The sequence below is a fragment of the Rhodanobacter sp. C05 genome (assembly GCF_002001165.1).
Classification (GTDB): domain Bacteria; phylum Pseudomonadota; class Gammaproteobacteria; order Xanthomonadales; family Rhodanobacteraceae; genus Rhodanobacter.
The window spans coordinates 1-57,671 of the sequence record NZ_MUNQ01000026.1 but is presented as its reverse complement, the minus strand read 5'-3'; the positions used below and the strand labels follow the sequence as shown (position 1 = coordinate 57,671).

Annotated in this window: 36 protein-coding genes (1 of these 36 running past the window's edge); 22 read left to right on the top strand and 14 right to left on the bottom strand. The window is 61.9% G+C overall.

Annotated features, from left to right (window positions below):
• The 5 genes from ybaL to B0E51_RS18015 form a co-directional block, all read left to right on the top strand.
• Positions 1–1,267: the 3' portion of a YbaL family putative K(+) efflux transporter gene (gene ybaL, locus B0E51_RS18035; RefSeq protein ID WP_143526009.1), read on the top strand. Its footprint begins 425 nt before the window's first position; 1,267 of the gene's 1,692 nt are visible here — the last part of the coding sequence; its start codon lies off the left edge, out of view; it ends in the stop codon at positions 1,265–1,267.
• Between the two features lie 91 nt (positions 1,268–1,358).
• Positions 1,359–2,780 (top strand): sugar porter family MFS transporter, encoded by a 1,422-nt coding sequence (locus tag B0E51_RS18030; RefSeq protein WP_077446273.1) that lies wholly within the window; start codon positions 1,359–1,361, stop codon positions 2,778–2,780.
• Positions 2,781–2,944: 164 nt separating this feature from the next.
• Positions 2,945–3,973, top strand: a complete 1,029-nt coding sequence (locus B0E51_RS18025) for a LacI family DNA-binding transcriptional regulator (protein WP_254424579.1) — start codon at positions 2,945–2,947, stop codon at positions 3,971–3,973.
• A gap of 278 nt (positions 3,974–4,251) precedes the next feature.
• Positions 4,252–7,140 carry an EAL domain-containing protein gene (locus B0E51_RS18020; RefSeq protein WP_077446271.1) on the top strand — a complete coding sequence of 963 codons (2,889 nt, stop codon included), beginning with the start codon at positions 4,252–4,254 and terminating at the stop codon, positions 7,138–7,140.
• 151 nt (positions 7,141–7,291) lie between these two features.
• Complete coding sequence (locus B0E51_RS18015) at positions 7,292–8,086, top strand: SDR family oxidoreductase (RefSeq protein WP_077446270.1); 795 nt, start codon at positions 7,292–7,294, stop codon at positions 8,084–8,086.
• 19 nt (positions 8,087–8,105) lie between these two features.
• Here the strand turns inward: B0E51_RS18015 and B0E51_RS19695 are convergent, their stop codons facing one another.
• From B0E51_RS19695 to B0E51_RS17985, 6 genes are all read right to left on the bottom strand, one after another.
• The gene (locus tag B0E51_RS19695) at positions 8,106–8,294 is read right to left on the bottom strand and encodes a zinc-binding dehydrogenase (protein WP_343124674.1); all 189 of its coding nucleotides are present in this window, start codon (positions 8,292–8,294) and stop codon (positions 8,106–8,108) included.
• Between the two features lie 23 nt (positions 8,295–8,317).
• Positions 8,318–9,175, bottom strand: a complete 858-nt coding sequence (locus B0E51_RS18010) for an NADP-dependent oxidoreductase (protein ID WP_217333129.1) — start codon at positions 9,173–9,175, stop codon at positions 8,318–8,320.
• Between the two features lie 751 nt (positions 9,176–9,926).
• The gene (locus B0E51_RS18005) at positions 9,927–10,259 is read right to left on the bottom strand and encodes an MmcQ/YjbR family DNA-binding protein (RefSeq protein ID WP_077446269.1); all 333 of its coding nucleotides are present in this window, start codon (positions 10,257–10,259) and stop codon (positions 9,927–9,929) included.
• Between the two features lie 99 nt (positions 10,260–10,358).
• On the bottom strand, positions 10,359–10,727 hold the full coding sequence (locus B0E51_RS18000) for a nuclear transport factor 2 family protein (RefSeq protein ID WP_077446268.1): 369 nt from the start codon (positions 10,725–10,727) through the stop codon (positions 10,359–10,361).
• Positions 10,728–11,574: 847 nt separating this feature from the next.
• A complete protein-coding gene (locus B0E51_RS17990) occupies positions 11,575–13,263 on the bottom strand; it encodes an alpha-amylase family glycosyl hydrolase (protein WP_077446266.1) in 1,689 nt (562 codons plus the stop codon).
• Between the two features lie 37 nt (positions 13,264–13,300).
• On the bottom strand, positions 13,301–14,770 hold the full coding sequence (locus B0E51_RS17985; RefSeq protein WP_077446265.1) for an MFS transporter: 1,470 nt from the start codon (positions 14,768–14,770) through the stop codon (positions 13,301–13,303).
• Positions 14,771–15,155: 385 nt separating this feature from the next.
• Between B0E51_RS17985 and B0E51_RS17980 the strand changes: the two genes are divergently transcribed.
• The 4 genes from B0E51_RS17980 to B0E51_RS17965 all read left to right on the top strand — a co-directional run bounded on the left by B0E51_RS17980 (position 15,156) and on the right by B0E51_RS17965 (position 23,548).
• Positions 15,156–16,169 (top strand): LacI family DNA-binding transcriptional regulator, encoded by a 1,014-nt coding sequence (locus B0E51_RS17980; protein WP_077446264.1) that lies wholly within the window; start codon positions 15,156–15,158, stop codon positions 16,167–16,169.
• A 195-nt stretch (positions 16,170–16,364) separates the two neighbouring features.
• Complete coding sequence (locus B0E51_RS17975) at positions 16,365–18,857, top strand: exo 1,3/1,4-beta-D-glucan glucohydrolase (RefSeq protein ID WP_254424573.1); 2,493 nt, start codon at positions 16,365–16,367, stop codon at positions 18,855–18,857.
• A 423-nt stretch (positions 18,858–19,280) separates the two neighbouring features.
• Positions 19,281–21,713 (top strand): TonB-dependent receptor, encoded by a 2,433-nt coding sequence (locus B0E51_RS17970; protein ID WP_077446262.1) that lies wholly within the window; start codon positions 19,281–19,283, stop codon positions 21,711–21,713.
• 239 nt (positions 21,714–21,952) lie between these two features.
• Positions 21,953–23,548, top strand: coding sequence for a tryptophan halogenase family protein (locus B0E51_RS17965; protein WP_077446261.1), 1,596 nt, complete (start codon positions 21,953–21,955; stop codon positions 23,546–23,548).
• 62 nt (positions 23,549–23,610) lie between these two features.
• Here B0E51_RS17965 and B0E51_RS17960 read toward each other — a convergent pair whose 3' ends face one another.
• Positions 23,611–25,815, bottom strand: coding sequence for a Six-hairpin glycosidase-like protein (locus tag B0E51_RS17960; RefSeq protein ID WP_077446426.1), 2,205 nt, complete (start codon positions 25,813–25,815; stop codon positions 23,611–23,613).
• Between the two features lie 308 nt (positions 25,816–26,123).
• On the opposite strand from B0E51_RS17960, the gene B0E51_RS17955 reads away from it, so the two are divergent.
• Complete coding sequence (locus tag B0E51_RS17955) at positions 26,124–28,085, top strand: serine hydrolase domain-containing protein (RefSeq protein ID WP_168172683.1); 1,962 nt, start codon at positions 26,124–26,126, stop codon at positions 28,083–28,085.
• Between the two features lie 98 nt (positions 28,086–28,183).
• Here the strand turns inward: B0E51_RS17955 and B0E51_RS17950 are convergent, their stop codons facing one another.
• From B0E51_RS17950 to B0E51_RS17935, 4 genes are all read right to left on the bottom strand, one after another.
• The gene (locus B0E51_RS17950; RefSeq protein WP_077446259.1) at positions 28,184–29,737 is read right to left on the bottom strand and encodes a glycosyl hydrolase family 39; all 1,554 of its coding nucleotides are present in this window, start codon (positions 29,735–29,737) and stop codon (positions 28,184–28,186) included.
• 189 nt (positions 29,738–29,926) lie between these two features.
• Positions 29,927–32,197 carry a TIM-barrel domain-containing protein gene (locus tag B0E51_RS17945; protein WP_077446425.1) on the bottom strand — a complete coding sequence of 757 codons (2,271 nt, stop codon included), beginning with the start codon at positions 32,195–32,197 and terminating at the stop codon, positions 29,927–29,929.
• A gap of 150 nt (positions 32,198–32,347) precedes the next feature.
• On the bottom strand, positions 32,348–33,925 hold the full coding sequence (locus B0E51_RS17940; protein WP_077446424.1) for an alpha-amylase family glycosyl hydrolase: 1,578 nt from the start codon (positions 33,923–33,925) through the stop codon (positions 32,348–32,350).
• A gap of 220 nt (positions 33,926–34,145) precedes the next feature.
• Entirely contained in the window at positions 34,146–37,109 is a 2,964-nt protein-coding gene (locus B0E51_RS17935) for a TonB-dependent receptor (protein ID WP_077446258.1), read from the bottom strand.
• A 485-nt stretch (positions 37,110–37,594) separates the two neighbouring features.
• On the opposite strand from B0E51_RS17935, the gene B0E51_RS17930 reads away from it, so the two are divergent.
• Both B0E51_RS17930 and B0E51_RS17925 read left to right on the top strand, forming a co-directional pair.
• Complete coding sequence (locus B0E51_RS17930; RefSeq protein ID WP_077446257.1) at positions 37,595–39,214, top strand: alpha-glucosidase family protein; 1,620 nt, start codon at positions 37,595–37,597, stop codon at positions 39,212–39,214.
• A 38-nt stretch (positions 39,215–39,252) separates the two neighbouring features.
• Complete coding sequence (locus B0E51_RS17925) at positions 39,253–40,227, top strand: alpha/beta hydrolase-fold protein (RefSeq protein WP_254424572.1); 975 nt, start codon at positions 39,253–39,255, stop codon at positions 40,225–40,227.
• 202 nt (positions 40,228–40,429) lie between these two features.
• Here the strand turns inward: B0E51_RS17925 and B0E51_RS17920 are convergent, their stop codons facing one another.
• Positions 40,430–42,088, bottom strand: a complete 1,659-nt coding sequence (locus B0E51_RS17920) for a M28 family metallopeptidase (RefSeq protein ID WP_077446255.1) — start codon at positions 42,086–42,088, stop codon at positions 40,430–40,432.
• A gap of 148 nt (positions 42,089–42,236) precedes the next feature.
• Positions 42,237–42,701, bottom strand: a complete 465-nt coding sequence (locus B0E51_RS17915; protein WP_254424571.1) for a PepSY domain-containing protein — start codon at positions 42,699–42,701, stop codon at positions 42,237–42,239.
• 323 nt (positions 42,702–43,024) lie between these two features.
• Between B0E51_RS17915 and B0E51_RS17910 the strand changes: the two genes are divergently transcribed.
• The 4 genes from B0E51_RS17910 (at position 43,025) to B0E51_RS17895 (ending at position 50,800) form a co-directional block, all read left to right on the top strand.
• Entirely contained in the window at positions 43,025–44,647 is a 1,623-nt protein-coding gene (locus tag B0E51_RS17910; protein ID WP_077446254.1) for a glucosyltransferase domain-containing protein, read from the top strand.
• 255 nt (positions 44,648–44,902) lie between these two features.
• Entirely contained in the window at positions 44,903–46,492 is a 1,590-nt protein-coding gene (locus tag B0E51_RS17905) for an efflux transporter outer membrane subunit (RefSeq protein WP_077446422.1), read from the top strand.
• 61 nt (positions 46,493–46,553) lie between these two features.
• Positions 46,554–47,684: an efflux RND transporter periplasmic adaptor subunit gene (locus B0E51_RS17900; protein WP_254424570.1), complete on the top strand. Its 1,131-nt coding sequence runs from the start codon at positions 46,554–46,556 to the stop codon at positions 47,682–47,684.
• A 41-nt stretch (positions 47,685–47,725) separates the two neighbouring features.
• On the top strand, positions 47,726–50,800 hold the full coding sequence (locus B0E51_RS17895; protein ID WP_143526007.1) for a CusA/CzcA family heavy metal efflux RND transporter: 3,075 nt from the start codon (positions 47,726–47,728) through the stop codon (positions 50,798–50,800).
• A gap of 128 nt (positions 50,801–50,928) precedes the next feature.
• Here the strand turns inward: B0E51_RS17895 and B0E51_RS17890 are convergent, their stop codons facing one another.
• Positions 50,929–52,179: an OmpA family protein gene (locus B0E51_RS17890; RefSeq protein ID WP_077446251.1), complete on the bottom strand. Its 1,251-nt coding sequence runs from the start codon at positions 52,177–52,179 to the stop codon at positions 50,929–50,931.
• Positions 52,180–52,546: 367 nt separating this feature from the next.
• Between B0E51_RS17890 and B0E51_RS17885 the strand changes: the two genes are divergently transcribed.
• From B0E51_RS17885 to B0E51_RS17850, 6 genes are all read left to right on the top strand, one after another.
• Positions 52,547–52,933 (top strand): VOC family protein, encoded by a 387-nt coding sequence (locus B0E51_RS17885; RefSeq protein ID WP_077446250.1) that lies wholly within the window; start codon positions 52,547–52,549, stop codon positions 52,931–52,933.
• 2,088 nt (positions 52,934–55,021) lie between these two features.
• A complete protein-coding gene (locus B0E51_RS17870; protein ID WP_143526005.1) occupies positions 55,022–55,468 on the top strand; it encodes a DUF3592 domain-containing protein in 447 nt (148 codons plus the stop codon).
• A gap of 82 nt (positions 55,469–55,550) precedes the next feature.
• Positions 55,551–56,051: a hypothetical protein gene (locus B0E51_RS17865; protein WP_077446246.1), complete on the top strand. Its 501-nt coding sequence runs from the start codon at positions 55,551–55,553 to the stop codon at positions 56,049–56,051.
• A gap of 120 nt (positions 56,052–56,171) precedes the next feature.
• The gene (locus B0E51_RS17860; protein WP_077446245.1) at positions 56,172–56,669 is read left to right on the top strand and encodes an SMI1/KNR4 family protein; all 498 of its coding nucleotides are present in this window, start codon (positions 56,172–56,174) and stop codon (positions 56,667–56,669) included.
• Positions 56,670–56,729: 60 nt separating this feature from the next.
• Complete coding sequence (locus B0E51_RS17855) at positions 56,730–57,116, top strand: hypothetical protein (protein WP_077446244.1); 387 nt, start codon at positions 56,730–56,732, stop codon at positions 57,114–57,116.
• Between the two features lie 92 nt (positions 57,117–57,208).
• Positions 57,209–57,541, top strand: coding sequence for a hypothetical protein (locus tag B0E51_RS17850; RefSeq protein ID WP_143526004.1), 333 nt, complete (start codon positions 57,209–57,211; stop codon positions 57,539–57,541).
• Positions 57,542–57,671 lie beyond the last annotated feature (130 nt).

The window sequence follows — 57,671 nt, the reverse complement described above, 5'->3', positions numbered from 1 at the left end:
AACCGAGCGCGGCCGCATCGCGATCGGCTGGCTGATCGTCGAGGATCTGGCGATGGTGCTGGCGCTGGTGCTGCTGCCGGCGATCGGACTGGCACTGGGTGGCGGCGAGCAGGGCGGTGTCACCTTGTCGTTCGGGGCGATCGCCGGCACCGTCGCGCTGACCATCGGCAAGGTGGTGCTGTTCGTGGCGATGATGCTGGTGGTCGGCAAGCGACTGATCCCGTGGATCCTCAAGGTCGTCGCGCACACCGGTTCGCGCGAACTGTTCCGCCTTGCCGTGCTGGCGATCGCGCTCGGCGTCGCGTTCGGTGCGGCGGGCCTGTTCGGGGTGTCGTTCGAGCTGGGTGCGTTCTTCGCCGGCATGATGATGGGCGAGTCGAAGCTGGCCCAGCGCGCCACCGAGGAAACCCTGCCGCTGCGCGATGCGTTCGCCGTGCTGTTCTTCGTCTCGATCGGCATGTTGTTCAACTATCACGTGGTGCTGACCGAGCCGCTGGTGGTGCTGGCGGCGCTGTCGATCATCGTGATCGGCAAGTCGCTGGCGGCGTTCGGCATCGTGCTGGCGTTTGGACGGCCATTGCGCACCGCGCTGACGATTGCCACCAGCCTGGCGCAGATCGGCGAGTTCTCGTTCATCCTGATCGGCGTGGGCGTGGCGCAGAACCTGGTGTCGAAAGAAGCGCAGGACGTGCTGCTGGCCGCCGCGATCCTTTCGATCCTGATCAACCCGCTGCTGTTCAAGCTGCTCGATCGCGCCAAGCCGTGGCTGGATGCGCGCGAGGCACGCCAGCTCGGCGACGCGGTTGTACCCGCGAGTATCGAACCGGCGCCCGAGATCCTCGTCACCAGCGCGCTGAGCGGGCATGTGGTGGTGGCCGGCTATGGTCAGGTCGGGCAGCTGGTTGGCGAGGCGTTGCACGGTCAGGGTCATGCCGTACTGGTGCTGGAAGAGGAAAAGGAGCGGGTCGCGATGCTGCGCCAGCAAGGCATCGAGACGATCGTCGGCAACGCGGCACGGGACGATGTGCTGGAAGCAGCCAACCTCACCCAGGCGCGTGCGCTGGTGGTGACCGTGCCCGATGCGTTCGAGAGTGGCGAAGTGGTGCGGGTCGCGCGGCTGGCCAATCCGCAACTGCAGATCATTGCCCGCGCCGATTCCGATGCCTGCATGGCACACCTGCAGCAGCAGGGCGCCGATCTGGTGGTGTTGGCCGAACCCGAGCTGGCGCGTGGCATGCTCGAGCATCTGGGTGCACTGCAGCACTAGTTGCTGCATACGTATTCAGCCGGACACGACGGGGACTGCGGTGCAGACTCGGTCCACAATTATTTGATGCCATGAACGTTGGGGAGACGCGATGAGCACAATGGACGCGACAGATGGATCGGGCCAGCACGCCACCACACGGGTGGTGTTGATCTCGGCGGCAGCGGCGCTGGGCGGCTTCCTGTTCGGCTTCGACACGGCGGTGATCAACGGCGCGGTCGATGCGATCCGTGGCGCTTTTACGCTGGATGCTGCACAGACCGGTTTTGCGGTGTCGTGCGCCTTGCTCGGTTCGGCGTTGGGCGCGTGGTATGCCGGCATGCTGGCGAACCGCTGGGGTCGCGTGCGCACCATGCAGGTGGCGGCCGTGCTGCTGGTGGCCAGCGCGCTGGGTTCGGGACTGGCGGGTGCCGTGTGGCAGCTGATCCTGTGGCGACTGGTCGGTGGCATCGGCGTCGGCGTGGCCTCGGTGATCGCGCCGACCTATATCGCCGAAGTATCGCCCGCGTATATCCGCGGCCGGCTCGGTTCGATGCAACAGCTGGCGATCGTGCTGGGTATCTTCGCGGCCCTGCTCAGTGACGCGTGGCTGGCCGGTTCGGCTGGCGGTGCGTCGCATGCGCTGTGGTTCGGGCTGGGCGCCTGGCGCTGGATGTTCCTGGCGGCGGTGCTGCCGGCCCTGATCTACGGCACCCTGGTGCTGGGTGTGCCGGAGTCGCCGCGCTATCTGGTGGCCAAGGGTCGTCTGGCCGAAGCCAGGGACGTGCTGCGCCAGGTGTTGAACATGCATAGCGACGCCGCGCTGGACAGCAAGCTGCACGACATCGAGGACAGCCTGCGTTCGGAACATCAGCCGCGCCTGAGCGACCTGCTCGGCAAGGCCGCGGGTCTGCTGCCGGTGGTGTGGATCGGCATCCTGCTGTCGGTGTTCCAGCAGTTCGTCGGCATCAACGTGATCTTCTATTACTCGTCTACTCTGTGGCATTCGGTGGGCTTCAGCGAGGCGGATTCGTTCACGATCACCGTCGTCACCTCGGTGGTCAACGTGCTGGTGACCCTGGTGGCGATCGCGCTGGTCGACAGGATCGGCCGCAAGCCGCTGCTGGTGGTCGGCTCGGCCGGCATGGCGATCACCTTGGGGCTCATGGCCTGGTGCTTCTCGCAGGCTACCGGCAGCGGTGCCACGCTCAGCCTGCCAGGTGCCACCGGCATCGTCGCGCTGGTCGCGGCGAATGCCTACGTGGTGTTCTTCGGAGTGAGCTGGGGTCCGGTGGTGTGGGTGCTGCTGGGCGAGATGTTCCCGAACCGGATCCGCGCGACCGCGCTGGCCGTGGCCGCTGCAGCGCAGTGGCTGGCGAACTTCGCGATCACCAGCAGCTTCCCGGCGCTGGCCGAAATCGGCCTCACGTTCGCCTACGGCCTCTACGCCGGCTTCGCCCTGTTGTCGCTGCTGTTCGTGCTGTACGCGGTACGCGAAACCAAGGGGGTCGAGCTGGAAGACATGCGCGCCTGAGCGCCGTCAATCGCGAATTCCTCCCGGCAACTGCCTCAATGACACCACCGGGTTGCCCCCGCATCGGCCGCATCGGGCCGGATACGACAGGCGGCGCGCAAAGCAGCTAGGATTCCGCTCAACGGGTAGCGTTTCGCCGCCCGTTGAGCGGAATCCGGATCAGGCTGCAGATGAAGGGAAAATCCACATCCATCGATATCGCCCATCTGGCCGGGGTCTCGCAGGCCACTGTGTCGCGCGCGCTGCGCGGCAGTCCATTGGTCAATGAGGAAACCCGCCGGCGCATCGAAGCTGCCGCCGAACAGCTGAACTACAAACTCGACAAGAACGCCTCCAACCTGCGCCGGATGCATACCGGCACGCTGGCGCTGCTGTTCTTCGAGGACCCCACCGCCGACGAGTCGCACATCAATCCGTTCTTCCTGTCGATGCTCGGCTCGATCACCCGCGCCTGCGCGCTGCAGGGCTACGATCTGCTGATCTCGTTCCAGCAGTTCTCGCGCGACTGGCATGCCGATTTCGCCGACAGCAAGAAGGCCGATGGGCTGATCCTGCTCGGCTACGGCGATTATCTTGCCTACACCGACAAGCTGGAAAAACTGGTCGCCCAAGGCACCCGTTTCGTGCGCTGGGGTGCGGTGCTGCCCGATCAGCCCGGCGTCTCGATCGGGTGTGACAACTTCCGTGGCGGTCAGGACGTGGCCGAACACCTGCTGGAGCGTGGCTGCCGCCGCATCGCCTTTCTCGGCGACGCCTCCAGCCATTATCCGGAATTCTTCGCGCGCTACCGCGGCTATGCCGATGCGTTGCAACAGGCCGGCGTGGAGGTCGATCCCGCGTTGCAGGAAAACGCCGAGAGCACCGAACGTTCCGGTTATGAAGCGATGCGCGCGCTGATCATGCGCGAGACCGGCTTCGACGCAGTGTTCGCCGCCAGCGACCTGATCGCGATCGGCGCGATGCACGCGCTCAGCGATCACGGCTTGCGCGTACCGCAGGATGTTGCGCTGGCCGGTTTCGATGACATCGCCATGGCCAGTTTCGTCAATCCGCCGTTGACCACGATCCTGCAGGACACCCGCCAGGCCGGCGAAACTCTCGTCGACAGCCTGCTCAGCCTGATCCGCGGCGAGTCAGTGGAAAGCGAGGTGTTGCCGGTGAAGCTGATGGTGCGGCGGTCGAGCCTGCGCTAGGGATGGTCTGAATAATTCTTTGCCGTCATTCCAGCGAAAGCTGGAATCCGGCGTCTTTGGTGACTTGCGACGGCCCTGGACCCCAGCTTTCGCTGGGATGACGGGTTATTCAGACTATCCTTGGATACGCGAGCCCCGCTCCACAAACCTCCAGCATGCCTTGGGTCTGCGCAGACATCGTGTGCACCTGGGAAAAATCCGCATTGCGGCCCTTGCGCGGCATGGCTTAACCTGCCAAAGCCGCCTGGCCACGTCGCATGACAGGATCGCGTGCTTCCATGGAACACACTCAGCAGGAGTCGGAGTTTCATCAGGTATTCGACCGCATCACCGATGCGTACGTGGCCCTGGATCGCGATTGGCGTTGTACCTGTCTGAATGCGAAAGCCTGCGAATTCTTCGGCCGCCGCGCCGAGGAGCTGATCGGCAAGCACATCTGGACGGAATTTCCCGAAGGCATCGACCAGCCGTTCCACCGCGCCTGCGAGCAGGCAATGGCCGAGCAACGTCCGATCCTGCTCGAGGCGTTCTACCCGCCGCACAATCGCTGGTTCGAGAACCGCATCTACCCGTCGGCCAACGGCCTGACCATCTATTTCCTCGACATCACCGAGCGCAAGCAGGCCGAGCAGGCGTTGCAGCAACAGCAGCGCATGCTCGATCAGGCCCAGCAGGTTGCGCACACCGGTAGCTGGGAATGGGACATCGTCGGCAATCGGGTGACCTGGTCGGCTGAGTTGTACCGCATCTATGGTGCGGCACCGGCGAACCATGCAGCTACATTCGAGTCCTATCTGACACTGGTGCACCCGCTGGATCGGGCACGCGTGCAGGGGATCGTCGAGCAGGCATTGCGGAACCAGCAGCCGTTCGAGTTCGAGGAGCGCATCGTGCGGGCGGATGGCACCGAACGCACCCTGTTCAGCCGTGGCACTGTGGATGTCGACGAAACAGGCCAGCCTACCCGCATGCTGGGTGCATGCCAGGACATCACCGAGCGCAAGCGGGCCGAGCAGATGGCTGCCGGCCAGCATGAAATCCTGGTCGGGATCGCGGCACAACAGCCACTCGCGGAAAGTCTGCAACGCATCGCATGTCTGCACGAGACACTGAATCCAGGCGCGCTGTGCTCCCTGCTGCTGCTGGACGAGGATGGCCGGCACGTACTGCATGGCGCCGCGCCCAGCTTGCCCGATGCATACAACCAGTCCGTGAATGGACTGGAGATCGGCGAGTCGCACGGCTCATGTGGCACCGCCGCGTGGCGCTGCGAGCGTGTCGTGGTGGCGGATATCGCCACGCACCGGCACTGGGAGAATTATCGGGAAATCGCGCTCGCCCATGGGCTGAAAGCATGCTGGTCGACTCCGGTGTTCGGCAGCCACGGCGAAGTGCTCGGTACGTTCGCCGTGTACTACCGCGAATCGCGTGAGCCGCGCCCGGAGGAACTGCAGAGTATTGATCGCATGCTGCCGATCACCGGCATCGCGATCGAGAGCGATCGCCTGGTCGAGCGCCTGCGCCAGCGCAACCGTTTCTTCGAAATGTCGCTGGAAATTTTCTGCATCCTCGATCCGCAGACCGAACGCTTGATCCAGTTCAATCCGTCGCTGCCGCGCGTGACCGGTTACAACGCCGAAGAGTTGATATCGAAAAGCTACCGTGACTTTCTGCGGCCGGAGGAGGGCGCAAGTACATCGGATCCGATGCCGGTCATGACCGGGTCGGGGCCGCGGGTACATGAGTTCGTCAACCGCTGCGTGTCCCGGGACGGCAGCGAACACTTGCTGGAGTGGGTTTCGTTTGCCGCCCCGGACGGCATGCTCTACGCCGTGGCGCGCGACATCACCGAGCGCCGCCGCGCCGAGGAGGAACTGGCCTATGCCTCCAGCCACGATGCGGTCACCGGCTTGCCGCATCACCTGATGCTGGAGCGTGCGCTTGCCGTGATGCTGCAGGATCCAGCCATGCCGGCATGGGTGCTGATCGTCGGCCTCGATCGCTTCCAGGTAGTCAACGAGTCGGTAGGTCACATCACCGGTGACGATGTGTTGCAGCGTCTGGCCAGCCGGCTGCGGGCCGCGGTGGGCGCACAGGGGCAGATCGCACGCATCGCCGGCGACAAGTTCGTGGTCGCTGCGCGTGGCCTGTCGCGGCACGCGGCACTGGAGCTGGCCGAGCAGTTGCGCATGGTTGTTGCCGAACCGATCGAGGGTCGCGATTACCGGCTGTTGCTGACCGCCAGCGTCGGTATCAGCCATTCGCCCGATCATGGCGAGAATGCGCGCAGCCTGCTGCGCAGCGCCGAAGCGGCGATGACACAGGCCAAACGCGAGGGGCGCGACCGGGTCTGCGAATTCTCCATCGGACAGATGCACGACCTCGAGGATCGGCTGTTGCTGGGCCGCCATCTGCGCGATGCGATTCAGCAAGATGAGCTGGAGCTCTACTTCCAACCGCAGCACGGCGCGGCTGATCGTGCGTTGACCGGCTTCGAGGCGTTGCTGCGCTGGAACAGCCGGGAGCTTGGCCTGGTCTCGCCGGGCCGTTTCATTCCGATTGCCGAGGCGCTGGGCATGATGCCCGAGATCGGCGAATGGGTGCTGGATCGCGCTGCCCGGCAGATGCGTGCGTGGCTGGATCGCGGACATCGCGACTTCACCGTGGCCGTCAATGTCTCGGCGCAGCAACTGCAGCATCCCGATCTGGTCGAGCAGGTCAGTGAGGCGCTGCATCGGTATGCGGTGCCAGCAAGCATGCTGGATATCGAGATGACCGAGAGCGCGTTGATGGAAAACGTCGCGCGAATCCGCCGCACACTGACCGGGCTCAAGCTGCTGGGAGCCCGGCTTTCGCTGGATGATTTCGGTACCGGCTATTCCAGCCTGGCCTATCTGAAACAGTTTCCGATCGACAAGCTCAAGATCGACCAGAGCTTTGTCCGTGGTCTGCCGACCGATGTCGACGACAGTGCGATCGCCCAGACCATCGTCGAGCTCGCCCACCAGCTGCACATGGAGGTGGCCGCCGAGGGCGTGGAGACGCCGGCACAGGCCACCTTTCTGGCCCGGATGGGCTGCGACGAATTGCAGGGCAATCACCTGGGTGCCGCCTTGCCGGCGCATCAGGCCGAGGCGTTCTTCGGTGTGCCGCAGAAGGTGGGTTAGCGGCACGTCGGGCTGCAGCAGTCTTCATTCCATGATTGCTGTATTGCATGCATCCGTCTGTGTGGCTTGATTCAGCGGCTTGCTGCCCTCAATCCAGTGCACTGGAGTAAGTGGCCTTGCGCCGCGTCGTCATTCTCACCGGAGAACCTTCATGCATATCGACCTGAGCAAGCGCCGCGCGATCGTCACCGGCTCCACCGCCGGCATCGGCCTGGCGATCGCCAGCGGCCTCGCTGCGGCGGGTGCGCACGTCGTCATCACGGGGCGCACGCTGGCACGTGTGGACGAAGCCATCGCCAGCATCACCAAGAACGTCAGCGGTGCGCGCCTCAGCGGCGTGGCCGGCGACCTCGGCACGCGCGAAGGTGCCGAGCACTTGATCGCGCAGGTGCCGCAGACCGACATCCTGGTCAACAACCTCGGCATCTTCGAGCCGAAGGCGTTCTTCGAGATTACCGACGCAGACTGGCTGCACTTCTTCGAGGTCAACGTGATGAGTGGCGTGCGGCTGGCGCGGCATTACGCACAGGGCATGGCGCAGCGCGGTTGGGGCCGCGTGCAGTTCATCTCCAGCGAATCGGGCGTGCAGATTCCCGCCGAGATGGTCCACTACGGCACCACCAAGACCGCCCAGCTCGCCGTGTCGCGCGGCCTTGCCGAATCACTTGCCGGCACCGGCGTCACCGTCAATGCGATCCTGCCCGGCCCGACGCGCTCGGAAGGCGTCGGCGATTTCTTCGGCAAGATTGCGACGGAGCAGGGTGTGCCACTGGAACAGGTCGAACGCGATTTCATCGCCACCCATCGCCCGTCGTCGCTGATCAAGCGGCTGGCCACCGTCGAGGAAGTTGCCAACCTCGCGGTGTATCTCGCTTCGGAGCAGGCCTCGGCGACCACTGGCGCGGCAGTGCGTGTGGATGGTGGGGTGGTGCGGTCGGTGGTTTGATGAGCGCAGTGCGCTTTGATTACCCGGGCATGGTGACGACAATCTTGCCCTTGGCATGCCCCGCTTCAAGCCTGGACATCGCCTCGGCGATTCGCTCGAAGGGATACGCGCTGTCGACAATTGCCTTGAGTGCACCAGCATCGACAAGACGGGCAAGCTCGGACAAGTCCTCGCTGCTCGGGTGCATGAAGAGGTAGCGGTAGCGCACCCCGTGCTGGCGGGCGCGGAGTCTTAGCGGGAAGCTCGCCACCCAGACAACGCCTGCAACCCCAGCACGCGTCCCAGGTCCTTCGATGCCGTTTGTGGCTCGGGCATCCCGGCGATGCTGAGGACGGTGGCGCCCGGCCGCACTATGGCAAACGCTTGCGCAAGCGCACGGCCGCCGACAAGATCAAATGCCCCGTCGAATCCCGAAAGAACTGTTTCGGGAGATTCTTTCGTGTAGTCCACGACCGTGTCGGCGCCAAGCTGTCGCACCAGCGCTTCCCCTCGGGGCGACGCAGTTGTCGCCACCTGGGCGCCAAGGTGCTTTGCGATCTGTATGGCGAAGCTGCCCACGCCGCCGGCGCCGCCGGAGATGAAGATGCGCTGCCCGCTCGCGACGTGCAGCTCGTCGCGCAGAGCTTGCAGCGCGGTGAGGCCGGCGAGGGGAATGGCGGCGGCCGTCGCGAAATCGAGGCTCGCAGGCATCACGGCAGCATGGCCGTCCTCGACGACTGCGAACTGGGCGAATGCGCCCATGGCGCTTTTGTCGACGCGTGCGAACACCCGGTCACCGACACGAAAACGCTGCACCTGGTCGCCGCACGCGACCACTTCGCCAGCCAGTTCATTGCCAAGTACGGCTGGCAGTCGATAGCGCTGCACAGGCCGCAAGTCGCCCCGGCGAGTCTTGAAGTCCACCGGGTTCAGGCCTGCAGCACGCACCCTGACGAGCAACTGCCGCGAGGCAGGCTCAGGCAGCGGCACTTGCGTCAGGCTCGTGCATTCAGGGCCACCGTAGGCCTTCAATACGAATGCCTGCATATGCTTGGGCAACCCTTGGTTACCGACGGCTTCAACTTCTTCACGTTGCATCTGCTCGATCATTCTTCGACTTGCCCTGGTATCTCACTCGCTGATTTCCGCCGAACGTTGGAGTCAAGCGGCGGCGTAACCGTCCACCTCGAACGAATGGTTAGGTGCTGGACGTGACCAGCTCAACATCCGGAATCCACGGTTGCGACCATCGTGCGACCCTTTCAGCATGCCGTCGGGGAAGCGGGCTGAACGCGGGTATGTAGCTCACGCCCATCTGCTTTGCAGATGATGATCGCTTGCGACCACACCATGATCGGATAACACCATCGTGATTTCTTCAATGGGCGTGTTTTGCTGCTGAGGCGTTGGAGGCACCCCGTTTTGTGATGCTTGTGCAGGCAAGAGCGACAAAAGCAATATGGTGTTGCACGTTTTGGTCGTCTGACCGGTCGTGAACGTCGCTGACTTACTGCATGTACCAGCTCACCCGGTTCCCGTTGCAGTATCGGCAGTCGCCCTCCCCGCAACAAAGGTCACAGCTCCGACCATAGGAATCGCTACATGAACCGTGGCAGCGGGGACAGGCACCGGTCCCGTTGCAGTCCGAACACGGCAGGGAAACCTGATTTTCATTCGTGCCACATCGACTGCATGCACGGTGCCGAGCAGTACCGGCCTGAATCCATTCCCCAAAGGCGTGATTACAGTTTGTTTGCATGCCTAATCCCCATCGGATCTTTGGTTACTAGACTACTAATGGTTCACTGATCATCTAACGCTTGAGTCAAGCGGCGGCGTAGCCGTCCTCTCGGATGAGTAGTCAGGCTTCGCCACGCTGCGTGAGCGAGGGGGGTGCCTTGTTTATCCACGCGGAGCGAACCAAGGTCCTGACCGCGTCAGGTGTAGCAGCAGCAAGCTGGATGCGAATACCTCGAACCTTGCCGCCCCACAAAAGCTTTTCGATGAATTGCGGAAATAGCGCAAGCGCGTGCTCGCGAGAAGTTTCGTTGACGAAGACGTGAATGTGTTCGCCGTGCGGGGGGACTGTAACAAAGATTTTGCCTTGCACGCGGAACGAGGAGTACTCGTGATGAGGCTCCTCGGTAACGTCAGGAAGCCCGAGCGCAAAACGACGAACATCCGCAAGTTTCATGCAAGGCCCAACATTTGAGATGAGCGAATGGCCAGTCCGCTCAATGGAAGGATTAGGCGGTACTCGACGAACTTGCACCAGCCTAGCTAGGCTCGTGTCTTACGCACCACCTGCGTAGAAAAATTCCTCTCGTATTATCTTTCCGTTCTTTACGGTAAACAGACCAACCTCGTCCATCTTCATTCGTTGCCCGGAGGGCTTGTTCGTCACGTCGTATTGGAACCCGACGATGAATCTGTCGCCGTGCGGCCAAGGACCGGTTACAGAGGCAGAGTGGATCTCGTGATTGGCGCTCCACCATTCACCTTTTGCCTGAATTGCTGCAAGCCCCCTCGCTTCTTGTTGCCCGCCAGGTGGTGCGAATGCTTCTACGCTCACTGCATCAGCAGCGTACAGGGCCTTCGCCTCGCTGTTCTTTCCTTGCTTGCATAGTTCCACCAGCTTGGTCGCGATCTCAATCGTGTTCATGGTGTCTCCTTTTCAGAAAAATGAAGAACCTGACAGGTCCTGCTAAGGGTAAACCTATGCGCGGACCGCGTTCTCGAGGTGACGCCTAACGCCTAAGCTAAGCGGCCGTGCGGGCCGCAACGCATGATTGCACCGGAAACTTCCTCCCGCACGGTCCGCTTGAGCGCATAGTCAGACCGTGACGCTGCGCGACGAGAGCGCTTCTCTTGACGGGCCCGAATGGGGAACCAGTGACTAGTAGACCTACAAAAAATTAATCACCGTGGGTAACTTGAATGAATAGCTCCGGGACGGAGCTTGAGCACCCCTTTGCACACACAAAAAACGTGTCATTGTAGGCGCCTTTTTCGTACCACACACCGACCTTTTGCTTTGGATAGATTTCTCTGTACAGAGCGCGAGCCGCGAAGAACTGCCGTGAGTTCCGTACTCCTTGAGAATATATGACCTCGCCTTCCTGACGACGACATTCGATGACTGTTCCGTCTGCGACACAGTGCGCGAGCTTTGAGTTGATTGCCCCATAAATGTGGGGATCCGCTTTGAACTCAAGCACTAAGTGGTCGCGGCCTAGCTTTCCGACAAACTCCATTTCATCTGGACCCAGAGCATGCGCCGCGCCCGAAGCAAGAAATAGAAATATGAAAACGATAGATCTCACCGCAGCCTCCGCTGTTGGTTTTGACGGCCTAACGCTAAGCAGATTTCAAATTGCAGTCTAATCCCTGCAGCCTATCCCGTGCGATGTGCTCTGTTTGCAAGACGTCGGCCCATGAAGATAAACAGCTTGGGTCGCAGGGCGCAGCCCAATCCTGCAACCTAATCTGGCCATGTTGAGTCGAGTGGTTTAGTTGGCTGGATGTCCGCGTTCCTGCACCAGTCGCGTCAGCTCAGCAACAAGATCGGTACGGGTGATGGCTGCATCAAACAGATAGACCTGTACGTCGTGTGCGCCGACGCTGGCGTGCAGATGGCCGCCATTGGCTACCTCGATCGAGCTGTCACCGACGGCAGCTTTCCAATGACCCGGCTGCAAGTCGTCGCTGATGGTGAAGTCGGCCGACTGGTCGCCCTTGTTGAGCAGCACCAGCGCAATCTGGTGCACCTCGCCTTTCTGATAGACGCGATAGAACGCAGCCTGATCCCCGGCGAAGCGCAGCGGCAGCATCAGGCCGCGTTGCAGAGCGGGCGTGTGCTCGCGCAGTTGCGCGATGCGCTTGAGATGTTCGTAGATCGGACTCTTTGACGCGTCGTCGATGCGCTGCTGACCGTAGTAGTTGCGGTTGCCTTCATGCTCGGCCTTGCCGCGCTCGAAGCCGGTTTCCGAGCCGTAGTAGATGGCCGGAATGCCGCGCGCGGTGAACAGCCAGTTGTTGGCGTCAATGAAGCCGTTGTCGCTGGCGTTGAGTCGCGCCATGTCGTGGTTGTCGTAGAAGGTGACCAGGTCGTACGGGTTCGCGTAGGGGCCGTTGGTGAGGTAGAGGCGGTCGAGCAGGTGGGCGTAGTCGCTGCCGGGATGTTCGAATACGTCGGCGACGCGCCCGCGCAGCGGGAAGTCGAGCACGCTGATGCCGCCGCTCTTCGCCCAGGTGTACTGGCCGATGTTGTCGGGGCTGTAGTCGAACGCCTCGCCGAACATGAAGAAGCCCGGATGCTTCGCGCGGATGCGTGCGGCGAACTGTTTCCAGAACGCGGTGGGCATGTGGCTGATGGTGTCGATGCGGAAAGCGTCGGCACCTTCGGCGGCCCATTGCAGATACGCACCGACGAAGTAGTCCAGCACGGCCGGATTCTCGTCGTCGTTGTTGGAGAGCTGGGCCAGATCCTCGTACGCGTGATAGAAGCGATGCAGCGGATTGCGCACGGGGTCGAGCTGGTCCGGTCGCAGGTTCTGCTCGTCGGCGATCAGCTTGCCGTCCTTGTCGTAAATCTGGCCGAACATCGGCTGCGCCTTCGGCATGCTGAAGGCGGGCGAGCCGTGATTGGCGACGATGTCCTGCACCACCTTCAGCCCCTGCGCGTGCATCGCTGCGGTGAACTGGGCGAAGTCGAGGTTCTTGCTGGGCAGGTGCGGGTCGAGCTTGTAGAAGTTGACGCCCCAGTAGCCGTGGAAGCCGGTCTTGCCGCGGTCGGTGAACTTCGAGCCCCAGCTCACCGGGTCGCCGCCGGTGAACGCCTCGTCCGGGTTCTGCACGATCGGGGTGATCCACACCGCGCCGAAGCCCATGCTGCGGATATAGCCGGCGTTGTCCAGCACGCCCTTGAAGTCGCCGCCGAGGTAGCCGATGTTGTCGCTCTGGCCCTTGGGTGCGCCCGCTACCGGAATATCGAAGGTGGGATGCGCGCCGCCCTGATGGCGCTGATCGTTGGACGGATCGCCGTTGACGAAGCGGTCGGTCATCACGAAGTAGATCGCGTTGGATGCGAACGGCTCGTCGGTGCCAACGAACTCGGGTGTCTTGGTTGGTGTGGCCGCGTGCACGAGGCTGCAGGCGAGAGTGGCGACGAGGACGGGAAGCAGGTGCAGCTTGGGCATGGTTGGGGCTCTATGGAGCGGGGCGCGGGTGTGTCAGTTACACGCTAGCCTCGGGTTCGGGCACGCGCAGCGTGCACAGGCCCGCGATGAGCAGGCTGGCGCCGCCCAGGCCGAGTGCCCAGATCGGCTGGTTGTGGAAGCACAGCCGCAGCAGCAGGCCGAGCACGCTGGCGGCGAGCAGTTGCGGGATCACGATGAAGAAATTGAAGATGCCCATGTAGACGCCCATCTTCGCCGTGGGCAGGTTGTCCGACAGCAACGCATAAGGCAGCGACAGGATCGAGGCCCACGCAAAGCCGACGCCGACCATCGAGGCGAGCAGCCAGTGTGGATCGCGGATGTACAGGAAGGACAGCAGACCAGCACCCCCAAGACACAGGTTCACCACATGGCTGATGCGCAGGCCCCATCGACGCACCATCAGCGGGATAAGCACCGCGGCCAGTGCGGCAAAACCGTTATACGCGGCGAACAGCACGCCGACCCAGTTGGCACCCTCGTTGTAGGCGGACGAGCCGGTATCGATGGTGCCGTAGATCGTCTGTGTCACGCCCGAGGTGGTGTAGATCCACATCGCGAACAGCGCGAACCAGGAGAACAGCTGCACCCAGGCCAGCCGCCGCATCGAAGCCGGCATGCCATAGAGGTCGCCCATCACTTCGCGCAACATGCGGTGGCTGCGGGTGCGACTCAGCCATGCGAACAGCAGGCCGAACACGATCAGGCCGCCGGCCAGCAGGTAGACCTCTTTCTCCAGCGTGAAATGCCTGATCGCGAGCAGCACCGCGATACCGACCAGCAGCAGCAGCACGCCCGGCCGCCAGGCGCGCGATGCATCCACGGCCGGTTCATCTGCCACGTTGTCGGTGAACGATTGCAACTGCGCGGGCGGGTATTCGCGCGTGGTCAGGATGGTCCAGAGCACCGCGCCAAGCAGCACCGCGCCACCGGCGTAGAACGCGTACTTCACCGTATCGGGGATGCCTCCGTCCGTCGCCACGTTGGCCACACCGAACTGCGCCAGGATCCACGGCAACATGGAGGCGATCACCGCGCCAGCACCGATGAAGAAACTCTGCATCGCATAACCGGCAGGTCGTTGCTGCGTGGGCAGTTGATCGCCGACGAAGGCACGGAACGGCTCCATCGACACGTTGATCGACGCATCCAGGATCCACAGCAGGCCGGCGGCCACCCACAGCATCGGTGCGTTCGGCATCCACAGCAGCGCCAGCGAGGCGAACACCGCGCCGAGCAGGAAGTACGGCCGGCGCCGGCCCAGCCGGTTCCAGGTGCGATCGGAGTAGTGGCCGATGATCGGTTGCACGATCAGCCCGGTCAATGGCGCGGCGATCCATAGCGCCGGGATGTCGTTCACGTTCGCGCCCAGCGTCTGGAATATCCGGCTGACGTTCGCGTTCTGCAGCGCAAAGCCGAACTGGAGGCCGAGAAAGCCGAAGCACATGTTCCAGATCTGCCAGAACGACAGTGCGGGTTTCGGCGTCATCGGTGGCTATCCTTGTTGCAGGTGATGTCGCGCGGCGCGCCCGCGTTCGCTCGCGGCATGCTCAACACACGCGCACCGTGGGTACTGAGCTGTGGTTGATCCGGATCATTGGCACCTCCCCTCAGGCAGCAGTTATGTCATGGCGTGGCGCATCCCGCATGCTGCGGGCGCAGCATCGGTGCACCTTGCTGCCGGGCGACAGCCCTGCATGGTAGGCAGCGTCGCAGTGCAGTAACCAGCGCCTGCATACGTATTCATGGCTGCGTCGGCACGCCGCGTAGCGGCCTCGCTCCCTGCAACGCCGATCGTCCCTGTAAAGCGTCCTTGTAAAGCGGAGGGCTCTGGCGGCATAGTCGATCGACAGTGTGACGACCACGGAGAATCCATGCGGGTACGCCTCGAAGATGTGGCGCGCGCGGCGAATGTATCGCCCAAGACGGTGTCGCGTGTGCTCAATGACGAGGCCAACGTGACCGATGCCACGCGTCAGCGCGTGCGCGCCGCCATGGAGGCGATGGACTATCGCCCGCATCCATCGGCGCGCAGTCTGGCGGGCAATCGCTCGTTCCTGGTGGCGATGTTGTACGACAACAATGACAATCCGGCCTCGACCTATCTGGCCGAGATTCAGGATGGTGTATTGGAGGCTTGCGACGCGCATCGCTACAGCATGATGGTGCGTCCGCTTCGCATGCGCGGCGGTGATTTCATCCGTCGCTTCGATGCACTGATTTCCGATCATCACCCCGATGGCGTCGTGCTGACGCCACCGATCACCGACTATGCGCCGCTGCTGAAACGCCTGCGCGAGTCCAACGTACCGTACGCCAGCGTGTCGCCGCAGCGGCGTGGCAAAGTCATCGGCGTCACGATGGACGAGCAGCGGGCCGCACGGGCGATCGTGGAACATCTGCTGGAACTGGGGCATCGGCGGATTGCCCACGTAATCGGCATCGCCGACCACGGTGCCAGCCGCTGGCGTCTGGCTGGTTACCGCGAGGCGATGGCCGCCGCGGGCCTGCCGGAGGATCCGGCCATGGTGGTGCAGGGCGCCTTCACCTTCGGCTCCGGCGTGGAGGCGGCGCGGAAGTTGTTTGCGCTGGCCAAACGGCCGACGGCGGTGTTCGCCGCCAACGACGACATGGCCACCGGCGTGATGTGGGCGGCTGGCGAGTACGGCTTGAAGGTACCGCAAGACCTGTCGGTCTGCGGCTTCGACGATACGCCGCTGTCGCGCCAGCTGTGGCCGGCGCTCACCACCGTCCAGCAACCGAGTCGCGAGATGGGCAAGATCGCCGCTGAGCAATTGCTCGGCGCATTGCGCGGTCACGGCGCTGGCCAGCTGGTGCAGGTGCCCTTCGTCCTGCAGATCCGCGGCTCCACTGCCGCTGCCCCCTGAGGCCACCCACTCCGCCGCACGACTCGGCAGTCATGTTGCAGAGCAAATTGACAGCGCTGTCATTTCTGCCACCCTGCGGCTCAGACGCGCACCGCCGGTGCGCCAGCCAGGAGCGTTGCCGTGCCACTGTCGCCCCCATCGAGCCCGTTGCTGCGACACCTCTCCATGGCTTTGTCACTCGCTGGCGTACTGCTCATGACCGTTCCCGCCATGGCCGGCGACACGGCTGTTGTCCACCCCGAGCTGTGGCCGGAAGTCAGCTCGCCGCTGCCACCTGATCCCGTGCTCGAGTCCCGGGTGCAGGCGCTTCTGGCGAAGATGTCGGTGGCAGACAAGGTCGGCCAGATGATCCAGGCCGACATCAAGTACGTGACCCCGGACGATGCGCGCAAGTACCGTCTGGGCTCGATCCTGGCCGGTGGCAACTCCAAGCCGAACGGGCAACAGACCGCAACGGCGGTGCAGTGGCAGCAGCTGTCCGATGCGTTCTACCACGCCTCGATGGACACCGCGGGCGGTCGTCTGGCGATCCCGGTGCTGTTCGGCATCGACGCCGTGCATGGCCACAACAACCTCGTCGGCAGCACGCTGTTTCCGCAGAACTCCGCGCTGGGTGCCACGCGCGATCCGCAGCTGATCCACGAGATCGGCGAGGTCACTGCGAAGGAGTTGCGCGCCAGCGGCATCAACTGGACTTTCGCGCCCACGCTCACGGTGCCGCAGGATGTGCGCTGGGGCCGTTCCTACGAAGGTTATTCGCAGAATCCGGCACTGGTGGCGCAATACGCCGCCGCCGTGGTCGGCGGTCTGGAAGGCAAGCCGGGTACACCGCAGTTCCTGGATGCCGAGCACGTGATCGCCACCGCCAAGCATTTTGTCGGCGACGGCGGCACCCGCGACGGCAAGGACCAGGGCGATGCCGAGGTCAGCGAGGCGGTGTTGCGCGATGTGCACGCGGCCGGCTACCCGCCCGCGATCAAGGCCGGCGTGCAGGTGGTGATGGTCTCGTTCTCCAGCTGGAACGGGGTGAAGATGGCCGGCAACAAGGCGCTGATCACCGACGTGCTGAAGGAGCGCATGGGCTTCGACGGGATCGTGCTGGGCGACTGGAACGCGCACGGCCAGGTACCCGGCTGCACCAACGAGGATTGTCCGGTGGCGTACAACGCCGGGCTGGACATGCTGGAGGCGCCCGATTCCTGGAAGGGTCTGTATGAGAACACCCTGGCCGAGGTGAAGGGTGGGGTGATCCCGATGAGCCGCGTAGACGATGCGGTGACCCGCATCCTGCGGGTGAAGCTGCGCCTGGGCATGTTCGAGGCCGGTCCGCCATCGGCCAACCCGCTGGTGGCCCGGTCGGCGCAGGTGATCGGCAGTCCCGCGCATCGCGCACTGGCACGCCGGGCGGTACGCGAGTCGCTGGTGCTGCTGAAAAACAACCACGGCGTGTTGCCGATCGATCCGCGCAAGCACATCCTGGTCGCCGGCGACGGCGCCGACAACATCTCCAAGCAGAACGGTGGCTGGACGCTGACTTGGCAGGGCACTGGCCTGACCAATGCGAATTTCCCCGGGGCCACCTCGATCTGGGCCGGTCTTCGCGCGCAGGTGCAGGCGGCTGGCGGCAGCGCCGAGCTGGCGGTGGATGGCGATTACAAGCAGAGGCCCGACGTCGCCATCGTGGTGTTCGGCGAGGATCCCTACGCCGAATTCCAGGGTGACCTGCCGAATCTGGCCTACCGTCCGGGCAACGACCACGACCTCGACCTGTTGCGTCGCCTGCACGTGCAGGGATTGCCGGTGGTGGCGGTGTTCCTGACCGGGCGACCGCTGTGGATGAATCGCGAGATCAACGCCGCCGATGCCTTCGTGGTGGCATGGCTGCCGGGCAGCGAAGGCGAGGGCATTGCCGACGTGCTGCTGCGCACCCGCGACGGCCGCATCGCGCACGACTTCCACGGCAAACTGGCCTATGCGTGGCCGCGCAGCGCGGTGCAGATCCCCGTCGTCGCCGCCGCGCGGGGCGAGCGTCCGCAGTTCCCCTACGGCTTCGGCCTGACCTATGCCGATCGCGGCAACACCGGCCCGTTGTCCGAGGATGCCGGGATCGTGTTGAGCGCTGCGCGGGCCGGCGTCTACTTCACCCATGGCAAGCCGACGCAGGGTTTCACACTGCGCCTGACCGGTGCGAACGGGGCGGCCACGAATGTCGCCGCCACCCCTGCCGCCACGCCCGACGGCAGCCTGCGCATCGGCGCGCTCGACTACAAGGCGCAGGAGGACGCGCGCAGCCTGAGCTGGTCCGGCAACGGTGCGGCAGATGTCGCGCTGGTGGCACCTGCGCCGCTGGACGTGGAACGTGAAACCAATGGCGATGTGTTGCTGGTGACCACGTTGCGGGTCGATGCGGTGTCGTCCGGGGAAACTTCGATCGGTGTCGGTTGCGGCATCGGCTGCAGCGGTGAGGTGCCAGTCGGCCGACAGCTTGCTGCGTTGCCTCACGGGCAGTGGCTGCGCTTGGGCATTCCGCTGAAATGCTTCCGCGACGCCGGCGCCAACATGAGCAGCCTGGACCGGCCATTCGAATGGACCAGTCATTCCGGTGAACAGGTCGCCGTCACCGACGTGTCGCTCGGCACGGTAGCGGACCGGACGCTGGCGTGTCCGGCTCACGGGGGCAAGCCATGAATGTCGAGCCGTTGTCCGCAGTGGTGATGTCAATGGTGTTCATTGCGGGTTTCGCGATGTTGGCCGGGTCGTTGCGCCGGCACGACTTCGGAATCAGCTACTCCACTTTCAGCAGGCGCAGGTCGACAGGTGGATGCCGTCTTCGCGGGATTGGACGCCAAGACGTCTATTTGCGTTGCATCAATAACAAGCTGTTGGAAGGCCAAGCAAGCGGCGTGAGGGGCCGTAAAGCATGAGGTTGTGAATGCCTTGATGGCTTGTTGCTGTGCGACAAGCATTCATCGCAGAGGCGCTCTATGATCAGTCAATGACAGCGCTGTCATTTCAGGATCAACGGTGTGGCGTGGGGAGCGGGGAAATCTTTGTCTTGGCCGGTGTTCGTGGCGGCCAACAACCATCCGAACGATTTAGAGGGAGAGCCAGATGAATCTGCATCACAAGTTGTTGTATGTCGCCATGGCACTCGTGCTCGCTCCGGGCACGCTGCTTGCGGCAGGTCAGGACGCACCGGCGCCAAACCCGTCATCGCAGAATCCGAACGCCGCTGACAAGAAAGTCAAGGATCTGGATGCCATCTCGGTTACCGCGACCAAGCGCGAGACGCCGCTGCAGAAAACGCCGGTGGCAGTCACGGCGATCACGGCGGACACGCTCGACAAGGAGCGCGTGATGACCGTGCAGGACCTGACCAAGCTGGTACCGGGCCTGCAGGGTACGTCGGAGGGCGACCATGACGTGGTGACGCTGACCATGCGCGGCATCGGCAACGACAGCGCCAAGACCGAGTATGCCGATCCTGAAGTCGCCACCTTCGTCGACGGCGTGTATGCGCCTCGCGCCGAGGCTGCCTCGGGTCTGCTGCTGGACATGGACAGCGTCGAAGCGCTGCGTGGCCCGCAGGGCACGCTGTGGGGTCGCAACGCCACCGCTGGCGCGATCAGCTTCCAGACGGCCAAGCCCGACATCAACGGCGGCTTCTACGGCAATGGGCAGATCGAGGCAGGCAATTACAGCCAGATGGGAACGCGCGCCGCGATCAACCTGCCGATCAGCAGCACCTTTGCGATGCGCGTGGCGGCGGTGCACGAGCAGCATGATGGCTACGTCAACTACCAGAACCCGGCCAGCGAGATCCCGTCGGTGGCACAGCAGCAGGCGACCTATCTCGCCTCGGGCGGCAATCCGGCAAGTTTCCAGCCGATCAATCTCAACCAGTTCATCCAGAGCGGCAAGAAGTACGACGCGCAGGATCAGTCCGCCGTCCGCGTGAGCGCGCTGTGGCAGCCCAGCGACGCGTTCAAGTGGAACCTGTCGTACGAGTATTTCGTCGATCGCGGCACGCCCAGCCTGAGCCTGATGCAGCAGCCACGCCCGGGCCAGGATTTCTGGTCGGCGCTGATCGACACCGCGCCGTATCTGGATCGAACTTCCAAGACGGTGCGTAGCCGGATGGACTGGGAAATCAACGACGGCATGGAACTCAGCTATATCGCCGGCTACAACCGCTATTCCGGCAAGAGCGACTTCGACCAGGACGTCGGCGTGGCCGTACCCACCAGCTTCACCACCGGCGGCGTGCGCCAGGAAGACCGCACCAACTATTCGAACTACGAAAGCTACAGCAGCGAGGTCGACCTGAAGTCGAAGGGCCAGCAGGCGATCGACTGGATCGTCGGTGCCTACTACGAATACGAAGACAACAACATCCGCTTCGACATTCCGATCATGAACGGTACCCAGCAGGGTACGGTCAACTGGCAGGGTTCGTTCATCCAGCCGAAGGAAACGGTGGAGTCCAAGGCGGTATTCGGCCAAGCCACCTGGCATATGTCCGATCATTGGCGCCTGACTGCCGGTGCACGCTGGTCGCATGACGACAAGGCCAACGACGGCGGCATCAACTGGGATTGGGACTACGATCCGACGGTGCCGCAGCAGCCGATTTCTCCGGGTGTCCTGCCGGGTCCATCGACCGGCTTCAGCGCGGGCCAGTACAACACCGCCACGTACAGCAAGAGCAAGATCACCTGGCTGACCCGCGTGGACACCGACCTCGGTGAGCATGGCCTGGCCTATGCCAGCGTCTCGACCGGCTACAAGTCCGGCGGCACCCAGGACGGTGGTGCGCTGTACAAGCCCGAGTCACTTACCAACTACGAAATCGGCACCAAGTTCGCGTTCTTCAACGGGCATCTGACCTGGAACAGTGCCGCGTACTACGAAGACTTCAAGAATTTCCAGCTGTCCGCGCCAATCACCTATGCCAATGGCGCGCATGGCCTGGGCTTCTCGAACGTGCAGGGCAATACCGAAGTGATCGGCTTCGAGTCGGAGCTGGCTTACCAGCAACAGGATGACCGTCTCAACCTGATCTTCTCGGCCATCCCCAAGAAGAAGCTCGGCACGCTGCTTTATGCCGGCAGCAACGACTACGCCGGTTTCCCGGCATGCCCGCCGACCGCGCCGCTGGGCGTGGGCAACTGCCTGAACGTTACCGGCAACGACCTGCCGCATGCACCGAACGTCTCGCTGACCGGCATCTACGAGCATGACTTCCACCTGGGCAATGGCGGCCGCCTGACGCCGCGCCTGAGCGCCCAGTATCAGAGCGCGCAGTGGCTCAGCTGGTTCAACCTGGGGGCACCCGACGAGCAGAAGGCGTATGTACGTGGCGACCTCTCGCTGCGTTACAGCGAGCCAGGCGATCGCTGGTACGTCAATGTGTATGTGCAGAACGTCTCGGACGACCGCATCAAGACCAGCGCAGGCAGCAGCCTGGTCAATGGCGACCTCGTATACATCTCCCAATACCTGCCGCCGCGCACCTACGGTGTCCAGCTCGGCTTCTGGTTCTGATGGTCGAGTCCGTGCGGCTAGTGACGCAACACCGTTGCCGTTCTGAAGGCATCACGACGAGGATGTCTTCAACCCTCCCCTGAATGGCACTTTGGCCGGACTCCCCTGGAGTCCGGCCTTTCTTTGGGAGGCTGCGACGAGGCGTGTTTCTTGCGGTGCAAATTGACCACGTGGTCATCGAGCCATGCAATTGCCGAGTCAGAGGGTGTCGTCTGTACCGTCTGCGAAAGGAACAGGACATGTCGAGATTGAAGAAAGTGCTGGTGGTGGGCGGCGGTACGGCCGGCTGGCTGGCTGCGTGTTACCTGGCCAAGGCCATGAATGCGGTTCATCCGGACAGTGTCCAGGTGCATCTGGTCGAGTCGGACCATATCGGCCTGCTCGGGGTGGGCGAGGCCACGTTTCCTTCGATCCGCGGCACCTTGGCGGCGATCGGGCTGGACGAGCGACGCTTCCTGGTGGGGGCCACGGCAACCTACAAGCAGGGTATCCACTATCGCCATTGGGTCAGGCCGCCGGGCACGCCCGGCAGTGACCATTTCTTCCACCCTTTCAGCCAGCCGAGCCAGCGCCCTGGCGGCCCCGAGCTGTTGCCGTACTGGCTGCTGGGAGCCGCTCCCGCGGGGGTGTCGTTCGCCGATGCAGTGACCATGCAGAGCACCCTGGTCGATCACGGACGCGGCCCGAGGCGCTCGACCGATCCCGATTACCAGGGACCGATGAATCATGCGTTCCATTTCGATGCTGCCTGCTTCGCCAAGGTGCTGGCGGAACACGGTCAGGAAACGCTGGGAGTGAAGCGGCACGTCGCAACCGTCGAGCGCGCCGTGCTGGACGAGCAGGGCGCCATCGCATGTGTAGTGACCAAGGAACTCGGGGAGCTGACCGCAGATCTCTACGTGGATTGCACCGGCCTGCGCGGCACCTTGATCGGCGGCATCATGCAGTCGCCGTTCCGCAGCCGCCGGGACGTCCTGTTCGCCGACCGCGCGGTGGCGATGCAGGTGCCTTATGCGAAGCCGGATGCGCCGATCCCGCCTTACACCATCTCCAGCGCGCAGGAGGCCGGCTGGATCTGGGACATCGGCTTGCAGAAGCGCCGCGGTGTCGGCTACGTGTATTCCTCGCGCCACACGGATGACGAGCGTGCGGAGGCAGTGTTCCGCCGTTACCTGGGTTCGGCCGGCGAAGGGCTGGCAGCCATGCACATCAAGTTCGAAACCGGTTACCGGCCCGAGCACTGGCGCAAGAATTGTGTTGCGGTCGGCCTTGCAGGTGGCTTCGTGGAGCCGCTGGAATCGACCGGAATCGCGTTGATCGAACTGGCTACGTATCTGCTTACTCATCTGTTGCCAGGCGACACCGACAACATGGAAAGTGCCGCGCGTCATTTCAACGAGATGATGGTTGCACGCTACGACCGCATCATCGACTTCATCAAGATGCACTACTGCCTGAGCCAGCGGCGCGACTCGCGGTTCTGGATCGACAACTCCGACGCGGCCAGCATCCCGCAAACCCTGCAGGAAAAGCTCGCGAAGTGGAAGCATCGGCCGCCGCATCGGCTGGATTTCGTCGGCGACCTGGAAATGTTCATGACCGCCAGCTGGCAGTACGTGCTGTACGGCATGGAGTTCCAGACCGACTTCGAACCCATGCGCAGCGCCTATCCGCACATGGAGGCGGCAAGTCGGGAATTCGCGATGATCCAGCAGGCGGCCAGTCACGCACTCGATGACCTGCCGGATCATCGTGCGCTGGTCGAACAGCTGTGCCGCGAACATATGCAGCGCATCCGGCCGCGTGCAGATATGGCTGCAGCCGCTGGCAGTTGAACTGACGATCGCACCTGCCGTGCTCCTCCGTGTTGAAGGGAGGGGCCGGGCGGATCAGCTTTTCATGGCGTGGCGATCGCGACGCCCAGTGGCGCAATCAGCAGATCGCCGATGCTGGCGCTGTTCAACGGGCCGTCGGTGCCACCGGCGCCGCCGGTGTAATGCGCGAAGTGGGTGAGATAGCTCATGTTGAAACCGTCATCGAGTGCGAAGTGGCAGCTGGCGCCGGCTTTCGCGGCGAAGCGGCCCCAGGTCGAGCGCTGCACGCCGATGCTGTGCGGCATCACGATCGGCAGGCGCTGCTCGTCGCTGCCGTGACAGCGGATCAGCAGCATCTTCACGGCGGCGGTGACGCCGGTGTTGATCGGGCCATGTGCGTTCGCGTAGTCGAGTGAAACGCGATAGTTGCCGGTGGCTGGCGCTGTCCACGTGCGTGGCCAACTGCCAACTACTTTCATCACATCGCCCACGCAGGTGTCGGGGCTGTGCAGTGATTCGAGGCCATGTGCATCGATGCGCGTGGCGCTGACGCAGCTCAGTCCCGGCTGATGCGCGAGCTGGCCGTTGCCGTCGATGCTGCCGTGGCGTTTGCCGTTGATATAAAGCACAACCTTGCCGTCGACCTGCACGCGCCAGCCGTCGGCATCAGCGATCAGCACGGGCGCGGGTGGGGCGGCCGGTGCATACGGCGGTGCATCGGTGCGCAATGGCAGATCCGGCACCTGGATCGCCTTGAGCGTGACGACCGTGTTGGTGCCGTGCGTGTCGGTGCGGTCGGCGACCAGCAGGTTGCCGTCGACGTGCGCGGGAAGTTGCAACGTGATCTGTCGATCCGGCAGATCCAGTTTGATCGACGTGCGCTGACCGAACAGCATCGGCACCAGCGAGGTGGGCAGCTTCGGTTCGACGCGGCCATCTTCAGTGAGACCGAACACGCCTTCGGTCACCACCGCGAGATAGGCAGCCACCGACCACACTTGCCGCGGCGAATTCACCACAGGGCCGCTGAGCTTGCCCTCGTCCACGTGCTGACCCTGGGTCAGCAGTTCGTAGTTTTCCATGTTGGAGCCGTACAGCGCGGCCCCGCGCATCACCGATTCGATCTCGTGCGCAATGCGCGCCGGCGCGTTCACTACGCGCGCAGCACGCAGTGCGTAGGCGCTGACGAACGGCCAGATCGCACGATTGTGATAGATCGGCTGGTCGGCGCGCTCGGGCCAGATCACCGGACTGCCAGCCGGCCAGGTCGGATAGTTCGCCAGCGTCTGCTGTGCGCGCGCGCCATCGGCCACGCCGCTGGTGACCGCCAGCGCGATGCCGAGCAGGTCGTAGGTGTCATAAGGCGTACCGTCGCCGCCGAGGTAGCTCATATAGAGGCCGCGGTCGGCGCGCCAGAAGTGCGCGTTGATTGCCGTCTTCAGCGCCACAGCCTGCGCGCTATAGTCGGTGGCTGCCTGTGCATCGTGGTGTGCGTCGGCCAGCGTGGCGGCCAGCTGCAGTGCCTGATAATGCAGCACATTGGTGGATAACGCGAACGACTGCCCGATAGTGACGACGTTATCCGCCGTCCATGCCGGATAGGTCTGCTCGCGCCAGTCGAGGAAGGAGGTTTCGCCGCGATAGAGTCCGAACGTGGCGTCGAATGCGTACTGCCGATCCTGCGTCAGCGTGTTGCCCAGCGCATGGTAGACGTCCTCGGCGAAGGCCTTGTCACCGAGCAGATGCTGTGCGCCGAGAAACCACACCACACGGTCGGTGCTGATCGGCCAGCTGCCGCCGGAGCCGGTGTCCTGCATCACAACGTATTGTCTTGAAGCCGAACCCTGCGGCGCAGACGGCACGCGTACGTCAGAAAGCTTGAACTGCAGGCCGTTGCGCGAACGCGCAGGATCGAAGCGCCACAGACCGAGGTCGACCGAATACGAAAGATCGCGCGTCCACACATACGGCCACTTCAGGCCGGTCTCGAAACACTGGCAGGGAATCGGCTGGCCGTGATCGAACGCACCATCGCGGATCGCCGTTACCGAATCCTGTTTCAGGTCGTCCTGCGCCATCGCGAACAAGCCGTCGAACAGCAGGCTGGCAGTCTTGGTGTGCAGTGGCTGAGCCGGGATCACGCGTTGCCCGTACGGCCACGCCAGCGTGTAGCTGCCTTGCGCGTCCTGGCTCATGCTCACGTGCACACCGTGCCAGTCAAGGCCGTCCTGCCATGCCGGCGCATTGGCGCTTGCCGCCATGCCTGCGACCAGCAGCATGCTCAGCATGCGCATACCCCAGCGCTACCGGTGTGGCTCTGGTGTTTCATCGGCATGTCCCTCCCGCAGCTGTTATGTCACGGTGCGACGTGCCCCGCATGTTGCAGGCGCAGCATCGACAGCCGCGGCTATCTGCATTGATCCCGCATGGTAGGGACCGTCGCAATGCAGCAACCAGCCTCTGCATACGTATTCATGCGGGCGAATGCCACCATTCGGTAACCTGTGGCGATGTATCCATGCGGCTTGCGGTCATTGACCTTGTGTTGATGGGCGCAGCCTGCATTCTTCATCCCTCTCCATCAGGATCTGCACTGATGAAAAGTCTGTTGCGCTTGTTGACGCTCGTTGGCCTGGTCCTGTCCTCATCGTTGTGTATTGCGCAGATCCAGATCAATCCCCTGCCGGATCAGAAACCCGCGGTGGCGAGGCCGCTGAGCGCGCATGAGTTGACTGCGGCCGATGTCGAAGCCTGGCTGGACGGCCTGTTCCCATATGGGGTGAAGAAGAACAACATCGCCGGCGCCGTGGTCGTCGTGGTTAAAGACGGCCAGGTCCTGCTGGCGAAAGGTTACGGCTACGCGGATGTGTCCGCGAAGAAGCCGGTGGATCCGATGACGACGCTGTTCCGCGTCGGCTCGATCTCCAAGACGTTCACCTGGACGGCGGTGATGCAGCTGGTCGAGCAGGGCAAGCTCGATCTCGATGCGGACGTCAACAAGTACCTGGACTTCACCATTCCTCCCCGTGGCGGCAAGCCGATCACCCTGCGCGAGCTGATGACGCACACGCCGGGTTTCGAGGAAACCATGAAGAACCTCGGCGGCAACGATCCGGCGCGGCTGATGAGCAACGAGGCCTGGGTCAAGGAATGGGTGCCCGAGCGGATCTACCCGCCGGGCGAGGTCACGGCCTATTCCAACTACGGTGCTGCGCTGGCGGGTTACATCGTGCAGCGTGTCTCCGGTCAGCCGTTCGATGACTACATCGAGCAGCACATCCTGCAGCCGCTGGGCATGCAGCACGCGACGTTCCGCCAGCCGCTGCCGGCGTCGCTCGCGCCGGACATGGCGAAGAGTTATGCCAAGGCCAGCGAGCCGGCGCGACCGTTCGAACTGGTGAACGCGGTGGCGGCAGGTGCGCTGTCGGTCAGCGGCGGGGACATGGCGCGCTTCATGATCGCCCAGTTGCAGGACGGCCATGATGGGGATGCACAGATCCTGCGCCCGCAGACCGCGCAGCTGATGCACAACTTCACGCACTCTTCGGTGCCTGGCCTGCTGCCGATCGCGCTGGGTTTCTATCATATGGATCGCAATGGCCAGGACATCATCGGCCATGGTGGCGACACTGAACTGTTCCACAGCGATATGGCGTTATACCTGCAGCAGAACGTGGGCGTGTTCGTGTCCATCGATGGCGAAGACGATGGTGGCCTGCTCCGGCAGCTGTTGAACGGTTTTGCCGATCGCTATTTTCCGGCGTTGCCGCAGTTGCCGCAGCCGACGCTGGCGACCGCGCGCGAGCATGGTGCGTTGCTGGTGGGGCGTTACATCGCCAGCCGCACAGCGGCGTCCAGTTTCATGAGCATGCTGAAGCTGCTGGGGCAATCGCAGATCTCGATGGACAAGGACGGGACGCTGGTCACATCCGATTTCAAGGATCTTGCCGAGCAACCGCGGCATTGGCGCGAAGTAAAACCGTTCGTCTGGCTCGATGATGCCAGTGGCAGTCATCTCGGTGCGCTGATCCAGGATGGCAAGCTGCGCTGGATCTCCTACGACGAGGCGGCGCCGGTCGTGGTTTTCATGCCGGTGCCGGGCTGGCAATCCGCGGCGTGGAACCTGCCGCTGCTGTCTGGTGTGCTGGTGGTCTTCCTGTTGACCGTGTTGCTGTGGCCGATTGCGGCGCTGGTGCGTCGGCGCTATCGCCAATCGCCACAGCTGTCAGTGCAGGCGACGCGCTGGTACCGCTTGAGCCGAGTCGCGGCGTTGCTATACCTATTGTTCACCGCGGGCTGGTTGTACGTGCTGAAACTGGCAGACGACAGCTTCGCGAATCTCGGCAACGGCCTGGACATGACGTTGCGGCTGATTCAACTGGTCGGCCTGGTGGCCGTCATCGGCACGCTGGCCGTGATCTCCAACGCGTGGCATGCGTGGCGTGAACCCGGTGGCTGGTGGCGCAAGGCGAACAGCACGATGCTGGTGCTGGCCAGTCTCGTCGCACTCTGGTTCGTCTTCAGTCTGCACTTGCTGTGCCTGCATTTGAACTATTGAGGTTTTGCAGCTGATCGGGCGGGGTACGGATCAGCAAATCAGCAGCACGAAGGCCGCGTCGAGCGCGGCCTTCGTGTTTGTACAAGTCAGTGCCAGACTCAGCGCAGCTCGATCACCACCAGCCCTTGCGGCGGGATGCTGATGTCGAGCTTGCCGTTCTGCACATCCAGCTGTTCGGGGGCTGGTAGCTGGGCAGCCTGACGCAACTGCGCAATCTGCTCGCGACTGGGGAAGTCGGGGCGACCCATCTGGTCGAACAGGGCGACGGCATTGCCATGCTGTTCGTCGAGCCGCCACACCGTGGCATGGGCTGCGGCGGCGAGATGGGCGGCATCAACGCTGAAGTGTTTCGGGGTGCCGCTGGGCTCGCCCTTCGTATAGCTGGCCGTGTCACCCACCGGTGGCGCGTAGTTCCATAGCGCGATCACCAGGCTGCCATCACTGCGTTTGGTGACGAGTGCCGAATCGGAGCTGGTCGGCAGCCGCGTTTCGCCCAGCTTGTGCAGCATCGTGAACGCGTTGAACGCCGGCTTGTTGATGCGGTTGGCGGCGATCAGGCCGAAGCCGCCGTAGAACGGGTTCTGCACCACGCCCTGTTCCTCGAACACGTCGGAGAACGACCAGTAGCTCATGATCTCGACCTTGCCGGCGCACTCGCGGATGGTGTTGGCCATCCACGGACCCATGTACACGGTGTCGGTGACATTCGGCAGGTTCGCGTACGAGGCGTTGTACTCGCTGAAGATCAGCGGCATGTGCGGATACGGTGACGCGGCGATCTCCTTGTGCACCTTGTCCACCGAACGGCAGACCATGTCCGCTCGCGGGATGTTCTCCTTGCTGTGGAACACGTTGTCGGCGGTGTCGTCGCCGTAGACATGGGTGCTGACGAAATCCACCGGCACCTTGGCGTCGTGCGTGTGCTTGAGGAAGTCCGGCACCCACGCGGCCTGCGCCGTGCTCGGGCCGCCGACGCGCAAGCGCGGGTTCACCGCCTTGAGTGCGCGCACGGTGTGGTCGTACAGGGCGAAGTAAGTAGGCTGCGCCGGCGTGCCGGCCCAGAAGCCGATGTTCGGCTCGTTCCACACCTCGAAGTACCAGCTGGAGACTTCGTCGATGCCGTAGCGTGCGATCAGATGCTGCGCGAAGGCGCCGATCATCGAGTCCCACTCGGCATAGTCCTTCGGTGGGGCGATGTTCGGCCGGTACCAGAATGCCTGGATCGCCTTCGGATCGGAGGTGAGCTCCTCGGGCATGAAGCTCAATTCGACGAAGGGCTTGACGCCATGCTCGAGCAGTCCGTCGTAGATCTGGTCGACGTAGGAGAAGTTGTAGCTGATCTTGCCGTCGGTGCCGCGGCGTACCAGGCCGACATCGCGATCGAAGATGCCGTGGAAGCGGATGTAGCCGAAGCCGGTGGCCTGATGTACCGCATTGAGGTCCTTGCGGTAGTCGTCGCGCAGGGCGAGCGAGGCGCGGCCGGAGCCGAACATCTGTTCCCAGAAATGCGGGAACGGCGTGCCCTGGGCCGTGGCATCGAGATGGATGCTGGTATTGGCCGCTGTGGTGTCGGCGAAGGCAGCGTTGCCGGTCAGCAGGATGGCGGCGCATGCGCCGAGGGCGAGGTGTCGGATCGATCGCAAGAGGGTCATCACCGGGGTCCTTTCTGGCGCGTGGGGACGCAGGAGCAAGGTGTGCCGAGGCGAGCTGGCATCGGCACGTAAACGTTTACATGTCGATACAGTTTCCTACAGCTTCGGGGAGACGTCCACCCGGGACGAAACGGTTCCCTGTCATCCCGGCCAAAGCCGGAATGACAGGGAACCGGATACGGGGATTCCCTACGATTTCGTCGAGAGCGTGATGCGCTGGGCCACCGCTGCGTTCACCCGCACCCAGGTGACCGTGCCATAGCGGTCATGACCGCTGGCCCAGCCTTCGCCCTGGCTTTGCTGGAGCGCATCGAGACTTGCGAACGAGGACAGCGCGCCACTCGCGCTGGTCACCGCGGTGGCGGCATCGCCATGGATCTTCAGCAAATAGAACTTCAGTGCAGGCTTGAAACTGCCGGCCGATGCGGTGGTATCGAAGTGCACCACATCACCTTGCTGCTGCACCGACAGCGACTGGCTGAAATATGCGCCATGCTCGTAATCATAGGTGTCGCCGTCGTCATCGTAATAATCGAAGGCGCTGCGCTGCGTGTCCGGAAACACATCCACATCGAGCTGGGTGATCGGCTTCTGCCCGACATAATCCATCGCCGGCTGGGTCGGGATGATCGCGCCCTCGCGGATGAACAGCGGGATGTCGCCCCAGTGCTGGTTGTCGATCGCCAGATGTATGGTCTGGCCGCCCTGGTAGACCTTGCCGCTGAACCAGTCGGTCCAGCGACCGGCCGGCAAATAGATATCCTTCGAGGTCTGGCCGGGTTCGACCACCGGCGAAACGAGCAGGTAGTCGCCGAACAGCCATGCGTCGACATTGTTGCGTACGTTGGGATCGTTCGGCCAGTCGAACAGCAGCGGGCGCACCAGGCCCACGCCGTTGACGCGGCGCTGGTATTCATAGCTGTAGATGTACGGGATCAGCGCATAGCGCAGACGGATCGCGTCGGTGGTGGCCTTCTCTGCAGTTGTGCCATACACCCATGGCTGGCGCTTCTGGCCGAAATCACCGTGCACCCGGAAGATCGGCGTGAACGCACCGAACTCGATCCAGCGCGCGTAGTTCTCCGGCGTCGGCGTACCGTCCTTGAAGCCGCCGCCATCCATGCCCCATTGCATCGCGCCCACATTGATCGCGCTGAGCATGCGCGCGCGCTGGCCGGCCATGCTGGCGAAGCCGGTGGGGATGTCGCCTGACCACAGGCCGTAGGCGTAGCGCTGCGAACCCAGCCAGAAGTTGCGGTTGATCGACCACACGCGCTGGTTCGAGATCGCGCGCTGACCGTCGTACAGTGCGCGTTGCATGTTGAGGAACTGGGTGTTGCTGGGCGTATTGTCGGCCTCGTCGTTCCACCAGCCCACGATGCCGGTGGCGAAGCTGTGCTTCAGCGCGTCGTTGAAGAACCAGGCGCGCGCCGCCGGCTTGTCGAAGTCGATGTCCTTCACCGGCTTGTGCGAGAAGTAGTCGGGTGTGGCCTCCTCGCCCGGGCGCCACAAGTCATGCGCGGTGGCGTAGCGGCCTTCCACCGTGTCGACGTGGACGCGCGGCTTCATGATGCCGGTGAGGTGGATGCCGCGCTGATCGAGCTCCGCCTTCAGCTTGCCGTCGGGACCATCCGGAAATTTCGTGGCATTCCAGCGGAACTCGCCATAGTCGTCCTCGCCCCAGGCCTTCCAGTCGAAGTCGAAGGTGAAGTTGTCGAGCGGGATATGCCTGGTGCGGTAGGTGTCGACGATCTGCAGCAACTCTTTCTGGTCGATGCCCCACTGGCTGTTGGTGAAGCCCATCGCCCATTTCGGGAACAGCGGCGTGCGACCGCTGAGCTGCGCCAGTGCGCCGAAGATCTCCGCCGGCGTGCCGAGCACGATGTAATAGTCGGGATCCTTGCGCACAGGATCGCTCATGCTGAGCGTGGTCGGCTTCAGCGTGAAATGGGCGCCATCGCTGTCGAGCAGCACACCGTAGCCGGCTGTGCTCCACACGAACGGTGCACCGGCATGGCCTTGTTCGCCGGCAGTGGCCGGCACGTGGCCGCTGCGCAGCAGACCGGCTGCGGCGTTCTCCGTCGCGTTGTAGCCACCGATGCCATACAGCGCATCGCGTGGCCCATGTTCCAGGTTCAGACGGCCATGTTGAAGCGAGTCGATATCGGTCTGCAGCAGCACGCTGCGCTGTTGCGCATCCTCGATCCTCAGTTGGCGTCTTTGTTGATCCCAATGCACCGAGCCGCGATCGGTGGCAAGGCTGATCACACCGGCGCTGTCCTCGTCGCGTACCTGCTCGAAGGTCGAGGGCTGGGCATCGCTGTCGATTACCAGGGCGGGCGCATTGCCCTGGCCATCCTGCTGGTAGTGCACATGCACGATGTTGGGCGCGACGAAGCGGATGGAAAGCCGGTCCGTACCCAGGTTGATCATGATGCGGTGGTTGACGATTTGCGACATCGGGTCTGCCTGTACTGCAGACGTGGCAGCAGTTGCCGCGTCGGTCGGTGCGAATGCGAAAGCGAGCCACAGCGATGCCATCGCTGCGACGGCTCGGATAAGACGGTGCGATGCCCTCATCGGATCAAGCTCCTTTTGCCTGCTGCAACATCACTGCAGAATCGCCGTGCTGTAGGCCGGGATCTGCAACTCACCTTTCTGCAGCGTGCTGCCGCTGGCGCTTTGCAGCAACACGGCATGGATGTGGCTGTCGTGCAGCGGCAGGCTTTGCGGCTGGCCGGACAGGTTATGCACCACCAGTACATGGCCGCTGGTGTCGTCGAGCTTCCACCCGACAAGCTGCGGATTGGTCAGTGTGAGCGGCTGGATCGCACCGTCGCGCAGTGCGCTCACCTGGCTGCGCCAGTGGATAAGTCTGGTGTAGAAGTGCAGCAACGAATCAGGGTTGGCCTGTTCCGACTCCACCGATACCGACGGTCCGTCGTGTGAGGTCGAGGTTTTCCAGGTGGCTTCGCCTGGTGCTTTTGACGAGCGGTTCCAGCGCATCGGTTCACGCAGATCCTCATCGGGTTTCTGCCCGCGCATGCCCAGTTCCTCGCCGTAGTAGATGAACGGCTGGCCGGGCAGGGTGAGCAGCATCGCGGCGGCCATGCGCATGTGCTTCGGGTTGCCGTCGAGCTGGCTCATCACGCGTTCCTGGTCGTGATTTGAAAGGAACGGCGCATCCACACCGGACTTGCCAGTGACCTTGCGATAGTCGGCCTCGGTCTGCGCGAGCAGCGCAGCGAGCTGGCCGGCATGTTCGCTCTTCGCACTGTCGATCAGCTGCTTCGCCAGTGGAAAATCGAACACGGAACTCAGCGGACTTAGATACGGCGCCAGTCGGTCGGGTGTTTCCTGCGCGACTTCGCCTACCACGTAGGCATGGGGGGTGACCGCATCGATGCCATGGCGGAACTGCGACCACCACGCCAAGTTTTTTTTCAACACGACCGGATCGCCGTCCTGCGACTTGAAGTCGTAGTAGATGTGCTGGGCCGCATCCAGCCGGAAACCGTCGACACCCTTCTTCAACCAGAACTGGCCCACGCGGATCATCTCCTCGCGCACGGCAGGCGTGTCGTAATCCAGGTCAGGCATCATGCCGGTGAACACACCGATGTAGTGCTGGCCGGCTGGTGTCGTGTGCCAGGCTGGTGTGCCGGTGGCGCTGATCGCATCGAGGTTGGTGCCCGGGCGTGCCCAGTTGTACCAGTCGTGATGCGGATCCTGCGGGTTGTTGGCGGCGATGAACCACGGGTGCAGCGCGCTGGTGTGGTTGATCACCAGATCGATGATCACCTTGATGCCGCGCTGGTGCGCCGCGTCCAGCAGGTGCTGGAAATCGGCCATCGTGCCGTATTGCGGGTTGATCCCGTAGAAGTCGGTAACGTCGTAGCCGTGATAGCTCGGCGACGGGTTGATCGGCATCAGCCAGATGCCGCTGACACCGAGTGACTTCAGGTAATCGAGCCGTGCGGTGATGCCATTGAGATCGCCGATGCCGTCGCTGTTGCTGTCGGCCCAGGAGCGCACGAAGATCTCGTACCACACGTCGGATGACGTCTTTGGCGAAGCGGTGGTTGAGGGTGCGTGCAGCGTGGTGTCAGCATGGCTGCGGGCCAGCCCTGGCGAGAGCAGGGCGAGCGCAGTGGCGATGCCGCAAGCGAGAAAGGAGAGTCTGGGCATGTCGGCCTGCTGAAGTGGTCGCGCGTTCATTGTGCGGGCGGAAGCACGGGGCGGTGATGGAGCAGGTCGGCAGATGATTCGTCGGCCAGGTGGAAGGCCGGCAACCGCCCTTGGCGTGTCACATCGAATCGTGTTCAAAAGAACCGGTTCCGCTACATGCTGCAGAACCGGTTTGGAGAGAAGAGGCCGGACATCGTGAGGGCGATGTCCGGCGTGGTGCTTACAGCTTGATGTTGACGCCGAGGTAGGTCGTCTGACCGAAGTACTGGATCGTGCCGGTCTGCTGCGTGTTGCCGAAGTAGGTACGGGTCGGCTGGTTGGTCAGGTTGAGGATCTGGAACAGCAGGCTCACGTTCTTGGTGAAGTTGTAGGCCGTCTGCAGGTCGAACACCGTCTCGGGAGCGAAATAGACGATCTGGTTGTTCACCGACATCTGCGAGTCGGACACGAACGACGAGCGGTAGGTGCCGTTCAGGCGGACCGAGAACGTGCCGTTGTCGTAGAACAGTGCCGCGCTGGCCGACTTCTTCGACAGGCCCGGCAGGCCCTGGTTCTGCGGCGGCCCGCTCAGTGCCGAGAGCGACTGCACGGCACTCTGGGTCAGCGAGAAGCCGGCGCTTACGCCCAGTCCAGACCATACGCCGGGCAGGAAGTGGGTCTTCTGGTAGAACAGATCCAGGCCGTGAACCGTGCCGCCCTTGGTGTTGTTGAACGAGGTCTGGTACTGGCCGTTGAGGTACGGCCTGCCGGTGGTCGGATCGATCGGTACCGTGATGCCGGCACTGGCGAAGTCGAAGTCGTTGTAGACGATCTGCTGCACGAACGAGTCGATGTGCTTGGTGAACACGTGTGCGGTGAACGCACCGCTCGATTCGGGGAAGTAGTGCTCGAAGCTCAGGTCGAACTGGCCGGCGTACATCGGGTCGAGCAGCGGGCTGGTGTTGCTCCACAGGTTGTACTGCCCGTCAGATACCCAGGAGCCGTGGCCGGCCAGCAGCGAGCTGATCGGCGGCGGTGCCATCACCTTGGCCGCAGAGAAGCGCAGCTGGTTCGCCTCGTCGAAGTGGTAGGTCAGGTTGATCGACGGCAGCACATCGGTGTAGGTCTTGCCCTGAGTCACCGGGATGTAGTCGCTGCTGGTCACGCCAGTCTGATCGGTGATCGGTATGCCGGCACCATTGCCCACCTGCTGCAGGCCGCTGCTGTATTGCGAGGTACGCACCACGCGCACGCCCACGTTGCCGGTCACGCTGTGATCGAACAGGTTGGTGTCGATGTCAGCCATCAGGTAGGCATCGCGCGATTTCACGTCGACCTGGCCGCTCTGGATGTAGGTCCAGTTGTTGGCCCAGCTCTTCAGTGGCGTGGTATTGGTGATGCCGTTCGCCGCCAGGATGGCCGGGCCGTTCAGCGCGAGGAAGCACGGCATGCCGGCAAAGTCGCCGCGCCAGCAAGTGTTGATCGCATTGCTGCTGTTGAGCAGCAGCGGTGCGCCGGCCGACAGGTTGTCACCCCATTCCGAACCGTACACATAGGCCGAGCGGTCGGCATTGTAGGTATGGTTGTTGATGTAGACGCCGCCCTCGATCGCCGAGAGCAGCGAACTGTTCGAAAGCTCGTAGGTGGACTCGAGACGGAAGCCCTTGTCGAGGTCGTGATAGACGTACGGATAGACGCCGTAGCGCGACAACGCCATGTCACCGAGATTGGTGTAGATGCCCGGGTTGGGTACCGTGAGCGAGCCGACGTTGAGGCCGTTCAGTCCGTAGGTGAGCGACTGGCCCATCAACGAGGGTGAAGCCGTGCCCAGGCCATTGTAGGGATCGGCGGTGGTGTCGACATTGATCTGGGCACTGGTCGCGCGTGACATCGAGGCGTCGGCCACCACCGTCCACGGGCCGCTGGTCCACTTCGCATTCAGACCACCGGAGAACACGGTGGTATGCGTGGTGTAGTTGTCGGCGGTGGTTTCCAGGCCGAAATTGTGGCTGTACGGACAGGCGGTCGTTCCGTTGTTGCAGTCGCCGGCGGTTCGCGGATCGAGGCCAGTCATCGGGTTGCTGGTGACCGTGCCGCCGACGATCGCGCCATTCGGCAGCAGTACCGGATTGGTGATCTGCGCCTGATTCTGATCGAACAGCTGTGCGCGGAAGCCGCGGCCGAATGAGGCGTCGTCGTATTGCGAGTAGAAGCCGTTGCCGCTGATCTGCAGGTTGTCGGTGGGTTTCCACACGATGGTCGACAGATAGCCGTTGCGGCGCTCCTCACCACCGTTCTGTTGCACCTGGATACCCTGGGAAGGATAGGCCTGCTGCAATGCATTGTTGATGGGTTGCTGCCCGTCGAAGGCCTCACCCACCCACTGCTCGGAAACATGCGGCTGCTGCATGCGGGCGAAGCCCAGGCCCACGCCCAGCGTGTCGTTGAGGAACTTGCCCTGCCATGCAGCACTGAAGCGGTAGCCTTCCGGATTGGCGCCGAATACATCGCTGGCCTGGTTGTTGTAGCTGCCACGCATGTCGATGTTGACGGTCTGCTCCTGCTTGGCTTCAAGCGGATTGGCCGTCTGCATTGCGATCGAGCAGCCTACGCCACCTTCGATCAGGTTGGCCTGCTGCGATTTGTACACGGTGGCCTGATTGATCAGCTCGGCCGGGTACTGGTCGAACTGGATGTAGTTGGTGCCGCTGGTCGACGGCTGCACACGGCCGTCCAGCGTGGTCTGGATGAAGTTGCCCGACAGGCCGTTGCAGTTGATCTGCGAGGCTTCGCCACCGATGCGCTCGGCAGTGACGCCGGGCAGGCGGGTCAGTGCGTCGGCGATCGACTGGTCCGGCAGGCCGCCGATGTCCGCGGCCGTCACCACGTTCTGGATGGTGTCCGCATAGCGCTGGATGTCGACCGCTGTCTCGATGCTCTTGCTGTAGCCGGTCACCGTGATCGCGCCGAGGCTCTTGGCCAGCTGAGTTTTCTGGTCGGCTTTTTTAGGCGCCGCAGTGTCGTTTGACGTAGCGGTCTGGCTTTGCGTATCGGTGCTCTGCGGGTTGGGTGCCTGCGCATTGGACGAGACGGATGCACTGCCCGGATTCGCGTTGTTGTCAGCGGGTGTCGCATGGACTCCAAGCGAGAAGCAGAATCCAGCAGAAGCAAGCGCCAGGGCCAGCACATTGCGTTTCAGTACCATCGTTATCCCCTCCCAGGGTTGCACATCATATTGTTGTGGTTGCGGTCATTGCCCCAACGTTTTCGGTGAACAGCACGGTCGCATGAGCCGATGACCCGTCAACGTGGGGATCATGGTAGGGCGCTCTTTTGCAAGCGGATCGTTTACTGAATACGTATTCATTGTGCTGCTGTGCACCGCAAACCCGCATTGCGACTCGGGAAAAGTGGTCGCGTGCACACCCTTGTCCGGGTTGCCTGCGCACCATGCGCATGCGTGTGCAATCCAGTGCCAGACTCCATTTGTGAAGGTTTCTTCATTTTTCAAATGGACGTCCATATGGCGTTGAAGCATGAAATGCTGCAATGCGATAGGTGCGATACATGAATACGTATGCAGTGTCGCGGTCGTCATTGCATGCAGCCATTAAGCTCCCTGACAAGCTGCGAAGGAGCGCCCGCCGGGCATATCGCTGCAGTTCGGGCAGGAATCCATGGGACATGCGAATGAGTGATGCACCCTGGTGGCGCGGCGCCGTCACCTATCAGATCTATCCACGCAGTTTTCAGGACACGGACGGCGACGGCGTGGGCGATCTGCCGGGCATCATCGAGCGGCTCGACTACGTGGCCAGCCTGGGGGTCGACGCGATCTGGATCGCTCCCTTCTTCAAGTCGCCAATGGCCGACTTCGGCTACGACATCGCCGACTACCGCAATGTCGACCCGCTGTTCGGCACGCTGGCCGACTTCGACCGCCTGCTCGGCAAGGCGCATGGTCTGGGTTTGAAGGTGATGATCGATCAGGTGCTCAGCCATACCTCGGCCGAGCATGAGTGGTTCCTCGAAAGCCGGCAGAGTCGCAACAACCCGAAGGCCGACTGGTATGTGTGGGCCGACGCGCGCGCCGACGGCAGTGCGCCGAACAACTGGCTGTCGCTGTTCGGCGGTTCGGCCTGGCAGTGGGAACCTCGCCGCGGCCAGTACTACCTGCACAATTTTCTGACTTCGCAGCCGGATCTGAATTTCCACGATGCCGAGGTGCGCGCGGCGATTCTCGACAGCGTGCGTTTCTGGCTGGACAAGGGTGTGGACGGGGTACGTCTGGATGCGATCAACTTCTGTTTCCACGATCAGCAGCTGCGCGACAACCCGCCGAAGCCGAAGGAGAAGCGCGTGGGTCGCGGCTTCAGCCCGGACAACCCCTACGCTTTCCAGTACCACTACTACAACAACACGCAGCCGGAGAACCTGGCGTTTCTCGGCGAGCTGCGTGCCTTGATGGACCGCTATCCGGATGTCGCCGCGCTGGGTGAAATCTCCTCCGAGGATTCGCTGGCGACAATGGCCGAATACACCCGCGATGGCCACCTGCACATGGGCTACAGCTTCGAGCTGTTGACCGACGACTTCAGCGCTGCGCACATCCGGGGCACGGTGCAGACGCTGGAAGCGCAGATGACCGAAGGCTGGCCGTGCTGGGCGATCTCCAACCACGATGTCGAACGTGTGCTGACACGCTGGGGCAAGGGACAGGCTTCCGGGCAACTGCCCAACCTGCTTACCGCCATGGTCTGCTCGCTGCGCGGTTCGGTCTGCGTGTACCAGGGCGAGGAGCTTGGTCTGACCGAGGCGGAGCTGCCCTTTGAATCCCTGCAGGATCCCTACGGCATTGCGTTCTGGCCGCAGTTCAAGGGACGCGACGGTTGCCGTACGCCGATGCCGTGGAGCGACGATGCGCATGCCGGCTTCAGTCGGGGCATGCCCTGGTTGCCGGTGCCGCGGGAGCATCGTTCACTGGCGGTAGCGCACCAGGAGGCCGATCCGCATTCTGTGTTGAACGGCTTCCGCACCTTCATGCACTGGCGCCAGTTGCAACCGGCGCTGCGCTGGGGCGACATCCATTTCCTGGATACCGCCGAGCCGGTGCTGGCCTTCATTCGCCGCTTTGCCGGACAGACCTTGCTGGTGGTGTTCAACCTTGCCGATGCCGCCGCCGAACTGACCCTGCCGGCCACGCTCGGCAAGCCGGTGGCGGTGGATGGTCATGGTCTGTTGCAGGCTCATCTGGAAGGCCGCCAGTTGCAACTGCCAGGCCATGGCGTGTGGTTTGCCAGCCTGGACTGATGCGTTTGTCGCGCGCAAGCAGGTCGGGTACGTGTCTGTTGCTCGCATGGCTGCTGGCGTGTTGCGCAGGTAATGGCTGGGCTGTAGCTGCCACGGTGACGACGGTCGCCGATGCCAACAGCGCCGTGATTAGCCTGCAACTCGATGCGACAGCTTTCGCGCCGGAGCGGATCAAGGTGGCGGTGTACCTGCCACAGGACTACGACAGCAGTGCCGCATCAGGCCGGCACTATCCGGTGCTGTACGCGAATGATGGTCAGGACATGGCCGCTGTGGGGCTGCAGGCGACACTGGCGCAACTTTATCGCCAGCATGCGATCCAGCCCGTCATCGTGGTCGCGATCGACATGCTGGCCGACCGCGCCAGCGGCTACGGACTGTCCGATCGCTCGACATCACGCAGCCTGGTGGGCGGCTCGCCGATTGGTCCGATCGGCACCCGCGCGCAGGAGTATTCCGCCTGGGTTGCCACGCAGCTGGTGCCGTATATCGATGCGCACTACCGCACACGCCGATCCGTCCGCGATCGCGCGATGCTCGGCTGGTCGCTCGGTGCGCTGAATGCGTTCAATCTTGGCTGGCAGTATCCGGATGTATTCGGTCGGGTCGGTGCGTTCTCGCCATCGTTCTGGCTGGCGACTGATCGCAGCAATGCGACGGCAATCGAGCACACGCGACTGGTGCAGGGCATGGTCGATCGCGGAGGCAAACGCGCCGGTCTGAAGATGTGGTTTGCGGTCGGCACCGCGGAAGAAAACAGTGATCGCGATGGCAACGGCATCATCGATGCGGTCAATGATGTGCAGGATGTCATCGAGGGATATCGCGGCGCTGACGGTTTTCACGAGGGCGGCCTGAAACAGCTGGGCTACTCGGTCAATCTTGACTATGCACGGCACCCATCGCGCCGGACGGATATCGCGCTGTTCCTGCTGCAGGGTGGCAGGCACAACCAGGCGGCGTGGAAGCAGATGTTGCCGCCGTTTCTGCTATGGGCTTACGGTAAACATTGAACCTGATGCAGCGCAGCCCTTGCTGATGCAGCAAGGCTCTGGCTCCTCCCCCTGCATACAGGGGGAGGCTGGGAGGGGGTTGTCCGAGCTTGCGAAAGATCAAAAGCCCACCCCTCCCCAACCCTCCCCTGCAAGCAGGGGAGGGAGCACATCAAGAGCTCGGTGTTGGTCACTGCTCGTCGAGCAGTGAATACATCATGCGTTATTTACGCTCTGCCGCTGTTGCATCACGCGTGGCACGGAATTCCGAATCCTTGCTCCAGTCCGGCCACTGGTCGGAATTGGCGAGCTGGCTACCTACCGTGTAGAGCAGTTGCAGGTCGCGCGCCATGCCGGTGAACGGCCAGCTGGCCTGCCATTCGTCGGACGGTTGGTGATAGTGCTTGGCAACGTATTCGTCTTCGGCAGCCTTGCCCGCTGCCAGTCCGCCATCGACCCAGTCGTTGCCCGAGCCGAACGAGATTGCCGGTACGCCGCGCTTGGCGAACGAGAAGTGATCGGAGCGGAAGAAATGCCCGGCTTCCGGCTTCGGGTCGGCGGTGTAGCTCATGTCGAACTTCTTCGCGTCGGCAATCAGGTCGTCCAGCAGACCGAGCTTGGCGCTGCCGGAGATGGTGAAGTTGCGCGCCGGGCCATTCGGGTCGAGTGCATCCATGTTGAGCACGCCGGCCGTCTTGGCCAGCGGATACAGCGGGTTCGCCGCGTAGTATTCCGAACCGAGCAGACCCTTCTCCTCGGCGGTGACATTGAGGAACACCACCGAACGCTCGGGCCGTGGTGCGTGCGCAAATGCGCGGCCCAGCTCGATCAGTGACGCGGTGCCGGTGGCATTGTCGACCGCGCCGTTGTAGATGCGATCACCCTTGGCGTCGGGCTGGCCGACCCCGAGATGATCCCAGTGCGCGCTGTAGATCACCGTCTGGTCCGGGTGCTTGCTGCCTTCGATGCGACCGACGATGTTGTGCGAGGTGATCACGCTCTTGTCGACCTTGAAGCTGGCCGACAGGCTCTCGCCCTTCAGCAGCACCGGCTTGAAATCGCGCGTCTGTGCCAGCTTCTTCAGCGTCTCGAAATCGAGCCCGGCCTGCTTGAACATGCTGACCGCGAGGTCGCGCTGGATCCATGCCTCCAGCTGCGGATGCACGGCAGCCGGCTTGTCGCGCACGATGTCGAACATCGTGTTGGTATTGGAATTCTTCACTGTGGCCCAGCCATACGAGGCCGGTGCGGTCTCGTGCACGATCAGCACGCCCAGCGCACCCCGGCGCGCAGCCTCTTCGTACTTGTAGGTCCAGCGACCGTAGTAGGTCATCGTCTTGCCACCGAAGTCGCCCACGCCGGTCTCGAAATCCGGATCGTTGATCAGCACCACGGCGATCTTGCCGTGCAGGTCGACGCCCTTGAAGTCGTCCCAGTGGCGCTCCGGCGCCTTCACGCCATAGCCGACAAATACCAGCGGCGCATCGACGATCGCCACCGCAGTCGAGCCGTCCATCGGGGCGCGCACAGCAATCTCGTTGCCTTGCGTCAGCGTCTGGTTGTTACCCTTCAGCGTCAGTGTCAGCGTCGGTGTGCCGATGATCTCGGTGCGCAGCAGCGGCACCGCCTGCGTCCAGCTGCGCTTGCCATCCTTGAGGTCACCACCGGGCTGCAGTCCGGCGGCCTTCATCTGCGCCACCATGTAGTCGATGGTCCTGGTCTCGCCCGGCGTGTTCGGGCCGCGGCCCTCGAAGGCGTCCGAGGACAAGGTCTTCACTTCGTCGGACAGGCGGTGGGGATCGAACGCCGGTGTCGGCACGGCGGCAGCCATCAGCGCCGAGGATACGGCCAGGGCAAGGGTGGAAAGCATCAGTCGCTTCACGGAGGTACCTGTCGCGGGGGAGGGAACACCCGATACTAGTCAGCCACCAGACATCGGTCTACCCATCCTTTGGCCCACCCGCAAGGTACCGCAGTCATGACCCGGCACAGCTGATGTGTGCCGGGTTCATCCATGCCGTGCAGTGGATTCATTCGGTGCCAACCACCTTGCCACTGCTGGCGTCGACTTTCAGTCGTACGTGATTGCCCGCCGGATTTTCAGCCTTGGCGGTCCACATGCCGTCCTTGTAGTCCACATCATGGACATGCGTATAGCCCTGGGTTTCCAGTGAGGCGCGTACATCGCGTTCGCTCAGTCGCGATACCTGCTCGTCCGGATAGACCTGGCCGGTCTTTGCATCGATGTGGATATCCACGCTTTTGCCGTTGGCACTGCGGGCGCGTGCGTACCACATGCCATCACGAAACTTGAGGTCATGTACCTTGGTGTAACCCTGCTCGGTGAGCGTGCTGTGCACCTGCGGTTCGGTCATGGCCTGTTGCGCGACGACAGCGCTGGAGATACCAAGGCAAAGCGTGCCGAGCGTGAGCGCGAAAGTCAGTGAAGCAATCCTGTTCTTGATGGGCCTGTTCTTGATGAGCATGTTCTTCATGGACAGTTCCTCGTTGCCTGCAGGAAGCCCGAGTCTTGAGCGAGCCAAATCAACCTGCGGTGAACAAGCGGTGTGGTGTGTCATCACTTTCGGTGTATTAGGTGATGCCGGTTCGCCGTGGATGTCGCACAACCCTCACTGTCAGCAGATACTCAGCCAGCCTGAACATACTCTGTGCAAGTGAACGCGCAGTCGCCAGGATTCATTGGCAGGCTGCCGGGAATGGCCATAGAGTCGCCCCGTGAAATTTACGGCATGGGCCAGCAGGGGCTGCAGACGCAGTCGTCAATCGATACCGTCGTTTGTTCATGGAGCCTTGATACGTGAGCCTGTCGATTTCACGCGATGCCCCGGTCAGCGCCAGTCCGGAATCCGTGCGTAGTGACCACAGCGTTTTTGTCATCCTGCTCGCGCTTTATTTTCTGATCCTGTTTCCCATCCTGCGCGCGAATCGCTATTTCGATGACGACCTGAAACGGGCGCTGATCGGCCGTACTGGCTGGGATTCCAACGGTCGACCACTGACGACCCTGCTGATGAGATTGCTGCAGGGCTATGACCGCGCCATGGTCGACATTTCGCCACTGACGCAGATCGGAGCCATCGCGATATTCTCGTGGCTTGGTGTGCTGATCGCACGTCGATATGCCATACGTTCACCCTGGATGGCGGCACTCGTGGCATTTCCGCTCGGTGCACAGCCGTTCTATCTGGAAAATCTTTCCTACAAATTCGATGCCTTGAGCATGAGCGTGGCGATGCTGCTCGCCCTGCTGCCCATGCTCGCCTTCAAGGACAACCGCCGAGGCTGGTGGCTGGGTGTGCTGTCGCTTTTTGCAAGCCTCAGCTTCTATCAACCAGCCATCAATGCCTGCCTGATCTTCATTCTGCTGGATGTCGCGCTGGCACAGTTGCACGACCAGCCACCTCGTCGGCTCGCGCTGCAATTCCTGTCACGGATATGGCAGGCGGGGCTGGCCATGCTTGTCTATGAACTCGTGATTGGCATCCACATCCATGGCTGGGTGAAGCAGCAGGGCGAAAAGATCCACGGATTGCATGACCTTCCGGTGATAAGGGCCAATATCGTCGACTTCTATGCGTTTATTGCTCACAGCTTCAGTCAGCAGTGGTGGCGATTCTTCACCCCCATCTTGATCCTGCTGGCACTGTTTCCGATGGCCATCGGCATCCGTTACGCGATCAGGGTGCGGCGCACGCAACCGGTCTGGGCCAGTGCCGGCCTGTTCGCCATCAGCCTGCTGCTGCCTCTGGCTGCGCTTGCCAGCGCCCTCGGCCCCATGCTGCTGCTGCTCAGGCCGGAAATCGAACCACGCGTGTTGATGGGGATCGGAGCACTGTTGGCGGCGGCCTTGATCGTCATGCAGGCTGCCCTGCAGCAATGGCAGTCGTCGGGCAAATGGACCTTGTCGGTGGCCTGCATGCTTGCACTGGGCATGTGTGTCTTTGCCAGTGCTTATGGCAATGCCCTTGGAGAGCAGAAGAATTACGAGGACCGGATTGCTGCGGGTCTTGCCGAGGATCTTGCCGAGCTGAAGGCGAGCCACACCATCGATTCCTTCCTGCTCGAAGGCGGCATCGGGTATTCACCGATCACGGCGCATGTTGCCGAGCAGTTTCCGCTCGTCCATACGCTGATCATTCCCTATATTTCCGTGGGCGACGCGTTTCATAGCCACATGTTTCTCATGTATTACCTCCCGGATCTCACCGACATGGGTTTCGAACCCAGTGCCACAGACTTGCAGCGTGCGCCCGGGCTGTTGGCAAGAAGCTGCCAGATGCCCGCGGCACGCACCACAAGGTTTTACAGCCTGTATCTGGTCGATGACACGGTGGTGGTGACGCTTGGCCCGGCTCATCAGCAACGTTGCGCCACGAATGCGCTATCGGGGCAGGTCGGGTTATCCGCGAGATTCGATTAATTCGCGCTTTCAGCGCCAGACGCCACAATTTCATTGCCCTCGGATCGCATGAAATTACAGGTGGTGTAAATAACGCCATCCGGTGTGGCCATTTACGGCCTTTTGACTGCTGCACACCCTGCTTTTAATCCATGACCTCCGGCATGGCTTCCGCTTATATTTGATACGATATATCGTTACATCCTGATTATTTCTCTCGAAGATGCGTTCGCATGAACAAGACGTGGGCCAATGTGTTCGCCGGGGCCAAAGCTGATGAGAGGTGAGATAACAGGGAATGCCGCATTCCTTGCCAACGCGACACGATCGCACGCGCTGCATTTCCTCGCGGCCCTGGTCTCGTTGCTGATTGCCGGTTGCGCCGTGGGTCCCGACTTCAAGCGACCGGCTGCGCCGGATGTCAACGGTTACACCGCACATCCACTTGCAACAACGGTTGCCAGCAAGGATGTCGTCGGTGGAGAAGCCCAGCGCTTTGCCAGCGGCAGCGATATTCCCGGAGACTGGTGGACCCTGTTTCATTCCAGTCAGCTGAATGCACTGATCGAACAGTCGCTCAAGAACAATCCCGACCTGAAGGCTGCGCAGGCAGCCTTGTCCGTGGCCAGGGAAAATGTCCTGGCGCAACGTGGCAGCTACTACCCCAATGTTTCGGCCGATTTTTCGGCCAGCCGCCAGAAGACGCCGGGGACCATTTCGCCGACGCCCAGCTCGAATGCCCTCCTGTACAACGTGTTCACTCCGCAGGTCAGCGTTTCATATGTGCCGGATGTTTTCGGTCTGAACCGCCGGACCATGGAGTCCGTAAAGGCACAGGCGCAGGCTGTCCGCTACCAGATGATCGCGACGCAGATCACCTTGAGCACCAATGTGGTGGCTGCCGCGGTGCAGGAGGCGGCACTGCAGTCGCAGGTGGATGCGACACGTCAGCTGGTCGACATCAACAGCAAGATGCTGCAGATCCTGCGCTACCAGTTCGCCAAGGGTTATGCCAGCCGGCTGGATGTGGCCGCGCAGGAGTCGCAGCTCGCGCAGGTCAACGCCACGCTGCCGCCGCTGCTCCGGCAACTGGCCCAGCAGCATGATCTTCTGGCCGTACTGGCCGGCCGGTTTCCGAACCAGGCGCCGGCTGAAAAATTCGAACTTGCGAGCCTGCAATTGCCGCAGGATCTGCCGGTGAGCCTTCCGTCGGAGTTGGTGGCGCAGCGTCCGGATGTGCTTCAGGCCGAAGCCAATATGCATGCCGCGAGTGCCCAGATCGGCATCGCCATCGCGAACCGTTTGCCGAATATCACGTTGACCGCAAATGCCGGCAGTACGGCGCTGGCGATTGGCCAGGTGTTCAAGTCGGGCACCGGCTTCTGGGGTCTGGGCGCGGATCTGGCTGCCCCGATTTTCCAGGGCGGGACGCTGCTGCACCAGGAGCGCGCCGCGAAGGCGGCTTATGTCGAGGCGGCCGAGCAATATCGCAGCACGGTGCTGACGGCCTTCCAGAATGTCGCCGACACCTTGACTGCGCTCGAACAGGATGCCGAAGGTCTGAAAGCGGCTGCGGCCGCGGCAGATGCCGCCAAGGTCACGCTCGATCTGTCGCAGCGGCAGTGGAAGGACGGCTATGCCAATTATCTCTCGCTGTTGAGCGCAGAGCAGGCCGATCAGCAGGCCAGGATCAACCTGGTGCAAGCCCAGTCCAATCGCTATGCCGACACGGCGGCGCTGTTCCAGGCGCTTGGCGGCGGCTGGTGGCATCGCGCGGACTTGAACCAGACGGATTCAAACCATGCAGATTCAAGCCGGGGTGATTCAACCCGGACGGATTCGACCCAGGGCAAAGATGAAAAATAAATCACTTTACGGAATGCCGGCCACGACACGCCCGGGCAGATTTCCGCACGGCGTCGCCTGCATGCTGATCGCCGTCATGCTGTCGTCCGCCGGCTGTTCATCCAGGAACGACAACAAGACCGACAGCAGCGCGCAAACCGCCGCCACGACGGTCAGCAACGTGACGCTGACAGCAGACCAGCGGCAGCACATCCAGCTTTACACTGTCGCTGCGTCGCAGTTCCACCAGACGGTGCAAGCCATCGGTGCGGTGGACTTCGACAACGATCAGGCTACCAGCGTGCTGGCGCCCATTTCCGGTCCGGTGTCGCGGCTGCTGGTTTCGCCGGGCGACAAGGTGAAGAAGGGTGACCCGCTGGCGGTGGTGGATTCGCCCGACTTTGCGGTAGCCATCAGCACGTACAGCAAGGCGCTCGTTACCGCGACCAACAGCCGCCGGCTTGCCGATGCGGACAAGGATCTTGTCCAGCACAACGGCGTTTCCCAGCGCGAATATGAGCAGGCGCAGACCGACGCGGCCAGCGCCGAAGCCGATCGCGATGCAGCGCTGCAGGCACTGGTTTCGTTGAATGTCGATCCGCGCACGATCAAGGACATCCAGGCCGGCCGGCCTGTTTCGCACGTCGTGGAGGGCATGATCCGCTCGCCGATCTCGGGCATCGTGGTGGAGAAGCTGATCACGCCTGGGCTGCTGCTGCAGGCAGGCACCACGCCATGCTTCACCGTGGCCGATCTTTCGCGCGTCTGGGTCATGGCGCAGATTTCCGGTGCCGACCTTGCCTCGGTCAGCGTCGGCGACACGGCCGACGTGGAGACCGGCATTGCCGGCAACAAGATTTCCGGCACCGTGGACAACATCTCGGCCCTGGTCGATCCCGACACCCGTGCGGTGGTCGCGCGAGTGGTCGTCGCCAATCCGAAAGGCCTGTTGAAGAAGCAGATGTATGTGCGCGTGCAGATTCATTCAGGCCAGCCAAGCAGCGGAACGCTGATTCCGGTTTCGGCGATCCTGCGCGACGACGAGAACCTGCCGTTTGTCTATGCCGTGCAGCCCGATGGCAGTTTCGCGCGCCAGCATGTGACCCTGGGTCATCGCGTCGGCGATCAATACGATATTCCCGACGGTCTCAAGGCGGGCGACCAGGTCGTCGTCAATGGCGGCCTCTTCATCCAGTTCATGCAAAATCAATGAGCGACCAACAGTCTCCATCGCCGTCGCGGACGGCGTCGTTCATGAATCGGCTGGTGGGCGCCTCGCTGGGGCAGCCCATTCTCGTCATCCTGATGACGCTGCTGCTGGTCGGATCCGGAGCGCGCTCGCTGCAGCGCCTGCCGGTGGATGCCTATCCGGATCTTTCGCCGCCCATCGTCGAGATCGTCACGCAATGGCCCGGCCACGCCGCCGAGGAAGTGGAGCGGCTGATCACCGTGCCGGTCGAGCTCGGCATGACCGGCATCCCGAATTCGGCGAATGTCCGCTCGATCTCCCTGTATGGCCTGTCCGACGTCATCATCACGTTCAACAACGGCGCCGGCGATCTGCCCACCCGACAGGAAGTCTTCAACCGCTTGCCCAGCCTGAGCCTGCCGGCGGGCGTGACTCCTTCGGTATCGCCGCTGTCGGCGCCGTCGGGGCTGATCTACCGCTACGTGCTGCAAAGCTCCGACCGCTCGCCGATGGAGCTGAAGACCTTCGAGGACTGGATCATCGAGCCGCAGTTCAGATCCGTGCCAGGCGTGGCGGACGACTCGGGCTTCGGCGGCGGCACCATGCAGTACCAGGTGCTGCTCGATCCCGCGAAAATTGCCGGCGTCGGTCTGTCGGCGGTGCAAGTGGAGGCCGCGCTGACGGCCAACAACAGCAACGCAGGCGGCGGGTTCTATACGCAGGGCAGCCAGTTCTATTACGTGCGCGGCGAAGGACGCCTGAGCACGGTGGAGGATATCGGCAACGTGGTGCTGGCGGTGCACAACGGCACCCCGGTGCTGCTGAAGGATGTCGGCCGTGTAGTCATCGGCATCGCTCCGCGTCTGGGCGAGTTCGGTTTCGAGAAACAGGACGACGCAGTGGAGGGCGTGATCCTGCTGCGCACGGGTGAGAAGACCCAGGACGTGCTGAAGCGGGTCGAAGCGAAGACCAAGGAGCTCAACGACCAGATCCTGCCCAAGGACATCAAGGTCGTGCCGTTCTACGACCGCACCGACCTGATCGCGCTGACCACGAAGGTGGTGGAGGACAACCTGCTGCGCGGCATGCTTCTGGTCGTCGTGATCCTCATCTTCTTTCTCTACGATGTCCGTGCAGGACTGATCGTCGCCACCACCATTCCGCTGGCGCTGCTGTTTGCGTTCATCTGTCTCGATCTGCAGAACGCGTCAGCCAATCTGCTCTCCATCGGCGCGATAGATTTCGGCATCCTGGTGGATGGCGCGGTGGTGATGGTGGAAAACATCTTCCGCCAGATCGCCGAGCGCAAGGGAACACCGCTCAGCGTCAGAGAGATCATCAAGGACGCGGCGGCCGAAGTGGATCGCCCGCTGTTCTACGCGGTCGCAGTGATCGTGGTCAGCTTCCTGCCGATCTATGTGCTGTCCGGACCTTCCGGCACGCTGTTCAAACCGATGGCCGACACCATGGTGTTCGCCCTGGTCGGTTCGCTGATCGTCACGCTGACCCTGCTGCCGGTGCTGTGTGCGTGGTTCATGCGCAAGGGTGTTAAGGAGCGGCGCAATCGCGCCTTTGAGGCGATCAAGTCGGCTTACATCAAGGGCCTCGATTTCTGCCTCGCGCGCCCGTGGGGCACCACGATTGCCTCGGCCATCGTGCTGGTGGTTTCGCTGATGCTGATACCGCGCATCGGTGCGGAGTTCATGCCTCAACTGGACGAGGGCGCGCTGTGGGTGCGTGCAACCATGCCCTATACCATCTCGTTCGACGAGTCGGCCAGGATCACGCCCAAGGTGCGCGACATCCTGCGCACCTTCCCCGAAGTCACCACGGTTGCCTCGGAACTGGGTCGGCCTGACGACGGCACGGATTCGACCGGTTTCTTCAACGTCGAGTTCTACGTGGGCCTCAAACCCTATTCGGCGTGGAACGGCGACTACCACACCAAGGCTGCGCTGATCGAGGCGATCAACAAGAAGCTGGTGGCCTTCCCCGGCATCACCTTCAACTACACCCAGCCGGCCGAGGATGCGGTGGACGAGGCGGAGACCGGTCTGAAGAGCGCGCTGGCGGTCAAGGTCTTCGGCTCCGACCTGAACACGCTCGAACAGAAGGGCAAATCGATCAAGAAAATCCTGGAGCAGGTACGCGGCATCCATGACGTGACCCTGGTGCAGGAACTCGGCCAACCCAGCCTGGCCATCAAGATCGATCGCGCGAAGATCGCCCGCTACGGTTTGAATGTCGATGACATCAATGGCCTGATCACCACCGCGATCGGTGGCGATGTGGCCACCGAGGTGATGCAGGGCGAGAAGCAGTTCGACCTCGTCGTGCGCCTCGACCACCAGTATCGAGACAACCCCGAGGAAATCGGCAACATCCTGGTAGCCACGTCCGGCGGCCAGCAGCTTCCGCTCAAGGAATTTGCCGACATCCAGGTGACCAACGGCGCCTCGTTCATCTATCGCCAGTTCAATTCACGCTACATCGGCGTGCAGTTCTCGGTGGAAGGGCGCGATCTGGCCGGCGCGGTGGAAGATGCCATCGCACAGGTCAACCAGAAGGTCAGCCTGCCGCAGGGCTATCACCTGGACTGGGGCGGCGAATACACGGAGTACACGGCGTCGCGCGCGCAGCTAAATGTCATCCTGCCGCTGACCCTGGCGCTGATCTTCCTGCTGCTGTTCACCCTCTACAGCAACTTCAAGTTCCCGTTCATCACCGTGATCGGCGTGCTGCTGTCGGCGCCGGTAGGTGGCATCGTGGCGCTGTGGCTTACCGGCACACCGTTCTCGGTGTCCTCCGGCATCGGCTTCCTGGCCCTGTTCGGTGTCTCGGTACAGACGGCTGTCGTCTACATCTCCTACGTCAACGAACTGCGCCGCGGTGGCACCACCCTCAACGAGGCCATCCGCGAAGGCGCGATCCTGCGCCTGCGCCCGATCATGATGACTGCACTGGTGGCCGCACTCGGCCTGCTGCCCGCAGCACTGGCCACCGGCGTCGGCACGGATACCCAGAAACCGTTCGCCCTGGTCATCGTCAGCGGCCTGTTCACGCGACTGCTGATCAGCATCTTCCTGATGCCGGTGCTGTATGCGCTGGTGGCGAGGCCGGATGACCGGTTGGAAGTGTGATCTGGCTGTCAGTAAGCGTGAGCGTTCTTTGGAGCGCTAGAGACATTTCTCACGACTAGAAATGTCTCTGCCCCCTTATTGATGCGCTGTCTGGGTAGGGCTGATGAGTGGCGTAACAACAGAAACACTTATTTCTTGACCAACTCCACCCGTCGGTTCTTGGCGCGCCCTTCCTCCGTATCATTCGGAGCAATCGGTTTGTCGGGACCGTAACCTGTCGAGCTAAGGCGGCTGGCATCGATCGACTGAGCCACCAGCGCTGCGACCACCGCGGCCGCGCGGTCCTTTGACAATTTCAGGTTGTAGTCATGCTGGCCGATGTTGTCGGTATGACCTTCGACGGAGAACTTGAGGTCCGGATTGGCCTTCAGCAGCGCCGCCACCTGTGCGATCACCGGCTGTGCATCGGGCTTCAACGTGGCCTTGTTGAAGTCGAAGTTGACATAGAGAATGATCTTGCCGTCGTGGTCGAGCGCGGTCTTCATCTCGCCGGCCTGCGGCGGCTTGATCGTCATCTGCAAGGGCTTTTCCTCGATCACATCGACGGTGACCGATGCGATGACCCCGGCGGCGCCATTGCTGTCGATATCCATCCACACCGTCGTGCCCTTGTTGTCGAAGCGAGCGACCGTGTGCGGGTCGTCGTCAGGAGCGGCGAAGAGAATGTCGGCGCCCATGTCCTTGAGCGCTGCGCGATAGTTCTGCTGGACTTCGAGGTAGCTCGTGTAAGGGCCCTTCCGATAGTTCGAAAAATCGTAGACCACCTTGTAGTGGGTGCCACGGACCTTGACGACCTGGGTCGAATTGCCTGATTGCACGCGGAACGCCACTTCTTCGTAGTTCGATTTGTAGGGAGCCCTGGCAACCGAATGCGGCATATGGCCGAGCGGTGCATAGTCGTTGCCGCTCGGTGGGAGCATCGAATACTTGAACGGCGCGATCTGCAGCACTTTCACGCCGACAACATCGCCATTGCCTTCCCAGATATAGAACCAGTATTCCGCACCGTCCTTGGTCAGCGTCGCATAGATATCGTCGTCGTCGGCGCGCTTGGTGTTGGTGATCTGGGCGCCGGCGGCTGCCATCGCCTGCGCGTAGTTCGACATGATCTCGAGCCCGCTCATTTTCTGCTGGCCGGGCTTGAGGTCGTATTGCTGATAGCAGAGCTTGCCGAACTTGGTGACCTTGCCGTCGGCGGTCCTGAAATCCAGCTGCGTGTAGGGGACCCAGTCCAGATCACGCGACGGCGCGAAGCTGTCCAGCGAACCGACGAATGGGCAGTCCTTGCCAGCTTCCCCGGCCACCAATGCATGCATTGGTGTCAACGACAGGCCCAGAAGCAGAAGCAACCCGATCAGACGAAAGCCATGCTTTTGCATTGCCGATCCCCCCTGACGGAAATGTCGACCGGCATCCTAGGCCAAAGCGCCGCAACAACAAAAGCTGTCATGGCCTGTTGAGCGTGCGTCAACAGGGCCGGCATTTTCTGCCGGATCTGGTGCTCGACGCATCCTTTGCATTGACGAAAAAGCGAGCTGTTTTCGGAGTGAGGTCGGCTTCAGAGCGCAAATCGAAGAAGCCTGCTAGTTAAAGTAGGCTAGGCCGTTCTACACACGACAGTCGCTCCTTGTGGACGAAATGGGACAAAATTACGCGATAGGGCCAGTCTGCTGGGTCCGGTTGACTCCAGTGTCAGGCCGCAGAAAACGCACTCTCCCTCATCACCACACGTCCATCGGAGGTTCCATGAAGCGAGTCACTGGCATTGGCGGCATCTTCTTCAAAGCCAAAGACGCTCCAGCACTACAGGCCTGGTACAAGCAGCACCTTGGAATCGATGTCCAAGGATGGGGTGGCACAGCTTTCACCTGGACCGACGATGAAGGCAAGCCGGTTGCCGGAACAACCGTCTGGTCGATTGGTTCGGCGCAAGGTGACCAGTTTGCACCCAGCACTGCAACGTTCATGGTCAATTACCGGGTGGAGGATCTGCACGCCCTGGTTAAAGTCTTGCGCGAAGAAGGCTGCAACGTTCTCGAGAAGATTGACGATTCCGAGTACGGGAAGTTTGCCTGGGTCATCGATCCGGAAGGAAACAAGGTGGAACTTTGGCAGCCGCCTGCCGGCCAATGACCAGGGCAATCGGCCTCAGCAAAAATCTTCGGTCTAACCGTCGGTCAAGACGCATCGCTCCTGGCTGCGCCATCTGCGGGAGGCTTGTCTCAAACGTCAGGTTCCAGGTGCAACGATGCCGTCATTGAATAATGCATTTGTGTTTCGTGGCGGCTGTCACTGCGGTCAGCTTCACGTAACCTTTTCGACCGCGCTGGACCCGGCAAGCATTGTCCCTCGGGCCTGCGATTGCTCGTTCTGCCAAAAGCACGGTGCCGCCTACGTTTCAGATCCGGCCGGGCAACTGTCTGTAATCATGCGGAGCCCAGGTGCACTGCGCCGGTACAGGCAGGGATCAAATACTGCCGAATTCCTGCTCTGCGATCGATGCGGCGTGCTGGTTGCAGTCGTCTTTGAGCAAAATGCGCGCATCTACGGAGCCGTCAATGCACGATCCCTGGAGGGGCCGACGGGCTTTGGGAGTGCGGCCCCGTCTTCGCCGCAATTGCTGGCTCCGGGTGAAAAGGTCGCACGATGGTCGCAACTGTGGGTTCCGGATGTTGAGCTGATCACATCTGGCACCTGACCATTTGTGTGCGGACTCCTCGTGCAACTCGCCCGCCGAGTAGTTCACAAACACGATGACGCGGCCGGCCCGATGTCGCGAGGGTGCTGCTTGCAGTGGAACAGGATGTATCGCCGAATCCAGAAGCGATAAGCCTCCTCGGTGCGCTGACTCAGGTGTCGCCGCCGGCAGATCGTGGAGATCTGATTCATAAGGCGTAGGGCGGGGGGAGGTGTTGCGGGAAGTTCACACCATGACGGTCGCTCCATGTGGTCGAAATGGGATGAGCTTAGGTGATAGAACCAGTCCACTGGGTCCGGTTATACGTCTGGTTGTTAGCCGGACCCAGCACAGATAAGCTCGCGTTGAATCAGAGCCTTACGCCGAATCTTTGGCTGGGGATCAGGGATGTATAACCGGACCCGTGGGTCCGTCTATTCAGTAGTTAGGCCTCAATGATGAAACCGCGCTCCTTTGCGCTATGCCTTCAAATTTCAGCGGGCTTGTTTCTTTCGGGCCCTAGCGGTGCCTGTTGGGCTGCACAAGGCGGCAACATTCCGGCGAAAGATGTGTGTGCATCTTCTGCCTCTAGATTCGTCAGCCCTTGCAAATCCATACACGCACGTTTGCAGATCGGCGCCGATACGATTTCAGTTTGGATCTGGCCTGTAGGCACAAAGCGGTATCTAGGTTTTCCTGACTGGGCTACGTGCGACTTGCCTGTTAATGTTGCTCGCGTTATTAGCCCCGGCAACGTGCTTTACGCAGACATAGTTGTGCGACCACTCAGCGAGCAAAAGCCCATGCACATGCAATTCGTCTGCATCGCGTCTGCAAGCCATATCGTTGTTAGGAATGCTCCGTACTAAAGGCGGCCTAACAATTCGTTCAAGGCGGCTTCGCCGCCGCTCAACTCTAGCGTTAGACCTCACACGAATTGTCTCGTGTATCTACAGAAATTGGTGATCATGTTGTTCAAGACTGCCGCAATTCTAGTGTTGGTTCTGAGTGTGGTAGCTCCCGTAACGTATGCAGCTCCATCTGAAGTTGCGCTTGTCGCTGCACGATTGGTGCATGTGCAAGACGTTAGTGTCCCCACAAATCATGTCACCGTTGACGGGACCTATCGGCTTACCTTTAAGGTCTCAAGGATTTTGATCGGCACACTGCCGAACCGGCTTATCACTCTAACTTGGAGAACGCCAGAACCCATCCAAGGATCGAACTACTATCTTTTGGTCAAGAGCATCAACGGTAAGGCGACCCTTGGTTGGTCTGGCATTCCGCGTAACGGCCTTTGCATCGACGCAGAAACCGCTGAGAGGTATGGCATCAAGAGCGCTGTCAAGGATCTGCAACTGCAATATCCATGCAGGCACTAGAAAGTGCAGGCCACAACTTTCGCGGCATTGCCGGGCATTCAAAGCGGCGCTATCGTGTCCGCAAAGGGCTGGCGCAGCGCGCTGGCGTCTAACATTTCGTTCAAGGCGGACGGCTACGCCGCCGCTTAACTCCAGCGTTAGGCCAGATTGGCAGGTCAGTCTATGTCCTCAACCGTCGTCAACAATTCCAAACACAAGGCGCTTATGTATGTTGGCCTCTGGATCGTATTGGCACTCGCGATCGGCAGCCTTCTTGGATCACAAAATCTGCATCGCTATTACGCGCTCGACTCCCAAGGCATCAAGACTTCTGGAACAGTCATAGCTCTAGAACCCGAAGATCACCAGGGCGTGCGCTACTCCTATCAGGTAGCCGGTAACACATACAAAGGGGTCGGGACAGTCGGCTCCGGCAACCCGAAATTTGGATCGCTAGAGGTCGGCACTTCAGTGCTGGTCTATTACGTCGGGTCTGATCCTGGCATCTCGGAGCTCGGTGAGCCGGGCCCCCGGCTACAAAACGAGATCGAGAGCGTTCTCATGGCGGCGCTAACTGCGCCCATATTTTTACTTGGTATCTTCGCACAGGGCGGACGCTCCAAATCGTAATGCTGGGGCCTAACCAATCGTTCAAGGCGGACGCCTCCGGCGCCGCTTAACTCCAGCGTTAGGCCACAATGGGAGAGTACAGTTGAACGTCGATGCACTTGCCTTATACACAGGGTACGCATTTTGCCAGGCCGTCAACTTGCAGCACGTGATGGCTGACAACGAACTGATGGTTCCGTTCGTTGTGCATTGGAGCAAGGAAACGCCTCGTCCAATTCCTTATCCGGCACAAACGCAAGAGCAAGCAGTCGGTTTGGCCGTTAAGGCATGTGAGGATCGCGCATTGGGGCCAGATGGTTGGAGCTCCGGTCGCGAAGGTCTCATAGACCCTGGCGATGGGAAAAAGCGCGATGTTCTCTTGATTGAAGCATGGGTGCCTGACCTCCATCCGCCCGTAGTTCTAATCCACTACTATCAAAAGTCTCCGTTTGCTCTGCATTTCGCCTTCATGTGGCAGAACCACGCGCAGGTGAGGAGATCACCCGAGGAGGCCAAGACCTTCTTGCTTCATGTCAGGCGCGGCATCATGAGCCATCCGTTTGGCAGCCAGTGCATGGAGTACCTCGAAAAGAGCAAGCGGTAGTGGTCACGGTGAAGTGGCCTAACTATGCGCTCAAGCGGACCGGCGGAGTAAGCTGCTCGCGCGATCACACACCGCGGCCGCGCAGGCCGCTTAGCTTAGGCGTTAGACCTCAGAACAGACATGGACGAATTCTGGACCAACAGCAAATACTTCACCGGGCCGCCCTTGCGGGACGGCATGGTGCAAGAGGCTGAGGCCCTTCTCGGTTATAAGTTGCCGGCGTCGTACATTGCTCTGCTTCAATCTCGCAACGGAGGCACTCCCATTCGAGATTGCTTTCCAACAACCACACCAACTTTGTGGGCTAAAGACCACATTGCGCTTTCCGGCATCCGTGGTGTCGGCGGTGAATGGGGCATCGACTCAGCGAGTCTTGGCTCCATACCTATGATTCAAGAATGGGGCTACCCAAATATTGGTATCGTTATAGGCGAGTGTCCGTCAGCGGGCCATGACGCTGTCATGCTCGACTATTCTCTCTGTGGTGCTTCTGGCGAGCCTCGTGTCGTTCACGTAGAAACCGAATGCTCTCCTCTTCAGGTCACATTCTTAGCTAGCAATTTTCAGTCGTTCATCAATGGCCTTGTCAGCAGCGATGTGTATGCGGCTGAGGTCTAACATTTCGTTCAAGGCGGACGGCTTCGCCGCCGCTTAACTCCAGCGTTAGAACCCATTGCGATGCTCTACGGTCATCCAATCAACCCAGAAGCGGCCTTTCGGGAGCTCGTCTTTCGCTGGTTCGCGTTGCTCGCTCAAGGGCAAGCGGCCGAGGCTATGGCTCTAATCGACGAGTCCAATTCCTACGGCATCAAGTGGGAGCCGGAGCACCTTTCCTCAGCGCTCAGGTCCTATGGCGGCAACAGCATATTGCCTGTTGTTACATCGCCGTCTTCTGCTTCAGGCCAGCAACATGCAAGTCTCACCGCACTAGCCGATCGTTCTGGCTACGCTTACGTTCATGATCTTCCGCTCAATGGTCAGTGGTCGGACCTTACTGCCCAGTTCGAGTTTCTCAAACGTCCCAATGGTTTCGCAGTTGTCCTCCACGACATCCACGTACTATAGGTACATGGGTTCTAACACATCGTTCAAGGCGGACGGCTTCGCCGCCGCTTAACTCCAGCGTTAGGTGCCATGACTCGTAAGATTCTCGCCATTTGGATTTTTCTAAGCAGCGTGGCTGCGGCACTTGTGTCAGCTTCGCTCACTTCACTGACCTTGCGAGTATATGGGCCTGGGCATCTTCGTTCGTCGGCCCAAAAGTCACAATGGCGGGCGAGAGTTTTTCCGCTTGGCTGCCTTATGCACCAAGTATTCTTTTTGCTGCCATCACGGCTTCAATCATTACAGCCGTCTACTTCTCCCGAAGCAGCAAGGCTTCCGACCTCAAGAGTTTCGCCATCTGCCTCATCGCCGCACTCAACTACTTTTTCGCCTTCTTCGTACTCATGTCGTTAGTGTCTGCATACTTGCTCGCAAACGGCACCTAACATTTCCGTAAGAGACTTCCGATCAATACCGGGCGCTTGATGCTCTTGCCCTGAGCTTTCGGACCGATGCTGGTCATCATGTTGTCCTCTTCGCTGCGTCGTGCGTGTCAGTACTGTGCGGAGTTGCAAC

Coding starts and splice junctions, on each gene's coding strand:
- B0E51_RS18030 (WP_077446273.1), top strand. CDS start 1,359: ATGAGCACAATGGACGCGACAGATGGATCGGGCCAGCACGCCACCACA.
- B0E51_RS18020 (WP_077446271.1), top strand. CDS start 4,252: ATGGAACACACTCAGCAGGAGTCGGAGTTTCATCAGGTATTCGACCGC.
- B0E51_RS18015 (WP_077446270.1), top strand. CDS start 7,292: ATGCATATCGACCTGAGCAAGCGCCGCGCGATCGTCACCGGCTCCACC.
- B0E51_RS18010 (WP_217333129.1), bottom strand. CDS start 9,175: ATGATCGAGCAGATGCAACGTGAAGAAGTTGAAGCCGTCGGTAACCAA.
- B0E51_RS18005 (WP_077446269.1), bottom strand. CDS start 10,259: ATGAAACTTGCGGATGTTCGTCGTTTTGCGCTCGGGCTTCCTGACGTT.
- B0E51_RS18000 (WP_077446268.1), bottom strand. CDS start 10,727: ATGAACACGATTGAGATCGCGACCAAGCTGGTGGAACTATGCAAGCAA.
- B0E51_RS17990 (WP_077446266.1), bottom strand. CDS start 13,263: ATGCCCAAGCTGCACCTGCTTCCCGTCCTCGTCGCCACTCTCGCCTGC.
- B0E51_RS17985 (WP_077446265.1), bottom strand. CDS start 14,770: ATGACGCCGAAACCCGCACTGTCGTTCTGGCAGATCTGGAACATGTGC.
- B0E51_RS17980 (WP_077446264.1), top strand. CDS start 15,156: ATGCGGGTACGCCTCGAAGATGTGGCGCGCGCGGCGAATGTATCGCCC.
- B0E51_RS17975 (WP_254424573.1), top strand. CDS start 16,365: ATGACCGTTCCCGCCATGGCCGGCGACACGGCTGTTGTCCACCCCGAG.
- B0E51_RS17970 (WP_077446262.1), top strand. CDS start 19,281: ATGAATCTGCATCACAAGTTGTTGTATGTCGCCATGGCACTCGTGCTC.
- B0E51_RS17965 (WP_077446261.1), top strand. CDS start 21,953: ATGTCGAGATTGAAGAAAGTGCTGGTGGTGGGCGGCGGTACGGCCGGC.
- B0E51_RS17960 (WP_077446426.1), bottom strand. CDS start 25,815: ATGCTGAGCATGCTGCTGGTCGCAGGCATGGCGGCAAGCGCCAATGCG.
- B0E51_RS17955 (WP_168172683.1), top strand. CDS start 26,124: ATGAAAAGTCTGTTGCGCTTGTTGACGCTCGTTGGCCTGGTCCTGTCC.
- B0E51_RS17950 (WP_077446259.1), bottom strand. CDS start 29,737: ATGACCCTCTTGCGATCGATCCGACACCTCGCCCTCGGCGCATGCGCC.
- B0E51_RS17945 (WP_077446425.1), bottom strand. CDS start 32,197: ATGTCGCAAATCGTCAACCACCGCATCATGATCAACCTGGGTACGGAC.
- B0E51_RS17940 (WP_077446424.1), bottom strand. CDS start 33,925: ATGCCCAGACTCTCCTTTCTCGCTTGCGGCATCGCCACTGCGCTCGCC.
- B0E51_RS17935 (WP_077446258.1), bottom strand. CDS start 37,109: ATGGTACTGAAACGCAATGTGCTGGCCCTGGCGCTTGCTTCTGCTGGA.
- B0E51_RS17930 (WP_077446257.1), top strand. CDS start 37,595: ATGAGTGATGCACCCTGGTGGCGCGGCGCCGTCACCTATCAGATCTAT.
- B0E51_RS17915 (WP_254424571.1), bottom strand. CDS start 42,701: ATGAAGAACATGCTCATCAAGAACAGGCCCATCAAGAACAGGATTGCT.
- B0E51_RS17905 (WP_077446422.1), top strand. CDS start 44,903: ATGAGAGGTGAGATAACAGGGAATGCCGCATTCCTTGCCAACGCGACA.
- B0E51_RS17900 (WP_254424570.1), top strand. CDS start 46,554: ATGCTGATCGCCGTCATGCTGTCGTCCGCCGGCTGTTCATCCAGGAAC.
- B0E51_RS17895 (WP_143526007.1), top strand. CDS start 47,726: ATGAATCGGCTGGTGGGCGCCTCGCTGGGGCAGCCCATTCTCGTCATC.
- B0E51_RS17890 (WP_077446251.1), bottom strand. CDS start 52,179: ATGCAAAAGCATGGCTTTCGTCTGATCGGGTTGCTTCTGCTTCTGGGC.
- B0E51_RS17885 (WP_077446250.1), top strand. CDS start 52,547: ATGAAGCGAGTCACTGGCATTGGCGGCATCTTCTTCAAAGCCAAAGAC.
- B0E51_RS17870 (WP_143526005.1), top strand. CDS start 55,022: ATGTCCTCAACCGTCGTCAACAATTCCAAACACAAGGCGCTTATGTAT.
- B0E51_RS17860 (WP_077446245.1), top strand. CDS start 56,172: ATGGACGAATTCTGGACCAACAGCAAATACTTCACCGGGCCGCCCTTG.
- B0E51_RS17855 (WP_077446244.1), top strand. CDS start 56,730: ATGCTCTACGGTCATCCAATCAACCCAGAAGCGGCCTTTCGGGAGCTC.